This is a genomic window from Dyella sp. SYSU CM1112, assembly GCF_058216415.1.
Genome location: NZ_JBZEGI010000011.1, coordinates 114,720 through 172,072 on the forward strand (window position 1 = coordinate 114,720; position 57,353 = coordinate 172,072).

Below are 57,353 nucleotides of genomic sequence, written 5' to 3' on the forward strand. Positions count from 1 at the left end.
GGAGCGGCAGATGAAACCACAGATCCTGCACCCGATGCAGGCCCAGGCGCGCAAGCGCTTCGACCAGCGCGGGGCCGACGCCACCGAGCGCCGTCACCGGTAACTTGCCCGGGTCGTCGGCCATCGCCGTCAGGGATTGAGGTTTTGGAGCAGCCATCGAAACAAGACTAATTGAGCCTGCCAGCCTGGCGAACCGGATTACCAACCGTCATGGCCGGCAGTCCGCATGCAGATCGGTCAATCCAATACCATCACGGCATCCACCTCCACCTGCGCGCCCTTCGGCAACGCGGAAACCTCAATGGTGGAACGCGCCGGATACGGCTGCTGGAAATAGTCGTTCATGACGGCATTGACGGTGGCGAAATTCGCCAGATCCGTCACGTAGATACCCACGCGAACGAATTTTTCGAGCGAGCCGCCGGCCGCCTCAGCAACGGCTTTCAGATTGTCGAACACTCGACGCGTCTGGACGCTGATATCGCCCTCGACCAAGCTGCCGCTGACCGGATCGAGCGGAATCTGCCCGGAAAAATACACCGTATTGCCTGCACGCACGGCCTGCGAATACGGACCAATGGCGGCAGGAGCCTTATCGGTGGAAATGATGGTACGAGACATGAAGATCATCCGTGGGAGCGAAAGCGGAAGTGTAACGCGAGTGCTCCGGCCCCTCGCCGCAAGAAGGCTCGGGAGGTCAATCTTTCTCAATGCGCAGGGACGCAAAACACCGCTCGCAAGCACTATCGTGCTTTCTCACAAACCGCCCCACCCTCACTTACCCGAAAGAGAGAAAACGGCCGTCGCATTACAATGGATAGCGATACGCCCCGCTTACCACGCCCGTTCGACGTACGCGCCGAATCACTTCGGCCAAGTGCTTGCGATTCTTCACCTCGATGGTGAAAAGCAATGTGGCGGCGGCCATGTCACGTTCGACATATTCCACGTTCTCGATGTTGGAGTCAGCGGCGGCGATCGCTGCCGCCACCGTGGCGAGCACGCCTGGGCGATTGATGACCTCAATGCGCAACTCGGCCCGATAATCCCCCTGCACATCGCGATCCCATTCAATCGCCACGCAGCGCTCGGGCGATTTGCGCAACTCGGCCACATTCGGGCATTCCGTACGATGCACGACGATGCCCTTGCCCGGCGACAGATAGCCAATGATCTCATCGCCCGGCAGCGGATGGCAGCAGTTGGCAAAGCTCAGCACCCCGCGCTCGGCGCCGGTGATATGAATCTTTTCCGTAGGATGCGCAACCGATGTTCCGCGCGCACTGGAACCGCGCGAAGTAACGAGCTGGCCCGCAACCTGGTCTGGCATGCGGTTGCCTAATGCTATGTCGGCCAGTAGCTCCTCTAGGCGCTTCAACTTCGACTTATGCAGGAACTTCTCCAGCGCAGCCGGCTGGATGGCATCGAGGCTGGTACCCAGTGCATCCAGCGCGCGATCGAGCATGCGATGTCCGAAATCCACCGCGTCCTCGTGCTGCAGATGCTTCAGATACTGGCGTATGGCAGTACGCGCCTTGCCAGTAACCACAAACTCAAGCCACGCCGGATTGGGTACTGCAGAAGGCGCGGTGATGATTTCCACCAGCTGCCCCGACTCCAATCGCGTGCGTAATGGCAACAGCTTCTTGTCCACGCGTGCCGCCACTGCATGATCCCCCACATCGGTGTGCACGGCGTAGGCAAAATCCAGAGCCGTGGCGTTGCGTGGCAACGAAAGAATGTCGCCGCGTGGGGTAAACAGATAGGTTTCGTCGGGGAACAGGTCGATCTTGACGTTTTCGATGAACTCCGCCGCAGAAGGCGTGTTTGCCTGACTGTCCGCCAGCGCCGAAAGCCATTCGCGTGCACGCGCCTGTGCGCTATTCGCCGGGCCGCTTTCGGTCTTGTAGGCCCAATGCGCGGCGACGCCCCGCTCGGCCACCGAGTCCATTTCTTCCGTGCGTATCTGCACTTCGATCGGGGCACCGAACGGCCCAAGTAACACGGTATGCAGCGACTGATAGCCGTTGGCTTTGGGTATAGCAATGAAATCCTTGAAGCGGCGATCGACGGGTTTGTACAGCGCGTGCACTACACCCAGTGCCATATAACAGCTCATCGCCGTATCGGTGACAACGCGAAAACCATAGACATCCATCAACTGCGCAAAGCTCTTATGCTCATTGCGCATCTTCGAGTAAATGCTCCACGGCGACTTGATGCGTCCCACCACGCGCACCGGAATCTTTTCTTCGACCAGTCGCGCCGTCAGAGCACCTTCGATGCGCCCCATTGCTTCGCGGCGATTGCCCAGCGCTGCCCGGATGCGCTCGCTGATGACTCGATAACGATCCGGATAGAGCGCGCGAAAACCCAGATCCTGCAGCTCCGCCTTGATCTTGTTCATGCCCAGGCGCTGGGCGATGGGTGCATAGATCTCCAGCGTCTCGCGGGCGATTCGACGGCGCGACTCGGCATCCTTGGCGCCAAGCGTACGCATGTTGTGCAAGCGGTCGGCCAGCTTGATCAGGATGACACGCAGATCGCGCGCCATCGCCAGCAGCATCTTGCGGAAGCTTTCCGCATCCGCTTCCTGTCGGCTGGAAAAGCGCATCTTATCCAGCTTGGTCACGCCGTCGACCAATTCCGCGACTGGCTCGCCGAACTCGCCAGCCAGCTCGACGCGCGTCAGCGCCGTGTCTTCCAGCGTGTCATGCAGAATCGCGGCAATGATGGTTTCCGCATCCATGCCGAACTCGGCAAGAATGCCTGCGACCGCGATCGGGTGAGTGATGTAAGGCTCGCCGCTCTTGCGCGTTTGTCCTTCATGGGCAACAGCACCGACCTGATAGGCGCGTAACACTCGCGCGACGTGCTGCTCAGGGAGGTAGGCAAGACGCTCTTTCAGAGCCTGCACATAAGCCGGCAATGTGGCCATATCCTCGGATGCGGGATGTGTGGCCGCCGACATGGTTTCGCGTCGCCCGTTCAGGCGATCGCCTCGCGTTGCGAGGCGGTGGGAGACAGACAAAGGCGGCTGGCGTTCAGCACATATCCGTCTGGACCGGTCTTACCCGGCCAACGACCGTGCTGTCGACAGCCACCATCCATCAATCGTCTCCGCCTTTGGAGAGATCGTCATCCACTTCCTGGGCCGCCCACTCCAACGCTTCACGTTCGGCACGCTCACGTTCGGCGCGATCGATCTCATCGATGGTGATCTGGTCAATGCGACGATCGGCGATTTCACGCAGCGCCAACACCGTCGGCTTATCGTTATCAGGGTTGACGGCAGGGTCGGCGCCCTTGGCAAGCTGGCGCGCGCGCTTGGTCGCCATAAGCACCAGTTCGAAACGGTTGTCGACCACCTCAAGGCAGTCTTCCACGGTAATGCGGGCCATAGGGAAATCCTTGAACAATAAAAACTTATACGGCCTTACAGTTTATCGACGAGCCCCTTGGCTGGCAATGCGACAGGCTCTTATGATATCCGGCTACCCATGCGCCGGCTCGAAACCGGATGGGCGATCGTGCACAATACAGAACTAACAAGTACAATTTTAATCTCCAGACAGTTTGCAGCGGACCCTTTCTCGATGCCCTCCTTGCCTCGCTTCGCCGCAGTAGCCCGCGTGGTTTTCACGATCGCCGTGATGGCCTTCCTTACAGCTTGCGCGATTGCCCCACCGCGTACCGACGATCCGTTGGAAAAATTCAACCGCAAGAGCTACGCATTCAACATGGCGCTGGACACACATGTCCTCCGTCCGGTGGCGGTCGGCTACACCAAGGTCACGCCGAAGCCGGTGCAGACCTCGATCAGCAACTTCTTTACCAACATCAGGCTGCCGATCAGCATCGCCAATAACCTGCTCCAGGCGCGTCCCAGCGACGCCATAACGGATACGGGCCGCTTCCTGATCAACATGACGGTCGGCCTGGCGGGGTTTTTCGATCCTGCCACCAAGATGCAGATCCCGATCAAGGAAACCGATTTCGGCATTACCCTCGCTCGCTGGGGGGTGCCGGAAGGCGACTTCCTGATGGTGCCTCTGCTGGGTCCGTCGACTTTCCGCGACGTCTGGCAATATCCGGTGGATGGTTACCTGTTCGATCCGCTGAGCTATTTCGAAGCTAACCACAAGTTCCATTACGGGCAGTACTACATCCCGGAAGTGGTCTATTTCATCCAGATGCGTGCACAGCTGCTTGATGCCGATAGCTTCCTGAAAACCGCCTACGATCCTTATGCCTTCGTGCGTGACGCATGGCGCCAAAGCCGCCTCAACAAGATCTACGACGGCAATCCACCCGCAGACGTGATGCTGAAATTGCAGCAAGGCGGCGCGGGGCAGAATCAAAACTTCGATCCCGAAGAGCTGCTCAAGCAACAGCAGCAGTGGGAGCAGCAGCAAAAGCAGCAAAAATCCGGTGGCACATAACGTGACGAGCGTTATTGACTTCTCGTTATGGCGCAATGCTTAAACCCATCAGAGACAAAAAACGGGGCCCATCAGAGCCCCGTTTTTTTATGCCTGCACGCATGCATGCGGCATTCAGTGCAATAGCGCTTCTACACCACATACCTGTGCAAGTGCCTGCATGCCAGCCGGCACATGGCGCGCGGTAATTTGATGTCCGTGCTGATCAGCCTCCGAAAGCGCTGCCAATACGCAAGCCAGACCGGCGCTATCACAGCTGGTCACAGCCGAAAGATCCAGCTGATGACGATCGCCATGCTCAAAGGCAGAGCGCAGCGCAGTGAGCGCGGCCGCCGCCGTGCCGAAGTTCAACACACCGGATACCGAAACGGTATCCGGTGTGTCTATGGCGACTCGGAAGCCCGAGCCAGGGGAATTATTTGCCACCCGTCGCACGGCCTTTGTTTTCCTGTTCCATCTGCTGGAGAGCCTTGCCCCCCTGCGTTTCGAGATCGGCAATGAGCTTGTCGAGACCTTCCTTCTTGATCTCTGCGTCCACCTGGTTGCGATAGTTGGTGATGTAGGAGATGCCTTCGATGATCACATCGTAAGCCTTCCACTGCCCATCAGCCGTCTTATGAAACACGTAGTTCACCGCCAGCGTCTTGCCATCGCTGGTGGTCACCTGCGTACGTACCACGGTGTACTTGTCATTGAGTTCGCCATTGAAGGGCAGAACCTTCACCGTACCTTTGGTGTAGCTCAGCAAACCATCCGCGTAACGGTTGGTCAACGAGTTATAAAACGCTTTGGCAAAGCGTGCGCGCTGTTCCGGCGTCGCCTGGCGTGCATGCATGCCAAGTACCAGAATCGATGCCCAATCAGTATCGAAATGCGGCAGGAAGATCTTGTTTATCAGCGCGACGAGTTTGGGCTTGTTGTTTTGCAGCTCTGCCTTGTGATCGGCGATCTGTGTATCGAGATCATGGGTGATCTGCTCAACGACAGCTTGCGGCGTCGATGCATTGGACGACTGCGAGCTCGATGCGCTCTGCGCGAAGGCCGGTGCCGCGATGACGGCGCAGCCCAGGGCGATGGCGGTGGCAATAGCCAGATGACGCAACATGGAACACTCCTCGTAAGGCCGGCTCAATGCTTGCCGGCAGGGGTATTGGACGAACCGTTGCCACCGGCGTTGTTGCCGCCGCTGGGCGAACCATTCACCAGGAACTTGCCGATCAGGTCTTCCAGCTGCACCGCCGACTGCGTCAGCACGAGCTGGTCACCATCCTTGAGCGAAGTCGGCGAGCCACCAGGTTGAATCGCAACATACTGGCTGCCAATCAAACCACTGGTGAATATCGCTGCTGCCGAATCATCAGGAATCTGGTTGTATTTCTTGTCGATAGCCAGCGTCACTGCCGCATCGAGCTTGGTCGGATCCGCCTTGATGGCAGAGACCGTGCCGATGGCCACACCGGCCATCTTGACCGGCGCGCCTACCGACAGCGTGCCGACATTGGTGAAGTCAGCCTTCACTGAATAGGTGCCGCCGATGGCGTCGGCGACGCCACCGGCCCCGAGGAACTTACCGAGCATCTCCTCAAGTGGCTGGGTTGATTTGGTCAACATCAAGTGACCGCCATTGGCAAGATACGTTTTCGCATTGCCGAACTGCAGTCCTACGTACTGATCGCCCAGCAGACCGCTGGTATAGATCGTTGCCACCGAATCAGCCGGAATCTGGCTGAAGGTCTTCTCGATCGACAGCTTTACGTCGGCCACATCCTTGCCGGGTTCGAGCGTGATGGACTGCACCTGGCCGACGCGCACGCCCGCCACCTTCACCGGCGCACGCTGCTTGAGCTGGCCGATATTGGTGAATTGTGCGTCGACGGTATAGCTCGCGCCCTGATGCGTGCTGACGACCGAGGTGGTTTGCGTGGCCAAATAAGCCAGCGCAGCAAATCCGAATACGATGAACAGGCCGGTGCCGACGGCATAGGATTTTCTCTGGCTCACGGCGAGGTCCTCAAATAAAAGCAGTGGGTCATGACGGTCACATCAGGAAAGCGGTAAGCACGAAGTCCAGCGCGAGAATCGCGATGGAGGAAGTCACCACGGTACGTGTCGTGGCATAAGCCACGCCCTCGCTGGTGGGTGGCGTGGTGTATCCCTGGAATACGGCAATCAGCGAGACCACCGAACCGAACACCAGGCTCTTCCACACCACACCGTTGATCACGTCATCCCACACGTCTACGTTCGAGATCATGTTGGACCAGAACGTACCGTTGTCGACGCCCAGCCAGTTCACCGCAACGAGGTGACCGCCAAAAATACCCAAGGCGCAGAACACGCAACACAGCAGCGGCATGGCAATGAGACCGGCAAGGAAACGCGGCGCGACGACATAGGCAATCGGATCGACCGCCATCATTTCCATGGCAGCAATCTGATCGGTCGCACGCATCAGGCCAATCTCCGCCGTAATCGACGTGCCTGCGCGACCGGCAAACAACAAAGCCGTCACCACGGGTCCCAATTCGCGATAAATCGCCAGCGCCACCACCGAACCGGTGGCCGACGTGCCGCCGAAAATCGACAACACATGATAAAGCTGCAAGGCCAGCACCATGCCGATGAACAACCCGCAGGTCATGATGATGGTGAGGCTCATCGCACCGACGAACCACAATTGACGCACCGTCTCGCGCGCATACCTCAGGCTGAGCGGAAGCGACGCCAATATTCGCAGCAGAAAGATTCCGCAATGGCCGATCTGCGCCAACGACTGCAGCACAACGTTTCCGCTATCTGTCCGTGTGCTCATGCCATACCCTGCTTGAAACCGAGAGCCTGCGCATAATCACCGGCCGGGTATTGAAACGGCACAGGACCGTCCACTTCACCACCAAAGAATTGGCGCGTCCAGGGAGAATCCTCTTCGGCAATGACCTTAGGGTCGCCCTGTGCCACCACTTTGCCGTTGGCGATCAGGTAGACATGATCAGCGACTTGCTTGATCGCATCCAGCTCATGCGCCACCAATACGCTGGTAATACCGAGCGTCTCGTTGAGCGTCCGGATTAACTTGAGCACCTGGTTGAGCGCGATCGGATCCAGTCCCACGAACGGTTCGTCGTAAAGAATCAGCATGGGATCGAACACGATCGCACGAGCCAGCGCCACGCGCCGCGCCATGCCACCGGAAAGCTCGCTGGGCATCAATGACGCCGCGCCACGCAAACCCACTGCCTGCAGCTTGGTCAGCACGATGTTGCGTATCAGCACTTCCGGCAAACGGGTGTGCTGGCGCAGCGGGAACGCCACGTTTTCGAACACATCGAAATCCGTCAGCAGCGCGGAATTCTGGAACAGATAGCCGATGCGTTCGCGCAAATCGAACAGCGCCTCGCGCGATAGTTCCGGCACATTGAGCCCATCCACCCTTACCTCGCCCACCTTGCCCCTCATCTGGCCGGTGATGTGCTTGAGCAGCGTGGTCTTGCCGGTACCGCTGGGACCCATGATGGCCGTGACCTTGCCGCGCGGGATATCCAGGTCCAGTGCATCGAACACACTCTTACCGTTGAGCACCGTGGTGAGGCCACGGATGCGCACCAGGGTACGATCGTCGGACTTGGCTTGGACGGTATCGGTCATGGGCAATGGGCGCGGGGGAAAGTGTTCAAGTTAACTGAACTGCCAGCCTAATGCCATACAGTCCAGTACAGTAATGATCTGAATTCAGGTGTCCGTCAGCAGCTCACGGATCAAGGTTTCGTGACGCTGACACTGCAGGGCACTGCGCTGGCGCACCGCCCGCACGATGGCTTGAAGCGTATCCAACGCCTCTTCGAACCGGTCGTTGACGATGATGTAGTCGAACTCGTGCGCATGCGCGATCTCCCCGCGCGAATTGCGTAGCCGGCGCTCGATCACTTCCTCGCTATCGGAACCACGACCACGCAGCCGGCGTTCCAGTTCGGTGCGCGACGGCGGCAGGATAAACACGTTGACGCAATCAGGCTTGGCCCGGCGCACCTGCGCCGCCCCCTGCCAGTCGATCTCCAACAGCACGTCCCTTCCCTGCTGAAGAAGCTCCTGCACGGTCTTGCGCGACGTGCCGTAGAAGTTGCCATGAACTTCAGCATGTTCGAGAAAGATGCCCTCATCCACCTCACGCTCAAAAGCGGTCCGTTCCACAAAATAATAGTGTCGGCCGTACTGCTCGCCCGGACGAGGCGGGCGCGTCGTATGGGAGATCGAAAGCGAAATATCCGGTTCACGCTCAAGAAGTGCGTTGACCAGCGTGGACTTGCCTGCCCCAGAAGGCGCGGCAACGATGAACAACGTGCCGTCAACAGACATGCGCCAGCGTCTCCCTGGCTGCATTCCGGTGACGGTGCGTCTCCTGCGAGGGAAAACGCAAGCCGATAAAGCCTTTCGCACTGAAGACGATCGCCTTCATTCGATGTTCTGCACTTGTTCGCGCATCTGTTCAATCAGCACCTTCAGCTCGACCGCTGCGTTCGTACTGCGCGCATCGACCGATTTCGAGCCCAAGGTATTCGCCTCGCGATTGAACTCCTGCATGAGAAAATCCAGGCGCCTGCCCACCGGCTCCTTCAGGTCGAGCACACGACGCGTTTCTGCGATGTGCGTGCTGAGACGATCCAGCTCCTCATCCACGTCGGCACGAGTAACCTGCAGCAATAGTTCTTGCTCAAGACGGCCCGGATCGACAGGCTGCTTCAGATCAGCCAGCCGTGATTCAAGCCTGGCACGCAAAGCCACGCGAATCTCCGGCACCCAGCTTCGTACATCGGTCACGATGCGTTCGATAGCATCCAGCCGCTCGCGCAAGATATCGCCTAATTTGGCGCCCTCGCGCTCCCGGGTGGCCGTGAATGCATCCAGCGCACGGTCCAGCACCTCCAGCAAAGCAGCTTGCTGCGCCTCCGGATCCATTTCCGCATGCTGCAACACCCCCGGAAAACGCAGCAACTCCGTAAATTCGATACGCATGCGCGGAAACCGGGCCTCCATATCCAGCGCCAGCTCCGACAGACGATTCACCATCGCGCTATCGACTTGCAGCGATTCACCGCGCGACTCCCCTCGGCGCACGATCACGTCCACCTTGCCGCGAGATAACCGGCCGGTGATCCGTTCGCGCAAAGCCGACTCGAAAACACGCATGTCTTCCGGCAGGCGCGGGCTGAGTTCGAGATAGCGATGATTGACTGCGCGCAGCTCGCACGTCAGCGCCCCTGAGGATGTGGCAACGTCGGCGGAAGCATAGGCGGTCATGCTACGGATCATGGATGCTGGGGTCCCAGTCGGTAGGGAAAGAGGCCAATGGTAAACTGTCCCACCCTCACTTGCCCAACAAGCTTATGACTGTGTCCCGCCCAAGCGGTCGCGCTAGTGACCAGTTGCGCAGCATCACCATCGAACGCCACTACACCCGCCATGCCGAGGGTTCGGTGCTGATCGCCTTCGGTGATACCCGTGTGCTTTGCACCGCCAGCATCGAAGATCGCCTGCCTCCCTGGTTGCGCGGCAAGAACGAAGGCTGGGTCACCGCCGAATACGGCATGCTGCCCCGCGCCACCTCCACCCGCACGCAACGCGAAGCGACGCGTGGCAGCCAAGGTGGCCGCACCATGGAAATCCAGCGTCTGATCGGCCGCAGCCTGCGCGCCTGCGTGGATCGCCAGGCACTCGGCGAACGCGTGATCACCTTGGACTGCGATGTGCTACAGGCCGATGGCGGCACACGTACGGCGGCCATCACCGGCGCCTACGTGGCGCTGGTTGATGCCGTGAATGTATTGATGAAACGTGAGAATCTGCGGCGCAATCCGATCCTCGGTGCCGTGGCCGCGATCTCGGTCGGCATCTACCAGGGCATGCCAGTGCTCGACCTCGATTACGCCGAGGATGCCAACTGCGATACCGACATGAACATCGTGATGAACGACGGTGGCGGCATCATCGAAGTGCAAGGCACCGCTGAAGGCCATGCATTCCGCCGCGACGAGATGGATACCATGCTCAACCTTGCGGAAAAAGGCATCGCCGAGTTGATCGGTCTGCAACGCGCGGCGCTTGAGCTAGGCTGACCCGTGCAACGTATCGTTCTCGCGAGCAGCAATCGCGGCAAGCTTGCCGAGTTCAACGCGCTGCTCGCCGGCAGCCGTTTCGAAGTCATCCCACAAGCAGAACTAGGGGTGGAAGACGCCGAAGAAACCGGCCTCACGTTCGTTGAAAACGCCTTGCTCAAGGCCCGGCACGCTGCACGCGTCACCGGACTGCCTGCGCTGGCCGACGATTCGGGTTTGTGCGTGCCCAGGCTGCGTGGCGCCCCCGGTCTCTACTCCGCACGCTACAGCGGGGTACATGGCGATTCGGCCGCGAACAATGCGCGCTTGCTGGGTGAACTCGATGGCGTACCACCCGAGCAACGCAATGCGTTTTTCATCTGTGTGCTGGCCTTGCTCTGGCATGCCGACGATCCGGCGCCGCTTATCGCGGAAGGCCGCTGGCATGGCCGCGTGCTCGATGGGGCACGCGGCACGCGCGGCTTCGGCTATGACCCTCTGTTTCTACCGCACGGCCAATCCGCCAGTGCCGCCGAACTCGAACCTGAAATCAAGAATCGGCTGAGCCATCGCGGGCAGGCTATGGCTAAGCTGCACACGCGCATTGCCGAATGGCATGCCTGACATGTCGTTGATCGCACCCCCGCTGGCGCTCTACGTCCACATGCCGTGGTGTGTAAAAAAATGTCCGTACTGCGATTTCAATTCGCACGGCTTGCGCGGTGAGCCGCCCTACGCGCAGTACGTCGAGGCCCTGCTGGCCGATCTGGACGCCGATCGCCTCGATTTCGACCAAGCGTGGCCCGATCGCCCCATCATCAGTGTGTTCTTTGGCGGCGGCACGCCAAGCCTGTTCGCCCCCGACCTGATCGCGCGCTTTCTCGACGCTGCACGCGCACGCCTTCGTTTTATGGAGTCGTGCGAAGTCACCTTGGAAACCAATCCAGGAACCGTCGAACACGGTCGTTTCGATGGCTATCTTGCAGCCGGCGTCAATCGCATTTCCTTCGGCATCCAAAGCTTCGACGACGATAAACTCAGGCGCCTGGGCCGCATCCACTCGTCTGCTGAAGCAGAGGTCGCGGTGAAGTCCGCGCAAGATGCGGGCTTCGACAACATCAATCTCGACCTGATGTATGCACTGCCAGAGCAAACGCTGTCCGGGGCATTGAGCGATGTAGATCGCGCAATAGCGCTGCAGCCAACGCACATGTCCCATTACCAGCTTACGTTGGAACCCAACACGGTCTTCGCCGCCCATCCGCCGCCGCTACCGGACGACGATGCCGCCTGGGCCATGCAGGAGGCCTGCGAAAGCCGGCTGGCCGAAGCCGGCTACGCGCAATATGAGGTTTCCGCCTATGCCCGGCCCGGACGGCGGTGTGAGCACAACCTCAATTACTGGCGTTTCGGCGATTATCTCGGCCTGGGCGCTGGCGCACATGGCAAGCTCACCGATGTGTCCACCGGACAAGTACTGCGCCGCTGGAAAATCCGTCATCCCAACGCCTACCTGGGAGCCGCCGGCACACCCACCCGCCTGGGGGGGCATGCCGCCGTGCCGGTCGATGAGCTGCCCTTCGAATACATGCTCAATGCCCTGCGCCTGATCGATGGCGTGCCCCTGGACGACTTCAGCGCCCGAACCGGCCTGCCCCTGGACCGGATCGCCAGTGCCCTGCTCGCCGGGCACCAAAAAGGCTGGCTCGAAGACGATCCCCGACATTTGCGCACCACACCACTTGGGCAACGCTTCCTCAACGACGTCATTGCCAGCTTCCTGGAGTAATTCCTTTCGTTCGCTGCTCAAAACCGAAGAATCACGGGCAAAGCATGCCCTGGTTGCCGGCCCTCCGTGCCGCCCCCCTTCGGGAACGGAAAGCCCGCTTAGCGCACCGCTCATGACGGAGCTCTCCAACCGGCATACACTGCCTATCGGGGAACTTAAGGGGATTGCATGCCATGGATGTCGAGCCGAGGGTCCATCCACCGTCTGGCCGCCGTGCCGATCTCGGGCGGATGCCTCTGCGCGTGCGCAAATTGATCGATACGGCCTGCACGCTATGCGATCACTGGGTCGAACCCACCTTGCGGATATGCCTGGATCGCTTCGACAAGCGCCTTTACGAACAGGCTGAAAAATCACGCAACCATCTCGAACAGCAACGCTGCTTTGACAGCCGCAACCTGCTGCAACATGGACGCGCTGCACTGATCCAGGCGTTCGCTGCAAAATTGCGCGAGAGCTTCGAGCATATGGGTGAAGCAGATGGCGAGCAGGATTCGCAACCGCTGAGCCTGCAGTCACTCACCTTGCTAGACCGCACGGAACATGAGCTGACCGCCGCACTCGACAAACTCGCCGCGCGTAGCGAGGCCAAGAATGGCCCCATTCTGTACGAACTTTCCTACCGGCTCGCCGTGCTGGTGGCGTCAGCGCCCCTGGAAGGCAAACAGCTGCCACTCGGACCGCAGAACATGGCGCACATCTTGCGCGTGGTCAGCGATCCACTCAGCCTGCCGCTTGAACATCGCCTGATGTTGTTAGAGGTCTTCGAAACCAGCGTCAGCGGCACCTTGGTTTCCCTCTATGAGGGCATCAACGCCAAATTGCTTGCTGACAATATTCTTCCGCAGCTGCGTCCATTCGCCGCCGCAAGGCCCAGCCATGGTCCTGCGCACGCCGGCGCACCGACGGCCACCGCGGCTACGCCAGCAACACCGCCTCCCAGCACGACCGAACGCAACAGCAGCGAACCCATTGCAGTGCTCGAAACCTTGCGCGACCTGCTTGCGCGGCAGCGCGTCGCGTCATACGGTCCGGCACCTTCGGCCAGCGGGCGCACGGCTTCGCTCGACGAACTGCAAGTAGCGCTGTCGGCGCTGCAGCAACACATGATTCAGGTCACCGATCGCACGAGCAAGGAACTGCGCAGCGCGCAGCGCCTGCATGAAGAACTGCTGCAACAGCTCAATGTCGGCCTGCCGCCCGGCGCACCACGCACGCAGCTCACGCCCGAGCAAGGCGATACGGTGGAGCTGGTCGCGATGCTGTTCGAGCAGCTCGCGCAACAACTGCATCACGGCCCGGATGCAAACGCGCTGCTGGGCAATCTGCAACTTCCATTGCTGCGCCTGGCGTTGACCGACCACAACTTTTTCGATCAGCGCGAGCATCCGGGACGCCAGCTGCTAGGCAAGGTCGCCGAAACGATCGATGACTGGCTGGACGGCCCGAATGGTGAAACCGACCATCAGCTGCTCGCCAAACTCAGCCAACTGGTGGAGCGCACGCAGCGCGAACCGCCCACGGCAGGCCTCTATACCAGTCTGCTGGCGGATATCGAATACCATCTCGGCCAACTGGCGCGCAAAGCACAAACGACAGAACGACGCCATATCGAAGCGATGCAAGGTCGCGAGCGGCTTGAGCAAGCTCGTCAACGCGCCGATGAATTGATGGCCGAACGCTTCGCAGTGACTTCACCACGCGGACTGCTGCGCACCTTGCTCGAACGCGCATGGACCGACGTGCTGGCATTGACACTGCTTCGCCACGGTGAGCACAGCGATGCCTTCCGCCATCAACTGCGCATTACCGACCAACTGCTCGGTCAGTTCCCGGTGAACGACGCGGCCGTGCTACGCCAGGAAGTCGAAACCGGCTTGCAGCAAATCGGCATGCATGCCGATGAAGCCGAACAGGTCGCGCAACGATTGATCAGTGTGGAAACGCCGGCCCCTGTCGACGCGCCCGTCACGGTGCTGGATATCCCTGCTCCCAAACCCACCGCCGAGCCGGCCGCCAAAACACCATCCGAACCACCTGCGCCATCGCCCACTACTCCGCCGGTCACCGCTGCCAAGCCGCCATCCGCCACGGCACGTACCGTCGAACCACCCAGTGCGACCGATCTTGCCATCCGTCTCAAGCAGCGCCAGCGCCTGGGCGAACAACGCAGCCAGGAACCGGCCGCAACGCCCACGCAAGCTGCCGTGGTGCCGCCGCTCGGTTTGCGCGAGGCACGCATCCATAATCGCCTGCGTCAGCTTCCGTTCGGCACATGGTTCGAATTCACCGACCAAGCCACCGGCAAGTCCACGCAATACAAGCTGGCGTGGTTCTCGCCGGTATCCGGCAATAGCCTGTTTGTAAATCGCCGCGGCCAACGCAGCGATATGATGAATTTGCAAGAACTCGCACGCGCCATTGCCGATGGACGGGTACGCGAACTGTCCCAGCACCAGGAAAATCTGCTCGACCGCGCCTGGCATGCGTTGACCGCTAGCCTGCTACGGCCCACTGCGCCCCTGCCGGAAGCCCACTCATGACGACGCCCGAACAACGTCGCGCCCCGCGCAAGCGTCCGTATTACAGCGTGACGGTGACCGATACGATCACTGGCCAGCCGCTTGGGCATCTGGGCAATCTTTCCGTGAATGGCATGCTGTTGATCGGCCAACACACGCCACGTGGCGAGGCGGTGTATCAGGTCAGCCTGCCCTTGCCGTCCCAGGATGGCAGCATGCAGAGCATTGAAGTCGGTATCCAGGAGCAATGGCACGAACCCGCCGCCACCCCCGGGCAAATATGGTGCGGCTATCGCATCATCGCCATCGGCAATGCCGATGCGGTGCAACTGGAGCACTGGCTGCAGCAGGCCTGACGACGAAGCCGCGAAGCCGATGGCGTTAGACTGGCCGACTTGAGACACCGCCAGTTTGGAACGCCCCTCCATGAGCCACGATCTCGCTTCGCTGTACCCCCAACACGTCGCCACCCTGCGTCAGCGTGCGGACAAAGCACTGGCCCTGGGCGGTTTCGATCATCTGCTGGTGGCTGCCAGCACACCTCTGCGCAAATTTCTGGACGATCAGGATTACCCCTTCGTCGCCAACCCTCATTTCCGTCACTGGTTGCCACTGACCAACGCGCCAGGCAGTTGGCTGGCGTATACACCGGGCAGCAAACCGAGACTGATCTTCGTGCAGCCGCGCGATTACTGGCACGTTGTGCCTGCTGCGCCCAGCGGCTACTGGGTCGATCAGTTCGACATCACCATCGTGCGCACCCATGCCGAAGCCGTTGCAGCGCTGCCCCAGGGGCACCGCGCCGTGATCGCTCCCGAATGCCCCAGCATCGAGGGCGTCGAGGTCAACCATCCGCCGGCCGTGCTCGATTACCTGCACTGGCATCGCAGTTACAAGACACCCTACGAGCTTGAACTGATGCGCGAAGCCAGTCGTATCGGAGCACGCGCGCACCGGGCCGCGGAACAAGCCTTTCGCAGGGGTGAAAGCGAGTTCGGCATTCATATGGCCTATCTCGCTGCCGCCGGACAGATCGATGCGGAGCTGCCTTACGCCAGCATCGTCGGCCTCAACGAACACGGCGCCGTTCTGCACTACACCCACTTTGACCGCACGCCGCCGACACAGAGCCGTTCGTTTCTGATCGATGCAGGCGCTAGCGCAGCCGGCTATGCCAGCGACATCACGCGCACCTACGCTGCCTCCGGCCATCAAGCATTCCAAGCCCTGATCGACAGCGTCGAACGTGCACAGCAAGGTTTCGCTGGGAAAGTGAAGGCCGGGCAAAGCTATCCGGAATTGCACATTCACGCCCATCACGTGCTGGCCGAGGTATTGCGCGAACACGGCCTGATCCGCGCGAGCGCCGAAAGCGCGGTGCAATCCGGCATTACCTCGGCCTTTTTCCCGCATGGCCTCGGCCATCCGATCGGCCTGCAAGTGCACGACGTCGCCGGCTTCCAGGCCAGCGAACACGGCGGCAACATACCGCGTCCCGAAGGTCATCCCTATCTGCGCATGACGCGCGTACTTGAGCCCGGCATGGTCGTCACGATCGAACCAGGCCTGTATTTCATCGATATGCTGCTGGAAGAACTGCGCGGCAAACCGGCGGCTGCAGATATCGACTGGAACAAAGTCGACGCCCTCCGTCCTTACGGTGGCATCCGCATCGAAGATGATGTGGTTTGCACTGAGGGCGAACCGGAAAACCTGACACGCGATGCGTTTGCGCTGACGGACTAGCCCTACCACTCAACCGCCTTCGCGCGGGCGTGGTTCTCCTTGCGCCAATTCCCGCAAGGCGTTTTCCTATGCATGGACCAGGCTGGATCCCGCTCTCGCACCGCAGCGGGAATGACCGCACAGCAAGAGGGACGCCACCCATGTTGGCGACAAGCCTCCGCAACCATGCGGCGCCATGGCGCACACCATCGGGCCGCAAACGGCGCTATGCTCCGCCGCATGTCATAGTCGTTAGGACGCCTGCACTATGCACATGCTGCCCGAGCAAATCCGTCCCACTCCGCCACGCAGCGCGCTGCGCCGGCTGAGCGCCAAACTGATCTTCATCGTTCTCGCGAAGATCGTCCTGCTCGCCCTGATCGGCTGGTACATCGCCGCGCACTACCCGCGCGCGGATACGCGCCCGGCAGCCATCGAACGCCTGCTCGCTCCCTCTCCGTCCATCACGCCGGAAGCCAAGCCATGATGATCGATTCGGACGTCGTCACACTCTCACGCCTGCAATTCGCCCTCACGGCGCTCTATCACTTTCTGTTCGTACCGCTCACGCTGGGGCTGGTGTGGATCCTGGCGATCATGGAAAGCGTGTACGTCATGACCGGACGCGAAGTCTGGAAACGCATGGTGCAATTCTGGGGTGTGCTGTTCGGCATCAATTTCGCCATGGGCGTGGCCACCGGCGTCACCATGGAATTCCAGTTCGGCATGAATTGGGCCTATTACTCACACTATGTCGGCGACGTGTTTGGCACGCCGCTGGCCTTGGAAGGCCTGATGGCTTTCTTTCTGGAAGGCACGCTGGTGGGCCTGTTCTTCATCGGCTGGCATCGCCTCTCACGGCTAGGTCACCTGCTAGTGACGTGGTTCCTGGCGCTTGGCACCAACCTATCTGCATTGTGGATACTGGTTGCCAACGGGTGGATGCAGAATCCGGTCGGCGCCAAGTTCAACCCGCAGACCATGCGCATGGAGGTCACTTCATTCGCCGATGTGCTGTTCAATCCGGTAGCGCAGGCGAAATTCGTGCACACCGTCAGCGCGGGCTATGTGCTGGGCTCGATGTTCGTACTGTCGATCAGCGCGTGGTATCTGCTGCGCGGACGCAACATCGACTTCGCTCGCCGTTCGATGACGGTAGCGGCCAGTTTCGGCTTAGCGGCGTCCTTGTCGGTGGTCGTGCTCGGTGACGAATCCGGCTATGCCGTGTCCGAAAACCAGAAAATGAAGATGGCCGCCATTGAAGCAATGTGGGAAACGGAACCGCCACCGGCCTCCTTCACCGTGTTCGGCATTCCCGATGTACCGAATCGCACAACACATTTTGCCTTGCGCATTCCCTGGGTGATGGGCCTGATCGGTACCCGCTCGCTCGACAAACCCATTCCCGGCATCAACAACTTGGTGGAAGACGCCAAGGGCAAGATCGGCGATGGCATCCATGCTTACGATGCCATGCTGGCTTTGCGCAAAGACCCTCATGACATTCAAGCCAAGTCGACATTGATGCAATTCGACGACGACATGGGCTACGCCCTGCTGCTCAAGCGTTACGTCGCCGACCCACGCCAGGCCACGCCCGCCGATATCGACAAGGCCGCCCAGTCCACCATCCCGAATGTGCCGGTCTTGTTCTGGTCCTTCCGCATCATGGTCGCCTGCGGCTTCTATTTCATTGCCCTGTTCGCCTATTCATTCTGGCTGGCGAGCAAACGACAGCTTCATCGCCATCGCTGGTATCTGAAGCTCGCGCTATACAGCCTGCCGCTACCGTGGCTTGCCGCCGAACTGGGCTGGATCGTGGCCGAATATGGCCGCCAGCCTTGGGCCATCGAAGGCATTCTGCCGACGGCGCTCGGCGTGTCTTCGCTCTCGGAAGGACAGGTGCTGACCTCGCTGGGCGGCTTCGTGCTGTTCTACACCTTGTTGGCGATCATCGAGGCGAGCTTGATGCTCAAGTACGCACGCAAAGGACCTGACGAGCTCGGCATCTGGCCGGTACGCGATGTTTCGCTTTCACTGGAAAACAGCGCAGCTGCGCACTGAGGAGAACGCCATGTTCGATATCACGACATTGCGAGTGATCTGGTGGGTGTTGCTAGGTGCCTTGCTGATCGGCTTTGCGGTCATGGACGGTTTCGACTTCGGGCTTGCCGCCCTGCTGCGTATCCTGGGACGCGACGAACACGAGCGCCACGTTCTACTGCAAACCATCGAGCCGACCTGGGAAGGCAACCAGGTGTGGTTCATCCTGGGTGGCGGCGCGGTGTTTGCGGCGTGGCCGATTCTTTACGCCACGGCGTTCTCAGGTTTGTATTTCGCACTCGCGCTGGTGCTGCTGGCTTTCATCCTGCGGCCAGTGGGATTCAACTTTCGCGGCAAAATGCAGGATGCGCGTTGGCGCGCGGTGTGGGATGGCGCGCTGATCTTTTCCGGTTTCGTGGTGATGCTGATCACCGGCGTGGCGTTCGGCAATCTGTTCCTTGGCCTGCCATTCCGTTATGACGACGATCTGTACATGACCTGGCAGGGCGGCTTCTTCAATTTGCTGCAGCCTTTCGCCATCCTTGCCGGCCTGGTCAGTATCACTATGCTGCTTACGCACGGAGCATGCTGGGCGGCCTACCGTGCCGATCACACCATTGCAGGCCGTGCGGTACGCATCGCACGCTGGATGGCGCTGGCGTATGCCATCACCTTTGTCGGCGACGGCATCTGGCTGGGTTATGGCATCCCCGGTTTTGCCATAGCCGGTCCGGTCGTCACGGATGGCGTATCCAATCCCCTGCTCAAACAGGTGGTCGTGGGTAGCAGCTGGTTTGCCAGCTACATGATCCATCCCTGGTTCTGGCTGGCCCCGATACTCGGTATCGCAGGCGCGATCGGAGTGCAGTGGACCGTAGGCAAAATGAATCTGTTCGGTTTCCTGTGCAGCAGCCTGATGATCATAGGCACGATTCTCGCTGCGGGTTTCTCGCTGTTTCCCTTCCTGCTGCCGTCACGGCTCGATCCGCGTTCCAGCCTGACGGTCTGGGATGCCTCATCCAGTCATGGCACGTTGATGCTGATGCTTGGCGCCGTCGTCGTGTTCCTGCCACTCATCATCATCTACACCAGCTGGGTCTACCGCGTCATGCGCGGGCGCGTGCTGCTGAAGGACGCACACCCTTCGAATCACGGTTATTGAGGAGCCAAGCATGTGGTACTTCACCTGGATACTGGGACTTGGGCTGGCCTGTGCCTTCGCCATCCTCAATGCGATGTGGTACGAGGTGCACGCGACCGATGAAGCGCGTCGGCAACAGGAGTCGCCCTCACCGTAGGCATCGTGTGGCTTCAGGATCGGTTTCTGCGATCATCGGAAACACGGCGATGATGCATGCGTTTCCCCACTCGACGGCATCATCATTCCCGCGAATGCGCGGGATTCGCCGATGCTTTGACGCCATGCAGAAACTCATGGTTCAAAGCCGCTGGAAATTCCACCATCGCATCTGACCGATCGCCGGATCGGTCATTCCCGGCTCGCCGGTTTCCACATGACCCGCCAGACGTTGCAGGAAACCCGCTTCCGCATCGGCGCGCACCAGCAGATCGTACCAACCGTAGCTATCGCTCAAATTCCAACGTCGCTCGACGTTCTCGCCCGGCTTCAGCAGGTACGTTATCGACTCGCTGTTGTAGAGGTTTTCGACCGATACGTTGCAAAAAGCATCGCCCTCGTTCATCAGCGTGAGCACGACTTGCGCCTGACCACGGTCGTAGTGGCTGCTGACCTGCAGGGCTGTCTTGCGCGAACGGCCACTGCCTTTGAAGCTGCGCAAGAAGCCGTTCGGTCCATGCACGTAGAACTCGTAAGCATCCTGGACAGGTAGACCCGCAGACAGCGATTGCCCCGCATCGACGGTGTAGAACCACGGCCCATTCGCATCGTCGCCTGAGCGCACGTAGAAACACGCCCCCGCACTACCCGTATTCTGGAGCGCGAGATGCAGCTGGCCATCCGCCAATTGCCCGCTTGCCTGCAGCTCATAAGGCAGCGCACGCGCCGGTTTGATGCCCGGCTCCTGTTGCGGCAGCATCTGTTCCGCCGGAGGCAGGGGGGAATAATCGGGGTGACGCAAGGCATCCGGCGGCACATACGTCGCCGTGCTCGGCAGCGGAACGTGCATGCCATCCGGCTTGGAAAAATCGAACGCCGAGGTCAGGTCACCGCATACCGCGCGACGCCACGGCGTAATGTTGGGCATCTGCAGACCGGGATGAGTGTTCGCATACCGCTGCTCGACAAAGCGGATGATCGAGGTGTGGTCGAACACTTGCGAGCACACCCAGCCGCCCTTGCTCCATGGCGATACCACGATCATCGGCACGCGCGGTCCCAATCCATACGGGCCACTGGGATAAAACGTGTTACCAGGGAATAGCTCATTCACCGTCGACACCGTCGACTGCCCCTGCTGGTCGCTCGGCGGCACACACGGCGGCACCATGTGATCGAAGAAACCGTCGTTTTCGTCATAGGTGATGAACAGAACCGTCTTGCTGAAAACGTCGGGATTGCTGGTCAATGCATCCAGCACCTGCGAGATGTACCAGGCGCCGTAATTCGCCGGCCAGTTCGGATGCTCGCTGTACGCTTCCGGCGCGGCGATCCAGGAAATCTGCGGCAGCTTGTTGCTCAACACGTCACTGCGCAACTCGTCGAACAGCGTACCGCCCGCCGAGATGTTGGTGCCGGTGCGCGCGCCTTCGTACAAGGGACTTCCCGGTTGCGCATTCCGGTATTGCAGGAAGTACAGCAACGAGTTGTCGCCGTAATTGCCGATGTAGGCGTCATCGGTCCAGCCCCAGGAACCGGCCGCATCCAGGCCGTTGCCGGCATCCTGGTAAAGCTTCCAGGAAATACCGGCATTCTGCAGCACTTCGGGGAACGTGGACCAGGAATAACCCGCCTCCGCGTTATCGATCACCGGGCCACCGCCCGCACCGTCGTTACCGACCCAGCCTGTCCACATGTAATAGCGGTTCGGATCGGTGGGTCCCATCACCGAACAGTGATAGGCATCGCAAACGGTAAAAGCATCGGCCAGCGCGTAGTGGTACGGAATGTCCTCGCGTGTGAGATACGCCATCGTGGTAGTACCCTTGCTCGGCACCCATTGGTCGTAGCGACCTGCGTTCCACGCGGCATGGGTGCTTGTCCAATCGTGGGCGAGGTCTTCCAAAAATTGCAGCCCCAGATCGGGCGCCGTCGGACGAAACGGCAGCACGTAGCTCGATCCGTCGGGCTGATGCCACACCGAGCTACCCGTAGCCAAGTTCACCGGGCGAGGATCGCCAAATCCGCGCACACCTTTCAGCGAACCGAGGTAATGATCGAAAGAGCGATTTTCCTGCATCAGGATCACGATGTGCTCGACATCTTCGATCGTGCCCGTGCGCCGATAAGCGGGAATCTCCAGTGCACGTGCAATGCTGGCAGGGAGCATCGAGGCAAGCGTAGTGCTTCCCAGAAGCTGCAGGAACCTGCGGCGGTTCATCGACGTCATGCTGCATCCTCTTCTGCTTGCGGCGTCATGGCGCACGATGCTGCGCGGTCAACGTTGCAGGCATGCGACATTCATGGGACGAGCCTGCGAAGTTCGCACGTCGTCACGATGCATGCAAATCGGATGCATGCTTCACCCTCTCCATGATCCATCTGCGCAGCAAAGAATCCATCAACGCCGCGTCAGCAAGGACTCGATCGCTTCCGGATCCTTAGGCACATCCGCCGTCAGCACATCGTTACCATCGCGTGTCACGGCTACGTCATCCTCGATGCGAATGCCAATGCCACGCCACGCTTCCGGCACAGACATGTCATCAGGCGCGATGTAAATACCCGGCTCCACCGTAAGCACCATACCCGGCTCGAGCAGGCGCGATTCGCCATCGACGCGATAGTCGCCGACATCGTGCACATCCAGCCCCAGCCAATGGCTGGTCTTGGCAGGGAAAAAACGCTTGTAGCTCCCTTGCGCGATCACCTCCGCCGGCTCTTCTTTCAGCAATCCAAGCGCACACAGGCCTTCGGCAATGACGTGCACCGCCACTTCGTGCGCGGTGTTGTAGGAACGACCAGGCTTTACTTCATCGATAGCGGCTTGTTGCGCAGTAAGCACGATTTCATACAGTGCGCGCTGCTCGCGGCTATAACGTCCATTTACTGGAAAACTGCGGCTGATATCGGAGGCATAGCACTCCCATTCCGCACCGGCATCGATCAACAGCAAATCACCGTTCTTCAATGGCGAGCGATTGGCCTGGTAATGCATGACACAGGCATTGACGCCTGCCGCCACGATGGGCGGAAACGCTGCAACGGCGCCACGCCCACGCATCACCCGCAATAATTCGGCTTCCACTTCGTATTCGTGCCGGCCGGCGCGTGCCATGCTCATCGCCGCCACATGCGCTTCCGCCGCAATCGCGGCGGAAGCGCGCATCACTTTCAATTCGGCACGGGATTTATACAGGCGCAGATCGTGCAGCAGATGGCCGAGCGCCACGAACTCCTTCGGCACCACACCGCCGCCGCGCAACTGACGCAGCCGCCGCATCCAGCCCAGCAGTTGCGCATCGAATTGCGGTTCGCGCCCGAAATGGCAATACACCCTTCCCCGGCCTTCGATCATGCCCGGCAGGATGTCGTCGATATCATCGATGGGAAACGCATCATCCATGCCGTAATCGGCTACGGCACGTTCCGTGCCGATGAATTCGCCATGCCAGCGCTCGCGTTCCGCATCCCGCTCGCGGCAGAACAGAACGGCCTCGCCATGCTGGCGGCCCGGCAGCAATGCCAACACCGCGTCAGGTTCGGGAAAACCGCTCAAATAGTGGAAGTCCGAATCCTGGCGATACGGCCATGCCGCATCCGCATTGCGCATGCGCTCCGGTGCAGTGGCAATCAACACCACGGCATCCTGCCCCGCCATTTTCATCAATTGGCGTCGGCGGCGCGCAAATTCGTCTGAAGCGATAGTCAATGCAACGTGCCGCTGGAAGGCTGATTGGGGATATGACATTCAGTAAACAACAACATGGCGCCCATGCGCACGAATTCATGCACTTCGATCAAGGCATCCTCGTCTTCGTCTTCATTGCCGAAATCCAGCGAAGCCGAAGCAATCGCACCGAGATCCTGCAGGACTTCCCTGGCCTCATCCGACAGCCGGACATGGACCTCCGGACCGCCGAGGCCGAATCCCCCCAGAAAGCCGCGGCACCAGTCCACCAGCGCATCCGCACGCTCGTCCAGCGGACGATCATCGGCCGGTAACAAAGGTTCGAAGCCCAGTTCAGGGTCGGCCAGTTCTTCCTCGCTCTGGCGCATCAGTTGCTTGAGGGTAGCCTGGTCTTCCGCGGAACCGACACCGCCGGCATCCAGGTGCAACACTTCCAGCAATGGGCGTCTGCCTGGCTGCCCGTTGCCAGCGAGATATCCGCACAAGGTTCCGTGCAACTCACTGGCATGAATAGGCAAGCGCATATGCGCGACAAGCTCGTCCAGCTCATCATGACCGATCGGCTCAAGGGCAGCCATGCGGGGGCTCCATTAACGTCCAAAGGGGAAGTTTAATGCACCCACATGGAGGCGCGTGCCGGTCCGCAGATTTCGTCCGGCGTCCTGATATAGTTGAACGCATGAAGACACCCGACGCCGCCCAGCACGAGCTTGCAGCACTGAGCCAGCAGCTTGACCGGTTGCTCGAACACGTCCATCGGCTCAGCGAGGAAAATCGCAGCCTGCGCCATAGCCAGGAACAACTTGCGAATGAACGCGCAGGCCTGCTGGCACGCAATGAACAGGCGCGCAGCCGCGTTGAAGCGATGATCCAGCGACTCAAGGCGCTCGAAAACAATGGCTGACGTCATCAGCACACCTACCAACGAGCCGGTTCTGCTGCGGCTGATCGATCGCGAGTTCTTGATCGCCTGTCCACCCGAAGAGCGCGACGGCCTGCTGGAAGCCGCGGCGTTCCTGGATCGCAAGATGCGCGAACTACGTTCGCACGCAAAAACACCGGGCTTCGACCGTTTGGCGGTATTGGCTGCGATCAGCATCACGCACGAATATCTTCAGCTTCAAAAACATGGGGCTGCCGATACAAACAACAACGTGTCTGAACCTGACATCGCTGAAAGCTTGGCCGCATTGCGTCGCAAGCTTGAAGCAACGCTCGACGCACAACTAAAATAGCTTCCGGCGTTTTCTGCGGTGTGCGCCAGCACACTCTTACATTTGCCTTGTTCCTATATACGGCCCGGGGACGGTTACTTAAGGTTGTTGTGCATGTCCGCCACGAGCGGAAAGCCTCGAAGCCTTGATCTCCCTCCCACCTGATCCCACTCGGATCAAGGTCGTTTGGTGGGCAGCGGCATCGCGGTTGACGCCACCTCATATCCGGCCCGGATGCCGCCGAAACGGCGTCCGGGGAACGGAACGCCGCCTGCCAGACGCACCCCATCTCAGGAGACGCGCGACGTGGATACCGCCGCACGACGCCGCGAACTACGCCAGCGCCTGGCTGAACGCCGCCGCGCGCTTACCCCGCCCCAACGCATGGCCGCCGCCCAAGGCTTGCGGCGCAGCCTGGAACATCTCCCGGAATACCACACCGATCACCGTGTGGCCGGCTACTGGGCCTGCGACGGCGAGCTGCCACTGAACCTGGTCATCCCGCCACTGGCGACGCGGGGCCAGCGGTTTCTGCTGCCGCTGATCGGCCAGGACAACCTGCTCCGCTTCGCGCCATGGGAAGCAGGCGAACCCGTCCAGCCCAACCGCTTCGGCATTCCGGAGCCGGTCGCGCCCCACGAATGGTTCGCCCCCTTCCAATTGGACCTGGTGTTCGTGCCCCTGCTCGCTTTCGATCGGCGCGGCAACCGCCTGGGCTATGGCGGCGGGTATTACGATCGCAGCTTCGCCTTCCTCAAGGATCAGCTGCGTCCCACCGAACCGCTCTTGGTCGGCATCGCTTATGACTTTCAGGAACTGCCCGACATTGCGCCTGAAAGCTGGGACATCGCACTGGACTTCATCGCCACCGACCGCGAATTGATCGATTGCCGCGCAGAAACATCCGGAGACAAGAGCGCATGAAAAAGTATTGGCTGATGAAGTCCGAGCCCGATACGTTTTCCATCGATGACCTGCAACGCAAGAAACGCGAAGCATGGGACGGCGTGCGTAACTATCAGGCGCGCAACTTCATGCGCGACGACATGCGTGTCGGCGACGGCGTGTTCTTCTACCACTCCAATTGCGCCGCACCCGGCATCGCCGGCCTCGCAGAAGTGGCAAGCGACGCATACCCCGATCCCTCGCAGTTCGATCCCAAGAGCAAATACTTCGACGCCGCCAGCTCCCGCGACAATCCACGCTGGATGCTGGTCGACGTGAAGTACGTAAAAAAGCTCAAGCGCGTGGTCACGTTGGACGAGCTCAAGACACACAGCTCACTCGCCGGCATGACCCTGCTGCGCAAAGGCAATCGTCTGTCGGTGATGCCCGTGGAAGCAGCGGAGTGGAAGTACATCCTGGGGCTGGAATAGCGCAGTGATGCCTCCCCTCTCGCCGTAACCCCTTCGGCCATCCTTCCTGCAAGGAGCTTTGTCGACATGGAGCGGTGCTTTTTACCTTCTGATCGGCGTCAAAACTCAGCTATGCCTGCATGACTCCTCGTGCGTACGAGGGCAGGGAAAAGCTCGGAGCGGTCTCAAACGACTGCGGAGTAAAACCTGCTCAGCAGCGCCATGCTCATGACTACCCCGGTCCGATACCAAGATAGGAACGCCCGTCCGCCAAAGCCTTCCTTTGCAGCACCGCACGATGCAAGCGCTCTCCAAATAAACGATCATTTCCTTTTCTTTCCGGACAACGCCATGAGCAACAATGAAGAAAAACGCCTCGCCGGCGAAGCTGCCATCCCATACGTCGAGGATGGCGCCATCGTCGGTGTCGGCACGGGCTCCACCGTCGCTTTCTTTATCGATGCCCTGGCTCGCATCAAAGACCGCATCCAGGGCGCCGTATCCAGTTCCGAACAGTCCACCGCGCAGTTGAAGAAGCATGGCATCCCGGTATTCGATCTCAATGCCACCGGGCCGCTAGCACTGTATGTCGACGGCGCCGACGAATGCGATCGGCATAAGCGCCTGATCAAAGGCGGTGGCGCCGCGCTCACACGCGAGAAAATCATCGCGGAAGCTGCGCAGAAATTCGTTTGCATCATTGACGCGAGCAAGCGCGTGGACATCCTCGGTAAATTTCCGCTGCCGATCGAAGTCATCCCGATGGCACGCAGCCTGGTCGGACGCGAAATCGTCAAGCGTGGTGGCAACCCGGTGTGGCGCGACGGGGTAGTCACCGACAACGGCAACTGGGTCATTGATGTGCATGGCTGGCAGATCGCCGACCCGGTCGCGCTGGAAAGCGATCTCAATCAGATTCCCGGCATCGTGACAGTCGGCCTGTTTGCACGCCGCCCGGCAGACGTCGTGCTGGTAGGCGACAAACTGATGTAATCACCCGATAAACAGAAGCCGGGCCATGCAGGCCCGGCTTTTTTCATGCGCGCATTCCCGGCAGCAAGCGATCGTCATCCGTCTTGCTTGCTCAATCTCGCTGTCTACAGAACCCGATTCGGCAACCTTTCCCGGCTTCGAAAAAAGGCCGGATCCATAAGGACCCGGCTCCCTGGGGAGGGTAACCATCTAGCGCCTGGCTTAATCCTTCGCGCCGCCAAAGCGGAAATCCACCTGCGCCATGATCTCGCGGCCATACACGTTGTAGTTCTCCGGGTTGAAGTACGGGAACGCGGTGTAGGTCGGATCCTTGGGCGGCATCTTGTTGAACACGTTGTTCACGAGCAAGGAGAGGTCCAATCCCTTGACCGGCGTGTAGGTAAAGCTCCAGTTGAAGGTGATCCAGGGCGATACATGACCTGCGCCCGGATAGGTCGCGCCGTCCACCATGCCAATGTAGTTCGGCGAGCCGCCGTAGCGATGCCAGTACAGCGTGCTCGCCCACTGGTCATGCAGCGACCAGTTCAACGCGCCGCTGACGATGCTCTTGAATTCCGAGCTGTAAATCGGGTTGGTCAGCTGATTGATCGGCGCACTACCCGGATAAACCTGATACGCGTGCTTCAGCATGTCGTTGTAATCGAACTGTAAGCCGAACACGCCGATAGGAGTGGGCTGGAACTGATACTGCAGTTGGGTGGTGATGGAGTCCGTCACCTCGTTGGAGATATTCACGTAGTACTGCGTGATCGTATCCACCTGGCCGGTCACCGAGTTGCGCTGTACCTGGGACAGCGCCGCCATGCAATCGGGCGAATCGGCGGGTAGCTGGCCGAGGCGGCACTGCGACTCCTCGCGCATCAGCAAATCGGCATCCTGCGGCGCCACCTCGTTATTGATGGCAATGTGCAGGAAGTCGGTCGTCCAGCTGAAGTTGGTGATCGGCGCCCACACAAAACCGACCGTATAGCTGCTCGCCGTCGTGGGCTTCAGGTGACGGTTGGAAAGCGTGGTGCCCTGCACTTGCTCGGTATAATCCGCCGCACAATTCTGGTTGTTGTTCTGAACCGCGCAAAGGTAGTAGTCGGTAACCTGCTGATAGTCGCCGGTCGGCCCGAGGAACAGTGCCGACATGTCCGGTGCAAGGAACGAGGTGGCATAGTTGCCGCGCAACAGCAGCGTGTCGAAGGGGCGATATTCGATGCCGGCCTTGTACGTAAACTTGCTGTTGGTACCACCGCTCACCGCGTAGTGATCATAGCGACCCGACAGGTCGAGAGTGACCTGCTTGAGCACCGGCAGGTTCAACTGGAAAGCCGAAGCGTAATGGCTGCGCGTACCGCCGCCCGAGGTGCCGGTAAGACCCCAGATGTCGCCATTGGCGACCAGCGGATTGACCGGCTGATACCAAGCCTCGCTACCACCTTCGACCAACCATGCCAGGCCCGCCGAACCACCAGGCAGCGCAAACAGGCTGTCGTTGCTGACGGTGGCGCGCGTGTCATTGATCCAGGTGTTGGAGTTCTGCTCGACATTGGTCGAGAAACTCGCAATCTGTGCCGGCGTCAGCGGTGTAAAGAACGCCGCATAGTTCGGGTTATACATGTTCAGGCCGGTAATGGGATCAACATTGACCACCGGCCCAAGGAAATTCTTATTGAAGAAATTGTCGACCGCGGAAGCCAATCGTTCCGGCGAACTGGAACTGGTGCGATCACCCGAACGCAGAAAGTACACGTCCCAGTTCCAGTTCGAATCACCGAACGTACCATTCGCACCCACATCCGCCTGATACATCAGATCGTATTGGCGGTTCAGCGAATTGTAGTAATTGTCGCCCACTTCCTCGGGCGAGAAGATCCGCTCCGGATAGAGGATATCGCCCGTATTGGCATCCTCGACCAGACCAGAGGGGTAATCGGCAGGCCCCCACCAGATGTACTGCGAACCCTGCGTGTACTTCTGCACCTGGGCATCCAGCAATATGTCGCTGTACAAGCGCACATGATCGTTGATGTCGTAACGCAGCTTCAGCATGCCGTCGTAACTGCGGCTCTGATTCTGCAAGGTGGCATAGCCGAGGGTGTGGTTCGATCCGCAGAACGTCCCCACGCGGCCAGCCACACTTGAATGCGTTTCATAGGTGGTGCCGCCGTATTGGCTGTGCATGGCACCGCAGCCATCCGGCGGACTCACGTAGCCCAAAATGCTGCCTTGGTACTCATCGATGTTGCCGTAATCCGGAATCGTCGCCACCGCCGATGGGTGCGTGGACAACGCGGTAAGCGTGCGCTGATAGCCCCAGATCGGGCTCTGGTTATCGAACTCCAACGAACCCAATACATTGAGCTTGCCGTAATCGTGACCAAACGCTATCGACAGCCGTTGGTTCGCACCGCCACCCGCGCTGTAGTGTCCCGCGCGCGCCGTCACCTCTACGCCATTCATATGCTGCTTGGTGACGATGTTCACCACGCCGGCGATAGCCTGCGAACCGTAGATCGACGAACCGCCGCCCGGCAGGATGTCGATATGATCGATCATGCCGATCGGAATATTGGAAATATTGGTAAAGTTGCTCTGGCCGTTATACAGCTGGCCGAACTGAGTGATCGGCTTGCCGTCGATCAGCGTGAGCGTGTATTCGGGATTAAGACCATACAGACTGATCGTCTGCGCGCCCTGCGTGAAACCACCACTCTCCTGCGGCCCTTGCACCGAGCCGGTAGCGAACACCGAGTTTTGCAGTACCTCGGTCACGGAGTTGAATCCGCGCGCCTTAATGTCCGCGGCCGTAATGGTGTAAGTCGGTGTCGCCGTCTGGATCTGCGCGTTGTTGATCAGCGAGCCGCTCACCACGACCGTGTCGAGTTTTTTAGCTTTCTTGTCTTCCGAACTGGGCGATGAGCTGGAACTTGATGGATTGTCTTGCTGCGCCGTGTTCTGTGTCGATGCACCCGCAGGCGATGCACCTTGATCTGTAGCGCCCGCTGCATAGGCATTCGCGACAAAGCCAAACGACAACGCAGCCAGCACGGCTGCCGCAATAGGTGTTTTCAACATGGTGGCTCCCTCAGCCTGGTCCGTGATGGTTTTCAACGTTCCGAGAGCACTGTCCATAGCGCTCCGCAACCAATACGCCACACTTCTCTCTGCCCATATGAATGAGCAAGCGAAGAGAGACGACTCCCTCAAAGCACGCTGCGAATACACATCCCCAAACACACGCGTGCTACAGATATGTGTACATAAGAATAAAATTTTAAGCAAATGACTTGCGCCATATAAAACTAGGAATATTTCCTATCTCACCTGTATTTGAAATTTTTTTCTTCTGACAGGTAGGGTTTTTCTTCCCCAATCCGTTTGCTTATACGGATACATGACTTGAACATCCGTACCATAATCAAAACACATGATTTATAGATCACGATGCAATCAAGCCGTCTTAACCATTAACGATCGATGCAATCGCATTGACTTGAAAAATCATCCAATGACTTAATGGATACGACACGTGAATCCACACATGCAGAAAGTGACGATTTATCCAGCATATAGTGCACGCGCACCGGTGCACGACTCTTCTTTCTTTCAGAGAGCCTGTCTTCTATAAAGACCAGCGCCTCTTCGAGTTGACTGAATACGCCTACGCAATGATGCGGACAACCTTCAGCGACCAGCCAATACGCCACCTCCGTCGATTCGACGTTGGCGGAAATGACATAGAGATCATCATCGTCGTAACGTTGTTCGACTTCCAACATACCCATGCCCCCTTATTAAGACGAGCCGAGCATGCCGAAGCATGGCTATGCTTACTTGACCTAGATCATGCGCGGTGCAACTTAAAACACTTGTCGTGCCGCATGAAATATCCACGAAAGCATGCCATGACCCGACCATTGACTTGCATCAAGCACAACAAGCTCAAAATCGCGGACCGCGAAACCATCATCAAGGTCGGCTGCGCTCATGAACAGAACGCCTACGCGACAGGTTGAGATGGAAGGCGCCATCCTGGTCTATCCGCTTACGCGTACCGTTATGCGGCAAAGCGTCTGGCGAGTATGCACAGGCAGTACGTCGGAATGCATTGGCCTCTTCGAGGATGTCGCGTCGGCCCTGCTGAAAGCGGTGAAACTGGCCCAGCTAGCTTGCGAACAGGGGCAGCTGACCTCGGTATGGATGAAATATCCCGCCGCGCTGACATGGTCGTTGGCGTGGAAACCCTCGTTCGAAACAGAAGTGGCTCGACGACGCGAAACATGGATCAGCCGCATCGCTTCCACGATTCGCGCGATCGCTGATCGATACCAGCGCTAGCACGGCGGCGTTATCTAACGTCCTGCCGTCGGCACGGCCTCCGCATCCGACAACTCCGCACGGCAACTTGCACGCCAACAAAACCCAGCCCTCACGCGCGTCTCACGCCCACTTGCAGTGGCCGCTCAACGTCCATATCCAAAAATGTTATATGAATACCATTGACATGAAAATGTTATCTTGATACCAATGTGCTCACAGACTATCCATATCTCCGGGGGGAGGTGTCGTGGACATGTGTCGTTCGCCGTACATTCGCGGCCGCATAGGCGTGGCCGTCGCCGTTGCCCTGATGGTGCCGCTATGCGTCAAAGCGCAAACACAGGACGAAAAAAGCCCTGCCGCACCGACCGCCGCTGGTCCGCAACGCCCGCCGTCGAGCCATTCGCAACATGCAGCAAGCGGCAGCACGCCCGTCCAGCTCGGCGCCATCATCGTTACTGCCAACAAACGCAGTGAGCGCTTGCAAGATGTCCCGATGGCGGTTTCGGTATTGACTGATACCCAGCTCGAACGCCAGAACGCGATCAGCTTCACCGATTACGCCTCGCAAGTGCCGGGCCTCAACATCATTTCCTCCGGCGAAGGCTGGACGCAGCTGGTATTGCGTGGCGTCACCTCCGGCAGCAGGCAACCCAATGCCACGGTGGGCACCTATATCGACGACACGCCGTATGGATCGAGCACGATCTACTCAGCGGGCAGCATGCTCACGCCGGATATCGATCCCAGTGACATCCAACGCATCGAGGTGTTGCGCGGCCCACAAGGCACGCTGTATGGATCGAATACGCTCGGCGGCCTGGTCAAATTCGTCACCACGCCACCGGACACCACGCAAGCCAGCGCGCGCGTGGGTGTCGACAGCAGCAGCATCCAAGGCGGCGGCAGTGGCTTCGGTACCCACGCCATGGTCAACATTCCATTGATCGCCAACACACTTGGTCTACGAGTGAATGTGTACGACCGCGACGATCCGGGTTATATCCGCAATATCACCACCGGCCAGTCGGAAATCGACAAGGCCAGGGTCAGCGGCGGACGCGCGCAGCTGCTGTGGACCCCCACTGACAAAGTCTCCGTGCGGTTTTCGGCCCTGGCGCAAAACCTCAACAGTGATGGACTCGCCAATCAGGGCATCGATGTCGATCCGTCCAACTTGCAGCCGATTTACGGCTGGTCGAATCAGGCGCGGGCAGCCAGTACCGGGCTATTCAAGATCAAGTACCGTCTCTACGACTTGTCCGTCAACGCGGATTTCGGCTGGGCCAAGCTCGTATCGACCACCAGCTACGGCACATTGCGTCTCAACGAAAACACCGATATCACCGACCTTTACGGCCCCGTGCTGAATCCGCTGTTCGGACTGAGCAACGGCGGTTATTCGGAACTGCAACCCATTGCCTTGAACAAAGCTACGCAGGAACTGCGCCTGCAATCGCCTGCGGACCAGATGTGGGAGTGGCGTGTCGGTCTGTTCTACACGCACGAACATACCACCGATAATCAGGACATCCTGAGTTTCGATGCCCATACCGGCGCACCCATCGCACTGCCCACGCTTGGCGACGTGTCTGTCGGGCCGGCGCTTTTCGACGAATGGGCGGGTTATGGCGATCTCACCTGGCACGCCACCTCGCATTTGAGCGTCCTGGTCGGCGCCCGCTACAGCACCGATCGCACCTCCTACACGCAAACCAGCAACGGACTGCTGATCGGCAACACCGACTTCACCACACGTGGTAGCGATCATCCCGTCACGTATCTGTTCAATCCCAGCTACAAGTTCAGCGATGATCTGATGGCCTATGTGCGCGTCGCATCGGGATTCCGCCCCGGCGGCCCGAACGTAGGCGTACCGCCGGGCCTGGGTGCGCCGCTGACCTTCGGTCCCGACAAATTGGTGAATTACGAACTGGGCTTGAAGTCGCTGATGCTCAACCAACGCATGAGCGTCGACTTCGATGTGTTCTACATCGACTGGAGCAAAGTGCAGCTCACCACTACCGCGGCAGGCTTTAGCTTCCTCGGCAATGGCGGCAAGGCCACCAGCAAAGGCTTCGAAGCCAGCTGGAACTATCGGCCACTTTCCGGACTGAGCTTGTGGGCAAACACCAGCTACACGAAAGCCGAGCTCGCCGCGGATACGCCATCCGGCAGCATCTACGGTCTCAAAGGCGATCCGCTCCCTTACGTGCCCAAATGGAATGCGAACGTCGGCGCGGATTACAACTTCCCGCTCGGAGGCACCGGCTGGTCCGGCTTCGTCGGCGGCAGTTTCAGTTACGTCGGTGCGCGCGAATCAGACTTCAATCCCGTTCCGGGCCCACGCGTTCGACTGCCTGCCTATAGCAATCTCGATCTGCATATCGGCGCCAATTACGCCAATTGGACCGTCGAGCTGTACGCCAAGAACCTGGCGAACAAGCGTGGCATCACATCGCTGTATCCGGAAACACTCGATCCGCTGGGCAGCCCTTTCCAGGCTACCTACCAAACGCCGCGCACTCTCGGCGTGTCTGCCAGCGTCGATTTCTAAGCCAACTTTTCCCGCAAACATTTTGTACGGAGTCCGCATGAATCGCCATGTAAAGCATCTGGTGGCCCTGGTTGCCGGCTTTGCCGCCACCATCGCCATGGCGCAAACATCATCGCCGTCACCACAGGTAGCGGCCGGCACCACCGCGAGACCTGCCGATAGCGCTGCATCACCGCCCGCACTGACGGAACCGGACGTCACCACGTTCTTCGATGGGCTGGTGCCGTACGCCATTCGCCGCAACGATATTGCCGGCGCGGTGATCGTCGTGGTCAAGGACGGCAAAGTACTGTTCGCACACGGCTACGGCTATGCCGATCTGGCGCATCACACGCCGGTATCGCCGGACACCACCCTGTTCCGTCCCGGCTCCACTTCCAAGCTGTTTACCTGGACCGCCGTGATGCAGCTGGTCGAACAAGGCAAACTGCAGCTGGATCGCGACATCAACGATTACCTCGATTTCAAGATTCCACCGTACCAAGGCAAGCCGATCACCCTGCGCAACCTGATGACGCACACGCCGGGATTCGAGGATTCCGCCAAAGGCCTGCTGCCAGCATCAGCGGATGAAGTGAATCTGGAGCAGTATCTGAAAAGCCATCTTCCCGCGCGCATCTTCCCGCCGGGAAAAATCGTGGCGTATTCGAACTATGGTTGCGGGCTGGCGGGCTACATCGTGCAGCGCGTGTCCGGCGAACGCTTTGACACATACATTGCGCAGCATATTTTCCAGCCACTGGGCATGACACATTCCACCTTTGTGCAGCCGCTGCCACCATCGCTGGCACCGCTGATGGCGAAGGGCTACAAAACCGCCTCCGACGGCAACGCGCAACCGTTCGAACTGGTCGATCCCGCGCCGGCAGGTGCAATGAGCACCACCGCCATGGACATGGCGCATTTCATGATCGCGCAGCTGCAAGACGGCCAATATGGCGATACTCGCATCCTGCAGCCGTCAACCGCGGAGCTGATGCATACCCAGCAATACACACCGGCACCCGGGCTGGGTGGCTTCGCGCTCGGCTTCTATCAAACCGACCGCGACGGCCTGCGCATCATCGGCCATGGCGGTGACACGGTGTATTTCCATAGCGACCTGGAGCTGTTGCTCGACAAGAACGTCGGCATCTTCATGTCGTTCAACAGCGCCGGCCCTACCGAGTTCACCACTCTGCTGCTACGCACGGCCATCTTCAATGCCTTTGTCGATCGCTACTACCCCTACACACCGCCAACAGAACCCACCGTATCCACCGCAAAAGCCGATGCCGCTCGCGTGGCTGGCTGGTATCAGGCCAGCCGCCGCAATGAAAGTGCCTTGCGCATGCTTTACCTCCTGGGACAAACGCATGTGGCCGCCGACCCTGATGGCACCTTGACCGTATCCATGCTCATCAGCGACGCAGGCGTACCACTGCATTGGCGCGAAGTCGGTCCCCTGCAATATCGCGAAGTGAACGGCCAGGACAAACTCGATTTCGTCACCAACCCGGACGGCAGCATTCGCTACTGGGCCACCGATTACATTCCCGCCGTCGAACTTTTCCAGCGCGTGCCCACCTATAAAAGCCTGGGTTTCGCCGGCGTGTGGACAGCCATCGCCTTCATCGTGATGTTGGTGACATTGCTTATCTGGCTGCTTGGCTGGCTGATGCGCCGTCGCTACCGTTCTTCGCTCGACGTACCGCCAGCACTGCTTCGCACGCGCTTGCTGTCGCGTCTTGGTGCGCTAGCCATGTTTGCCGATGTGCTGGGATGGATACTGCTGCTCGTCATCGCCAGCATCGACGAGAACGTGTTGCTGCATGGTTCGGCCACGCCATGGATGTACCTGCTCTATATCCTCGGCGTGATTGCCCTGCTCGGCGCGGTGGCCATCGTCGTACACACATGGCGGCATTGGCGACCGGTACAACGCGGCATGCTGGTACGTGTCGGCGAAACTGCGCTGGCACTGGCCGCCATCTATCTTGTCTGGTTCATCCTGGCATTTGGATTGATCAGTTTCAGCGTGCGCTATTAATCCGGGGAACCATCATGACCAAGCTACGGAATGCGCCGCTGAAACTCAGCGCATCGATCGAAACACTGCCCTTGATCCAGCCGTTCCATATCACCGGCTATACCTTTACGCAGTGCGAAATGCTCATCATCACGCTGCAAGATGGCGACTTGATCGGCCGGGGTGAAGGCCTGGGTGTCTACTATCATCACGACACGCCCACCGCGATGCTCAAGCAGATCGAAGCCCTGCGCGAAACCATCGAACGTGGCGTGACGCGCGAGCAGCTTCTGCAATTGCTTCCACCCGGCGGCGCGCGCAACGCCATCGACTGCGCACTATGGGATCTGGACGCCAAACGCCAGCAGCAGCCGGTATGGCAACTGGCCGATATGCCTGAGCCACAGCCCTTGCTCACCACTTTTACCTTGAGCGCCGACGCGCCGGAAGCGATGGCTGAAAACGCGCGCCAATTGCATAGCGCGCGCGCACTCAAACTCAAACTCACCAATGACGATCTCAACGCGGAACGCGTGCGAGCCGTGCGTGCGGCGCGACCCGGCACCTGGCTGATGGTGGACGCCAACCAGGGCTTTACACCGGAATTGCTCAAACAGGCGATGCCTGCGTTCGTGGAAGCCGGTGTCGCGGTAGTGGAACAACCGTTTCCGATTGGCAACGAAGCGTGGCTCGACGGTCTGGACAGTCCGATTCCGCTCGCCGCAGATGAAAGCGTGCAAGATCACAGAGATCTGCAAAAGCTGCTCGGCCGCGTGCAAGTGATCAACATCAAGCTGGATAAATGCGGCGGATTGACCGAAGCCTTGACGCTGGCCCGCGACGCACGTCACCTTGGCTTCCAGCTGATGGTCGGCAACATGGGGGGATCGTCGTGGTCGATGGCACCTGCGTTCGTGCTCGGTTCGCTGTGTTCGGTGGTGGATCTGGATGGCCCCATCTATCTCAGCGGTGATCGCACGCCATCGATCCGCTACCAGGATGGCCGCGTCTGGTGCCCGGATACTGTTTGGGGCGGCCCCGCCATGGTCGCCGTGTAACACCGCATCGGAGGAAAGCCTGCATGTCCACGCAACAACTCCCACCGCGAGAGCGCAACTGGTTTGGCCATCCGATCGGCCTGACCATTCTGTTTCTCACCGAAATGTGGGAGATGTTCTCCTTCTTCGGCATGCGTGCGCTGCTGGTCTATTACATGACCAAGCGTTTGGACATCCATCAGGAATACGCTTCACTGATCTATGGCGCCTACGCGGCGTTTGTATATTTCACGCCGGTGTTCGGCGGTATCATCGCCGATCGCTGGCTGGGCAAACGCAAGGCGGTGATCATCGGCGGCGCCACCATGGCGCTCGGCCATTTCATGATGGCGTCCGAGCCGCTGTTCTATCCGGCGCTGGCCACCATCGCCCTGGGCAACGGCCTATTCCTGCCCAGCCTCGCAAGCCAGATCGAAGGCCTGTATCGGGAAGGCGATCCGCGCAGCAAAAGCGCGTACAACGTTTACTACGTCGGCGTGAATATGGGTGCACTCATCGCGCCACTGATCTGCGGCACCCTGGGCGAAGCCTACGGTTGGCACTGGGGGTTCGCCGCCGCAGGCATCGGCATGCTGATCTCGCTGGTGATCTATCTGAGCGGAAGCCGCTATCTGCCCCCGGAAACAAAGCGCATGGAGAGCGCTACGCCCAAACGTTCTGCGCTCCATCCCGCCACGCTACGCCAGCTCGGCTTTCTTGCTGGCGTAGCGGCCATCGTGGTGGTGTTTCGCGGTGCCTACGAACAGGTCGGCAATACCATCGCCTTATGGGCCGATGAAGGCGTGAACCGCCATGTCACCGCGAACTGGAGCATTCCCATGACCTGGTTCCAGTCGCTCGATTCGCTGGTGGTGTTCATCGCCACGCCCCTGCTGCTAGCACGCTGGTCCCGTCTGGCAAAGCGTGGCATTGAAACGCCGTGGCTACTCAAGATGGCGTTCGGCGCCGCCATCGTGGGGCTTTCCTATATGTTGTTGGCGGCCGTGGCGACCTGGGCGCATGCACACGGCACGCGTGCGAATTGGGCATGGCTGGTGGGCTGGTTTGTGCTGATGACCCTGGGCGAGCTGTATATCCTGCCGGTCGGGTTGGGCCTGTTCGGGCGCATGGCACCCGAAGGCTTGCGTGCCACCTGCATAGCCCTCTGGTTCTTCGCCGGTTTCTTCGGCAATCTGCTTGCCGGCGGCCTCGGCACTTTGTGGAGCTTTCTGCCGCATGGAGGGTTTTTCATGCTGATTGGCGGAGTGGCCGGTGTGGCCGCTACGCTTTTATACCTGCTCGGCTTACGCATGGGACACGTGGAAAAGCGCGAGAATGCGGAAATGGCCGCCATGCTCTCCAGGTAACGAACGACGATGACCAAGGATCTGCAACAAAAGCTCAAGGATCGCTGGGAGACCTTTACCACGTCCGAGCAAAAGATCGCCTCGTACCTGCTGCATCACATCCATGAATTGCCCTTTGAAACCGCGGCCTCCCTGAGCAAGCGCGTCGGCGTCAGCCCGATGACGGTGGGACGCTTCCTGCGCAATCTCGGCTACGACGGCGTCGGCGATCTCAAAGAAGAATTGCGCGGCGGTGGCACTTGGCAACACCTCTATCGCAAACCGGAGCAACCGAAAGATACCGATACGGTGGCCGCGCATCTGCAAGAAGAAATCCGCGCGGTAACCGACGTCCACGCACTGGCGGCAACGAAAGAATGGAAAGGCGTGGTGAAGCTGCTGCTGGCGGCGGATCGCGTTTCCGTGGCGAGCTTCCACCATGCCGGCTTTCTCGGGCTTGGCCTGTCCAATATCCTGCAGCAGGTCAGGTCCGATGTTTCATTCCATTCGGGTTCCGACGGCGCATACATCGACATGCTGCTGGATTCCACCCGCAACAGCTGCATCGTGCTGATCGACGTGCGCCGCTACTTCAAACAATTCCGCACGATCGCCACCGAAGCGGCCGAACGCGGCATCCCGCTAGTGATCATCACCGATCCCGAATGCTACTGGGCGCGTGAACTCACCCCCCACGTATTGATCATTCAGGCCAACTGGGTATGGCACAGTTACAGCGGCCTCATGAGTCTGTTCAGCCTGCTCACCAGTTCCCTCATTCAAGAAGCCGACGACGATGTGATGGAACGTCTCGGCGACATCAATCAATTGCGGCAAAAGCTGGTGGGGTATCTGGGTTCTACGCCAGGCAAAGGGCTTGAGGCCGCCACCGAAACCAAGGCCAAGCGCGCACATGCAAACAAGCGCAAAGCGAAAAAATCCAGCTGAGTGATCCGTGAGCTGCAAACGGTAGAAATCAGGGCCTTTGCAGCGCACCCTGCCTGCCATGGCTGAACCAGCTACAGTACCGTCATCCGTCGCGCTACGTTGATGCAGAAACGATGTGGGGGCGTGTATGACACCGTTGCCGGACGAACAGGGCAATATCTCGACGGCGTATGCAGGGCAGCCCGCCACGGCCGCTGCCGGAATGCCGCATCCTGCCCACCAGGGCGGCCTAGGGTCGAGCATCCTCCATATTGTCTTCTTCGCAGTCTGGGTATCGGTCTGCGCGTTGGCACCGGAATTCATCTGGCAGGGATTCCTCACCGTGCTCCATCACTACGACTGGGTGGCGGCGGGATCGGCCGTGTTGACCGGCGCGATTGTCGCCTTCTTCGCCGAGCCGCTGACGGAGCGGCTGCGGGCGATGCGCCTTCATCTCACCCATAAGCACAAGACCACCACACATGCCACGTTTATCGCATTCGGCCTGGCCGTGCTGGCGGTATGCGTCCATGAGGCGATTACAGCCTTCATCGCTAACCCCTACCCTGGGCACGACATCAAAGACACCTTGGCCTACGCCATGTCGGAAGCCTTCCAGTGGGCATGCATTCCTTTCACGGTCACCGTTGCGTGGTTATGCGTGCGCCACACCCGTTGGATAAGCGTGCCCGCCATCTTGCTGGCCGCCGCGTCCATTACGCTGGTCGGATACGTTTTTGACTGGTATCCCATCGACATAGTTACAACCGTCATACCATGCTCCTGCGTGCTTATCAGTGGCCTGGTCATCATGCGAAAGACGCCTGGAGCCAGCGCTCTTTCGCGCTGCGCCACCTCGACCGCAGTGATCGCTTTTCTATGGCTTACTTCGGCGGGACTCCTGCAATGCATTTTTTCGCTGGCCGCGTCCAAGACCTGGGTTATCTACACCTGGGGTGAATACACCATCGATTTTCGGTTTTACGTGGGATGGGTGATTGGCCTGGCCGTCGCGCCGAGGCCAGCGTTGCATCTTGAATAAAAGTAGCCCTTCTCTTTAAGGCATGCACAGCCGGTGCACAGGCACTCCCGAGGTGATCGGTTGCTCATCGATATCCAGGATGGCTACAGGCAAACACACGCAAGCGGCAGTAGCTTTGTCTGCGGAAGTAATCGAATCTGCGCCAGCGTCATGCCGAATGTCTTGAGCGTCGCGATCGGGCAAGGGCGATGGAAGTTCTCCCCCTTTCCTGCCAACCGTCAGCGCGACGCTGCATGTCGCCAGGCATCGGCGCGCATGCGGAACTGCTATCGCTACACCTTGAACATAGCTGCCTGCCCTCGCACTACGCCTGCCTGATCGATCAGCTGCCAGACGGTCCCATCTTCAATCCAGAAATTGCGACCTGATTGGGTGGCGCGCAGGCCGCGATAGCCGGTCGCAAAACCATCCTTTCTTACCTGGTCCAGAAATTGTTTTCTGTCCTCCTGCAGCTGCAGCGTTGCAGCGGACAATCGCGAAGGAAGCGCCATCAATTCATCCCAGGAGTATTCGAATTGACGTTGCGCGAAGACGTTGCCGTAAATAAACAGGGGCTCGGCACGCGTGTCGTGGGCCAGCAATCCAAAAGGCGCTTCGTGATAGAGCCAGCGAGCGGCTTGTTCATCCGATAAGCCGGGCTCGACCAAGGGTTGCCTGAGCCAACGTGCGTAGCTATCGGCGAGCAAGCGATACAGATTCAAGGCTGGAATGGGAAAATTCATAAGCGTTGTTCGATCCATGATCATGAAAAACCGGCTGACGAGCATAGCTGCGTCACAGGTTCTTCAACCGAGGGTTGGGTCCGACCACCTGCCTGCTATCGACAGGTACCTCGACCAGCATGGAGGGGCGATCTCGGCGATACGCCTCCTGCATGATGTCGGAAAGATTGCTCAAGTCGCTGGCAACGCGAAAACCCTGCCACCCGCAGGCGCGCGCCATGGCCACGAAATCCATTCGCTCCAGGTCGGCGTGATATCGCGGCGATGGCGTATGCGGCAGAATTTTCGAGAGCCCCTGCTCCACGATGCCGTAGTCGGCGTTATCCAGGATAAACAAGGTCATGCCGAGCGACTTTGCCTCGGCGAGGCATCCGCCATAGAGACGGAAACAACCGTCACCGGAAAACACAAACACATGTTTATCCGGTGATCCGATCTTTGCGCCCACGCCAAGCCCGTAGGCGCCACCCATCGCGGAGCCACGGTAGAGGGAATAGATGTTTGCGTAGGGATGCGGGCGCTGAGTGACATATTGCCGATCCTTGTAGGCGAGGCAGACATCGTCAAACCCCAGGCTGTTTGGCCGCCATAAACGATCCAGCGCTTGGTAGAAGGCAACGATGTCGACGGCATCGCCCCATGCGTTGCCGGGGGTAGCACGATTGAGATCCGAATAGAGCGGAACATCCGCACGATAGATAGGGGGATGAGTCTGGCACCATAGGATGATCTGCTCGATGATCTCTTCGACGCAGCCTACCGTCTGCTCGAATTGCCCCTCGACACGATGACGAAAACTCCCGCCGAGACTGCCGTAGAAGTGGGCGTTAGCGGTAATGTTCCACACCAGGCCGGCTTTGGCTCGGCTGAAATTGAGGGTGTATTCATCGGCACAGAAGCCGATAGCGATGAGCATGTCGCGATCGTTCAAGCTTTCCCATAGCTCGGTCGCACGATCGTTGCCGCCAAACCCCAGGTAACCATAAGCGTACGGATTATCCCGGGAGACGGCATTGGCACCATTGATGCTCCAGACGACAGGCGCCTTGAGCACCTCGCACAAGCGCGCCGTGAGGTAAGGCATGTTTGCGTAACGCGGCGCTTCGTCGCCCGCCAGGATGACGACTCTCCCCTCTCGCTTACGCGAAAGATGGCGTTGAAGAAGGTCCACCACATCCGGGCGATCCCTAGCGTAGGACGCCTGTTCAGAGCTGAGGTTGCCGATGGACACGTCCTGCGTGACGCCCAACAGTACATCCGGCGGCATGATAAGCACCACCGGTTTTGATTGCTTGAGCTGGCGGTACGCGGCCGCAAGCTGCTCGCCTAAATTCTCGATGTGGTCCAGCACGAACGTGCCCTGAGGCAGCTCCGCCGCCACTTGATCGATCAGATTACTGCCGGATGCAGTGGTGTCTTGCAAGGGGGACTGAAACGCCAGGCTCGATGGCGTGATCGCCATCAGATAGACGGCCGGAATATTGTGCAGCTTCGCGTCGCTCAAACCGCACAGCAGCAGTTTGCCCGCTGCGCCAGTGGTGGCCGCCGCCGCTGCGATTTCGCCTGTCGCAAGGTAATGACCCAGCGGGATAAAGCCGGCGACGTATTCGCCGACCGTAAAGAAATCGACCTGATCACGCTGGGTACGGTGACAATCATAACGATCCATGTATTTGAGCAAGTGGATCAAACCGCCGCCGGTCACACCGCTGCAGAGTCTGACACCCCATTCTTTCAGAGCATCAAGTAGACACTCGTAACCCATCTTAGGCTCGACGACAAGCATGAAAACCCTCCATAGCGTCCGGTTGAGGTCAGCAGTAGACGCAACTTGATCGACTCCGTTTCAGCTGGCGAGTCGATTGCAGACAAATCGCTTGCGTGGTTTTCGTTACATGACCTTCTTGAGCTGTAGCTCGTTCATGCAGCGCATACGGCTGGATGCAACCTCTCCTCTTTTGTTGACGCTTTGCGTCGGCGCTCTATCGCTGCTTCATTCGGCGAAGTGGACGGCCATCGCGACGGGCATCATGGAAGGCATCTGGAACGTAACGCTGTGCAAGGTCGCCCTGGGTATCTCGGTTCTTTTGTTCTCGATAGCGGCCCTGCTTCAGCTTGCCGGCTTTCAAAACCGCATGGTCCGGTTTGTTGTCCGCGCATTGCGATGGGCGTTCGATAGCACCGCATCCATCACGGTCACGACGGCATCGGTACTCATCGGCGTTGTTGCCGCGCTGCTGATCTTTGTCATGGGGCAGGAACCTCACGCGTGGCGGTTGCTCATGCAAGGCGGCTGGATTCTCTACCTTGCGGCGCTTATCGTGGGCATGATGTGGTGCGGCTCTTATTACCTTCATCACGCCGATGTACTGGTAACCGATAGGAGGAAGGCTTTGACGATCTCCCTGCTCGTTGGATTTCTTCTTGTATTGTCCGTGTGGTACCTCTTTTTCGAGGAAACCTTCTGCGAATTGCCAGCCTTGCACCATGCCGCCACTGCGTGCCGCCCACAGGCCGCAACCGGGCCGTAATGCAGGGCTCCGGCTTGCACGCCAGTGTGGGTCGCCCTACAGTCGGCGGGGTGCGGTGCGGGGGCACCCAAGGGGGCTTGGACCATGGATCACAGTCCATTTAGTGGCGCGTTTCATCCTGTCGCCATACCGGAAGTGAGAAACCTCAACGAGGCGCGCACTCGGACGCAGCAGATGCAGCCGTTTGCCCTGCGGCCGCAGAGCACCTCGTTCAGCGTGTTCGAAGGCACCACCACGCACGCGATGCCCGCGCAGCAGACCAGCTGGACACAGCAAGTAGCGGAAACTCCGGTCAAGGGACTAAGCACCAAATACTCCGCGTTATTCACGTCCATGAGTTCGGTCACCAACTTGACCCGCGCCAACAAGGCACTGGTGAAAGGTGAAGGCACCGTGGCCAAGACTAAGGCCATGCAGTCGGCGCAGACGGCTGCCTCCCTGTTGCGCATCAATGAAACAACGACGGCGTTCGGCCCGGAAGCGATGAATGTTCCGACACACGATGTCGGCGCCGGCATCATGGCCGAAGTGCTGGCGCAGAAATGGCATGCAAAAACTCAAGGGGTTTCATTAGGCACCAAGGGGCTGCGAAACACGCTGGAATCCAAGTACCGGCAGCTTGATTCCGTGGATGAGATGCGCAAGCAAGGGAAGGATGCTGTGTTGTCGCAGGTGTCCACCTCCCGCAACGATGCGGCGTTGCGAGCAGCGGAACGCGCCGACGCCAAGGGCATCAAGGATCCGTCGGAAGTCCGCGCCTACGTGCAGAGAAAATTCGAGAAGCACGGGCTTGGCCCGGTTCCCGATGGTGCGCTGCCACCTGCCCAGCCAGGACCTTTCAGCGGTGGTTTCTATCCGGTGGTTCCGCAGCGGGTCAAAAGCCTGGCGTCGGTGCAGCAAGCGTCATGGGAATCCCAACCGTTCGTGGTGCAGCCCGGGGCAAGCCAGTCTCGCGTCTATGAAGGCAGCACCACGCAGATTGCACCCAAGCAAGGCACGAGTTGGGAACAGCACATCGCCACCCCCTCGGAGGAGATGAGCACCAAATACACCAGCCTTTTCCCGCAGCTACTCAGCGCCTCCGATCTTGGACGCGCGAATAAAGCATTGGTAAAAGGCGGTAGCGATACGTTGAGTCCGGAGCCCGGAAAGAATATTTGGCGCAGTAAAAGCTACAGCTCTCAGGCACAACTCACGGCAACGCTGCTGCGCGTGAACGAGACAACCACCGCGTTCGGCAAGGAATCGATGGGCTCGCCAACGCACGACGCCGGAGCCGGCATCATGGCCGAAGCGCTGGCCGTGAAATGGCACGCCAAGAATCAAGGCCAAGAGGTAAACATGCAGGCGCTGGGTACCCATTTGACGCAAAAGTTTCCGCAACTGGATACCGTCAAAAAAATGCGCGATCGAGGCCCGGATGCCCTGACGGGACAAATAGCGGAGTCGCGCATGAGTGCAGCCGTGACGGCGGCGCAACGCGGGCAGGCAAAAGGCAAATCGGACATCAACGAATATGTGCAGCGCAAATTCGCCAAGCATGGACTAGGGCCGGTTCCGAGCGGATGGGCCGCTAAATTCAAAACGCTCTGATGGGCGCATGACAACGAGAACTCAGCGGCCGCCATCTGCGGCCGTTGTTGTTTGTGGCGGGCATGGATGGACAGCTATTTGATGCGTTCGCCCTGCCCGGCCTACTCATCGCAGGATGCCGAAAGCTATGGGTATGAGGGGATGTGTTGCGTGAGTGCGTGCTCTCGATGCAACACGCCGCCTGCGCCATAAGGTGAGGAGCGACAAACATCGCACGCACACGCGTGCATCCTAGGTGCGACACACCGGCCTCCACGGGGTGTGTCGCGGGCAAGGATCATGCGTACGCGAACAACCTAGCAGAGACCTTCGGCCTTCAGCAGCTCATCGTTCTGCTGACGAAGTACATGCAGTGCCGCATGCAGCCCTTCTACCTGGGTGACGTTCAACGGCCACTGGTTCGCACCCGGTGGAGCGCCGAGTGTTTTCGCCCGATAGAAAGCCTCGCTGTTGCTCAGCAACTTTTGGATGACATGCATCGCCAACGCTGCTTCAGCGATCTTCGTGAGGCGCGCATGGCGTTCCGCACGTGCCGGATCCATGGGGCCTCGTTTTGGCGCGGGGCCAAGCGGCGTAAAGGGTTTTGGCAGGCGAGCGCGTGCCGTATGATCCGTGATAGCCACGATCAACTCCTGGTTAGTTGGTTTTGGTTAGCGGATCGCCTGGGTTGCGCCCCATGCGATCCGCGCCTTCACTGCATTACTGCAATGGTCATCCACAGCCCTTTCAGCGAGAACGTGGGTGACATGCCGAAGGTATCCAATTCCCCAGGAGATGTATGTAAGGGAATTCTGATTTTTGGGCACCGGATATAGTTGCGCGTGGCACACGGATCGATTCGCCATGACTGGCCCGATCATCTTCGCCATGCGCGGATACACCCTGCTCGGTTTGTTCCAACACGATGGCGGTAGTCAGTGGCCATCCTTCCGATTCGCGTTAAACATTTACGCGGATGTTGAACCGCGGAAACTGCACCGGGAAAAACGAAGCTTCAGCCGGCGGCTTCCGTGAAACAGGATGCGATGCAAAGCGCCATCACGTGCTGATCCACATGCTTCCAGCCGTGGCTGTTTACGAGGGTCACACTTCACAGGTCACATGCGGCTGCGGGCCTAGAGTGCCCTCGCCGACGCAATGTGGGGTGTCGATAAGCACGGTACGCCGGTCATCCAAACCCGTGCCGTGGCGTCTGTCATGGCCGAAGGAGAGTGTCATGCGAATTCTCTTGCGTAGCCGCGCCCTGGTGGCGCTTGTCTGTGTGTTTGCCGCCGCCTTCGCGGCTCAACCGTTGGTCGCTGCCGCGCAGGCGTCCCCTGGTACGGTTCTCTTGTGGCGCACCATGAACAACACGGTCGGCGAAACCAGTACGCCTGTCAGTTCGGCGATCTTCAGCATCGGCGACGATGGCCTGCGTGAGCGACAGCTCACGCCGTACACCACGGGCGAGTTCGACATGCCCGGCATCGGGAACTACATGGGCCTGTGGGAGACAAATACCTTCAATCCCGCCGGGACATACAGCGTGCTTCTTCCGGCGCAGTCCACGCTGCCTCACTACACCGGCACGGCTACCACGGCAAATACGTGCTCATGAACGCATACGGTGCGCGCACGACACCGATGTTTTACGGCGCGGATGATCTACAGCCGCCGAGTGCAGGTCCAGGCTACGGCTCCGTCAGCTGGGGACCCGCCGGTAACGACCAAATTGCCTACGCTAATGTTCCGGACGACCAGTTTGGCAAACACCCTGCGTGCGTAAGCTTGATGAATTCGAACGGCACCCACAACCACACGCTGTGGTGCGCGGACCGCTGGAATTATTGCGCACTCGAAGCGATCCGCTGGTCGGGTGATGGAAGCCATCTGCTGGTCTATGCAGTGCATGCCGATCACATTTACTCCTCGGAAGCGGATATCTATCTGATCAACACCACCACCGGTGCCGGCACTTTGATCCAGGCGAACGTCCAAGAGCCCTATACCGGAGGAGGCGTCGGTGATATCTCGTACGACGGCCATGAGGTGATCTATGCCATGCTCAAGAACCCGAACGAGCCCGGCCCCTGCAATGTGGCGATCAACGGGAACTACGGAGGTGTGTGGTGTGCCAAGAACATGCTGACAGGCCAAACGGTCCCGCTTACCGATCCCAGCGACCTAGTCACGCTCCCGGCTAACGGTCAGGCGCTGATCTCGCCGGACGGCAGTCAGGCCTTTGTAACCACAGCCCCCTTGTCATCCTCACCTCAGGACCAAGAGATCTACGCCGTGCAGACTGACGGATCGGGCCTGCGCAAGGTCACCTCGCCATGCGTCACCTTGTATCCGAACACATTTTTGTGGTGGCAACCGGTGCGCGTGTCGCCGGATGGCACGCGGATCCTGGCCAACTGCAACACCGAAACCACCACTCCGCCCGCGACCGTGGTTCTCAAGGACCAAGTCAACGTCGTCAACCTTGCCAATGGCAGCGCCCGCTTTGTAACCAACGGCACGGCATACGACTGGCACACGCAGTAATCGCATGCGTGCTGCCTTGTTTTAAAACGTCAACGTAGTACTCGCGCCACATGATCGAGAAAATCCATCACTCGATTTTGGGCATGAGACTGCGTTGGCTTTTTTTGTGCTTGCGATGTTCGATTAAACGCTTTGTTTTAATCAGGCATCGGCTTGGTTGTTCACGAGGAAAAGGACTGACTGGTCAAGCGAGCCCTAACTCGCAATTGGCTTCGACTTCTACCGATCGGAGCATCCCGTGCCAGCGGCGGGCCAAACTCTCGTGTAAGAGAAACGGCATATTTGATGTCGCTTTTTTTGGAGACTGGGCTCCTGTTTGCACAAGCAAGCAGCGGCTGCTTTTACATGCATTATCGTCAAACTCGAAACCATCTGGTTCATTTCAAACTACATGTACACCGATTCGGGCAAGCCCATCACTCGCAAAGAGAAGACGGATGGCCTCGGATTGGAAATGGGCTTGCATGCTAACCATGGCGGCGTGGCATTCGGGCTGTACATCCGACACGCACTCGACCACGCCCAGCGCGTTGACCTCCGGCAACACGGTCACCGTGCAATGCGCCGCTGAGCCAGCCCCGTGTATCCAGGAAGCTCGGCAAAGCTGTCATTCCAACCACGCACGCATACAGCGGATAGTGTCAAAGAACGTCATTCCCGCCACGCAAGGCGTGGATTAAACGCCTATGCCCATTGCGCAATACACCGCGGTTTATGCGTGCAAATAATTTGAGGTGCCCTGTTTGGTACATCTCGTGAATACCGAGCGTGTATTGCTTCTCAAACCAGCTCCGCTTCACGCAGGAAACCGATGATCCATTTCTCGGTAAAAAGTTTCTTCACGTCCCGATTGCGATTAGGAGAAAGCCGGGGCTGAACCCGGCTTTCCTGTTGCTGGTGGAGCTTGAAACTCGGCCGCTGAGCATCGCCATCGCCAGCCTTATGCGGGATCAACGTTGCATACGCCACCCCAGGCCACGTCGTTTTTGACAGTGATGCCTGACTTGACGTGTTTCCCCGCCACTGCACACACCTCACCCCAGTTACCATTAACCCGTCCCTGAATGGACAGGTCGCTGCTTGCGTAAACCTCTACGGCTTTCGACGTCGGGGAGGTTTCCGTGCCCGCGGAGATAACAGCTAAAACTGCGCCAAGCTGGGTCACCTGCATCTCATGGGCAGCGTAGTTCTCGACTGTAATCATCGCATTGGGAAGTGGATAAGCCGGAAGCAACGTCGGCCATGCAATCGGGTTAGAAGCGGGCTTCACAATTCCGACTGACGTGGGCGGTGATGTCGGTGGCAACGGCGACAATGCAGCGGATGGCACATCTATCTCCGCAACGTTTGCGAACTCCGTGGCCAGCGCATCCGCACCGCCGAGTGCGCTCGCGCTCAGAGCCACCTTTTCATCCGACTTACTGACGTCGTAGAGACCAAAACCACTGCCTTCTTCCATCAATTGGAAAGCGATCTGACCCGACAACTGCTCGTAAAGCGTCGCGCTATTATACATTTGAGGCACAATCTGCCAGTCTCGTTCAACTGGACCGACGGGCCCTTGGGTGTCGCCGCTTTCTGAGAGAAATACCGGCACAGGCAAACCAATGCATTCCGCCGCCAGCGGATCATAAGCACTCAGGTTGGGTGGCGTTGCACCGCTTTGATAGCGGTAAGTATTGATGCCAATGAAGTCCATGCGCTCGGCTTCATGACCCGCGACGTAATACTGGGCGATGGTATCGGTGCCCAGAATACCTTGCTGGTAGACAGGTGTGTTAACGCCATTGCCCCAATTCACCTGCGCGCCATCCTGCATGGCGCAGCCCACGGGAATTGGACGACTGCTGTTGGCCTTGATGTAGGCTTTGATGTCACGTGCGAAAGACTTCATCGCCTGAGCGACTTGAAGTTCAAGCGCCACGGTATTGTCTGCAATGGTCATTTGTTCTGCCTTACCTGGGGGCTTCCCCGCAGCGACCCACAAATTGACTGCTTGCTGACCCGGAAACTCGACTTCGTTGCCGACAGAAAAACAGAACGTGTTGTCATATTGCATGAACTCGCGGACCACTATCACCGCGCGACAGAGGGTTCCAAGGCTGTATTCGCCGGTCATCTGGTTGATGGAATCCGTGGAGGTCGCAAGCCCCACCATGACGTAAATGCCATGATCTTCGAGAAGGGCCATCGACTTCGCATGCACGTGCTCCGACGACACTTGGTAGACACGAATGCAGTTCACCCCAAGCTCTTTCAACTTCGGGAAAATCGCATCCTTGAAGATCGCATGATGGGCGTCTGCAAGCACGTCGGGGTAGCCCAGGGCAGAAACACGCACAGCGTCCACCGCTACGCCACGCACCATGAAGCGCGTCTCTGTTCCTTCGGGTGAGTAGGCGAATTCTTTGCCGACGACAGAAATAGGTGGGGTGTTGGATGACTTTCTCATAGAACCTCAATGGGTAGATGAAGCATTGAATGATGTACAGGCACGCCTTCGCCGTCTGTTCGAAGGCATTCCCACGATCGAGACGTCTTTGCACAGCGAACGACTGCGCAAAGGCAACAGCCCACCTACCCTGATGCTTCCATCAAGATGTCGGGAATGCCCGGGTTGTTTACCCCTGTCACGCCGCAGCCCCCTGTGCGTGTTTGATCTATACCTACACAAACCAAATCCTTGGCTATCACTACCTGAGCGCCTTCCGGTGCTTCTCAGGAAATAAGAGCATTTAGGAGTGTGAAGGAAACGTGATTCTTGGGCTCCAACCTGCCCATCATTCGAACCCAAACATTTCCAGAAGAAAGGCTAGGATCGCGCATACCGTCCATGTGCGCGCCCCTCCGCGCGCTTCGCTGCGGGACCAGCGCATTGCGCTTCCTCATCCCACACGGCGTTGAAGGACGCGAATCTTGTTATTGAGTCCTTCGACGAAGCCGAGCGAGACTTTGTTCTCTGGCTTGCAGTAAGCGGCAATCCGTCAGGGATATAGCGATATAAGCGCGAAGAGTCGCATTATAACGCCCAATTTACGGTCGCAAACGCTTGCTCGAAGTATCGTTTCTGCAGCCCGTGGTTTTCTCAACGTCCCATCGCCTTTCTTTTGAAGGATAGCCATTAGGACTCTGCTTCTGCCATGCCCGTGCAGCGCTGCACTACGTAGATACTTGGCGGCGGCCCGATGGTTCTTCGCCACACCAAGCCCTTTGTAATAGATGGTCGCGAGATGACTGGCAACCAATCCGCTTACATCATCTTCTAAATTAACTTCCTCAAACCAGCGTAGCGCCTGGCGATAATCTCTACGCACGCCGTCCCCACCCATGAAATAGATATAACCGAGCGCGATCGGTGCCGCCCTATCGGCTTGCGATGCAAGTTCACGGAATTCATTTACGCAGAGCGCAAACTTTCTCTTCCTCATTGCGTCATACAGAGGCGCACGGTCCGATCCGTCACCCATCATGGCTAAGGCCGTCACGTAAAATTACAGCTTGGTGACTCGATGGAACGTCAGGTCGTGCCGATGGAGTTGCGTCCGGCAATTGCGGTGGTGGCGGGGAGTCGGGGGCTTTTGACGGCAATGTCGGTTCCGGTAAGTTCGGTAGCGGTGGCGCGGGCATCACTCTTTCCTTTTTTACCGTATCCAAAATTTCCTCAATGAGCTTCTCCACGCTCTTTATCGCCTCGACTAGCTCGGCCTGCTCCTGCCTTTCGTCGACTGCTTTCAATGCCTCAACTACATCCAAATCCTGCGTAGTATAGGTAAGCGCAAGATAGGGTATCGGGCTACTCAAGGCGGCTACAGTGGCCGGCCCAATCGTCGGCGCTGCCATCTTGGAACAATGACTGATCGAAACCACGGTTCGGGCTGCAAGAACTTAGAACCGCCAAGGACATTTGGCTGTCCATTTCAATTTGTTCAGATGTTCCTTAAGGCTGGCGTCTATCCGACATTACTCGGTCCAAAAATCGCAGCATCTCTAGTGATTCGAAATGCGTACCATCGTTACCATCAAATGGCCAAACCAAAACCTGGCCATTATTTTTAATAAGTTTAATTTCAACACTTCTTTTTTCGCCCCGGGAAAAAACCTGCACTATTTCATCAAAATGAATTGATTGCCTCTCATTTTCCGTACACCATACTAAACCATCTTCATATATCCAAATTCTGCCATTTTCTTCTCTCACATTATCGTAACAACCTATAATCCCCCCTAATGTTCTTGTACATGCACCCGCTGGGCCTTCACCCGCTGGGCCTTCATTTTCATTTTCTATATATCTAAATCCACGAAGTGGTTCTAAAATTCGCTTTGCTCTAATGCGCGCATTCATAGGATTAATGAACTCTCATGGTAATTGAATCTGTCGCGCCTTCCGATTTCATGCCATAGCGTTGCGACAAGACTTTATATAGGCCCGGGTTAGCAATTGTACCTTCGATTCTTAGCGTTTGCGCTCCGCTGTTGGCAGCTAGAGCTTTGAGATTATTAATCCAATCCTTGTAGCTCCTTCAATCGGCGCCTCGTCCTCTGGCCCAAAAAGAGGAAGCAACATAGCTTGACCTATTAATGATCCAGCGACACTTCAATTCTCATCCCAATCAGGATGCTGCCCGGTCCGTAGGCGCCGAAGGCATACGGGGTGAACTGATTGCCGGCGCTGTCCCAGATCTGCAGATCCTGGGCGGCATCGGTCCAGATCACGGAAAGGCGGTTGGATGGCGTGTAATACCCGATCGACAGTGGGTAGTAGCCGCAGGTGACGTTGGTCGTATCGGTTTCAACGTGCACACCGTTTCGGATCAGCCAGTAGCTGAATTGGCACGTCGTGGCGTTGAACCAGAGCAGGTCGTCCTGGCCGTCGCCGTCCACATCGCCCGCGCCCACCAGCACCCAGCCAGCGGTATAGGTGCTCAGCGAGGAGGATGTGAATCCGCCGCTGCCGTTGTTGGTCCACAGCACCAGATCATCGTTGTTGCTGGTGAGCACCAGATCGGCCAATCCATCGCCATGGAAGTCGCCGATGGCGCCTACGAAATAACCCGGCGTCACGTTGAAGGTGTGCGCGCTGAGCTTGGTCACGGCACCCGTGGCGTCATTGGTATCCATCAGCCAATACGCCACTTGGCTGGTGTTGGTGTTGAACAGGAACATATCCGACACGCCGTTGCCGTCTGCGTCGCCGCGATTTAATTACATCCCCCTCCTTTACGAATCGCCTCATACAGAGCTTGAGTGAGCTCGCAGTCAGTCGTACGGGGCAGTGAGGCTGATGCTTCGCAAAACAACTGATTTCTGCCGGCGAAGATGAAAAGTTTGAGGGAGGCTTCAGATTTCGCCTTGCAGTCCCGTCGGCCAAATTGCGTTGGCAACAGCTAATCATAATAAAAGGCTTCAAAAGACCGATTTAACTCCTCCCACCCCCTTTATCATGCTCAACTTCGTTTGAAAAATCTCGGTCATGTGCGGAAATTGCCTCCTCTAGCGACTTGAACCAATCGCACCGCTCATACGGGGAAATTTCAATAAAAAGCTCTACATATTGCTTCTCAAAACTTTCAATCTGCTCTGTAGTAAGTGGCAGGTGAAAAAAATCTGCACTTTGAACAGCGAATAATTCGCTATCCAAATCAAAAAAACAGTTAAATCGAATCGCTGTTTCGTTATTTTCATGCCTCCAAACCTTCAATTCTTTGTACAATTTACTCATCATTATCATTACCTTCATTTAGTTTTTTGGCGTCCATCGACCAGAAGAAATCCTAGCGCTGGTGTTAGCTCTTGAGTTTTTGAATTGAGTAACGACCTCACCATCTTTGTTGGTTATCACCACCCGATCGCCGCTAACGTGCACTGTATTACCAGTTTCATTATCAATGAATTGCCGACCGTTTTTAATTACGTCATTCTTGTCTCCAACGCTCCTATGAGAGTCAGTTTTCGCCTCATTTGCTCGGTCGGATCCATGTGACGTGAAGCGCCTGCTCATCATCTGAACTAAATTCGTTAACCCGGTCTGCACTGCATTTCCGGCATATGCCCCACCAGCCGTCATGGCACCTGTAGTAGCTGGATTAGCAATAACGCCAGCACCGTCTGAAAAAAAGTCCTCAATGCCGTCAACTGGAAGGCTGAGTATAAAGCCGATGGCTCCTCCCGCTGCCGCACCTGTGGATGGCGCATTAGCACGTACGTTAACTGCAGGCAGTTCTTGAATTGATCGCGACTGATTGCCAGTATCTAAACAAACGGAACATCGGCTATCTTGCCAAAATGTGTCGTTCTCCCATCCGTAGGGGGCTCTGCCATCCGGATCGATATTTAGTATTGGATTGTTTTCAGCGTAACCATAGCGATTGAAGTTGGAAATATTACCTCCGGTCGGCACAACCGGATCCGTAGTCAGAAATCGCCCCGTCTCCGGATCGTAATACCTTGCCTGCATGTAAACGAGATTCGTCTCCGGATCATTCACATGCCCCGTATACCCCTGCCCATTCGGATTCGGCCCCGGGTTGCTCGTTCCGGTAGGCGCATACGTCCCATACGGCGTGTATTCGAACGTCGCCGTGATGTTGCCGTTCGCATCCGCTTCCGCCAGCGGTGTCCCTTGCGGATCGGTGTACACATACGTCACCGTGCCCGTGCTCTGGGCCAGCACATGCGTGCCGACGAGCAGCAAACTCAGCGCCACCCATCGAAGCCAGGCGCCCATCCGCTTTGTTCCTTGCGACTTCTTGCTGACCATCATGGCATCACGTCCTTATCCATTCGCTCTTGCGGCCACGCAGTTGTACAGTCCATCACTGCTTCTCGCAGTAATGTGTCGTTGTCTCGCATCGTGCTAACCACCCGGCACGATGCCGTTCGCCATCGCCCCAATCACCTTCCATCCCGACGGCATCGAAAAGCTCGGACACGTGTACGGCATCGGTGCCGGCGTGCTCTCGTAACCGGCACCCCCCAGGGGCGGACACACTTCGAGTTGTTGGGCGCCGTGCTGATAGATCACACCGGTCATGTTCGTGCCGCGGCCCTCGATGAGAAAACCCGCCGAACTCCAGGGCAGCTGATAAGTACTGTCGAGCCACCAGATCGCGCTCTGCCATAGCGTCTGCTGGCCGATCTCGTCAAAGCTGCGATCCAGTTCCAGACCGAACGCGGTTTGGTTGGAGGCGATGTAGATCAGGCTCATCAGCGAGCCTTCGTAACCACCGCCGAGCGCAATCAGGGTGCTGCCCGGTCCGTAGGCGCCGAAGGCATACGGGGTGAACTGATTGCCGGCGCTGTCCCAGATCTGCAGATCCTGGGCGGCATCGGTCCAGATCACGGAAAGGCGGTTGGATGGCGTGTAATACCCGATCGACAGTGGGTAGTAGCTGCAGGTGACGTTGGTGGTGTCGGTTTCAAATGGATAAATGCACAATCAATGTCGGTCCACTCCCGGCTTTGGTGCGATCAAGCTTCAGCCATGCGACTTGCGAACTTTCTTGGCGGGCGGTGGCACAAATAATCCGGACTCGGGACCCGACCAGATTTCATACATTGCGCGAAGGTCTCTCTTTCCTGCCTTCCGCACGAAGTTTTTCGCCATACCCACAAGAAATCCGACGGTGTTCATGGACACTACTCCCGTCCCGACGACCAGTACCTGACCATAATCTATACATCGCCTATCGCGCAGGTCCTGGCTCCATTGCAGGCGAGTAGGATGCGTCCGGAGCATCACCTGCCCAAGATACATCCCACAATCCATTGCCAACGAATAAGTACGATTGGTCAACTCCCATGGCTCAATGGGCAGAATATCTTTGAATTGGGGCGGCATCTCCTTCAATGCCTGCGCTGACTCTTCAGCTGTAAGAGCGCGCGTTTCAACTTGAGTGGCAAGCCATTCGCCCAAGGTATTGAGGGAATCAGGTATTTCGTTCGCACGCCAGCGCTCAAACCCCTGCGTAGCTAGTACGGTTTCTTCAAGAATACGCATTCGTGCTGGCAGAACATCAAGAAACCATTCTCGGTAATCGGCCAATTCGCGTTTGGACATCGTGTAAAAGTTCAACGTAAAAGGAGGCTGTATGATTGAGTAAGTCATAGCTCAATTTTCCACAATGCCGATACCCGCTTTGCCCAAGGCTTCGCGCACCGAGGCTGAAGGTCCACCGCGTCCTGTCACTGGACTCTGGAAGAAATGCCACACAGCACCATCTACTCGTCCCTCATTCTGAATTAGCCATGCATCCTTTTGGATCTGACGCCTGATGCTGGAAGTCATGGATACATAGCCTACTTTCGATTCATACATGATGCCACCTGCGAAACGATCCACGAAACGCACGCCGAATTGCGTAGGGAAATATTTTTGCGGCACGCCACCCAAGAATTTGAGGGCATCCTCTCCAACTTTACCGGTAGCGCCTATGCGCCCCAAATTGAGAAACTCGGCATCCTCTGGCATAACGGCTAGGCCGGCGAATATCCAGTCGCTGGTGCTGCAGCCTTGACCAGCAACGCAAGCTCCGAGTGAAACCCCGGGTACCGCATCAGCCACTGGCGCAGCAGCCGCAGCCGCGGTAGCCAGATCCTCGTTTACTGCACCATTTATATAGCCAGTCGTGGCTTGCATCTGGCCTAATGGTCTCGTCGGCGACCCATTCGCATCGCCAAAAGCCCCACTAGCAATCCTACTGAAGCTGTCCGAAACTCGACGCATAAACGTGCATCCCGGACCACAGTCGTCCATGCCAGTAGGGTCCATCCCCATAATCGGGTTGTTATCGACGTAGGCGTATCGATTAAAGCTGAATGCGTCGCCTGGCGAAGGCTTGACGGGATCTATGCTCAAAAAATGCCCCGTCACTGAGTCGTAATACCTTGCCTGCATGTAAACGAGATTCGTCTCCGGATCATTCACATGCCCCGTATACCCCGGCCCATTCGGATTCGGCCCCGGGTTGCTCGTTCCAGTAGGCGCATACGTCCCATACGGCGTGTATTCGAACGTCGCTGTGATGTTGCCGTTCGCATCCGCTTCCGCCAGCGGTGTCCCTTGCGGATCGGTGTACACATACGTCACCGTGCCCGTGCTCTGCGCCAACACATGCGTGCCGACGAGCAGCAAACTCAGCGCCACCCATCGAAGCCAGGCGCCCATCCGCTTTGTTCCTTGCGACTTCTTGCTGACCATCATGGCACCACGTCCTTATCCATTCGCTCTTGCAGCCACGTATCTACGTTGCGCATCGCTGGTTTAATAGCGATACGCGTTGGCTTGCTTACGCTAACCCCCGGGTACGATGCCGTTGGCGATCGCCCCAATCACCTTCCATCCCGACGGCATCGAAAAGCTCGGACACGTGTAGGGCATTGGTGCCGGCGTGCTCTCGTAACCGGCACCCCCCAGGGGCGGACACACTTCGAGTTGTTGGGCGCCGTGCTGATAGATCACACCGGTCATGTTCGTGCCGCGTCCTTCGATGAGAAAACCCGCCGAACTCCAGGGCAGCTGATAAGTACTGTCGAGCCACCAGATCGCGCTCTGCCATAGCGTCTGCTGGCCGATCTCGTCAAAGCTGCGATCCAGT

At 58.4% G+C, this 57,353-nt stretch carries 57 protein-coding genes and 1 other RNA gene (1 of these 58 only partly in view); 27 read left to right on the plus strand and 31 right to left on the minus strand.

Features of this window, described 5'->3' with window-relative positions; translation table 11 throughout:
• The 4 genes from recG to rpoZ all read right to left on the minus strand — a co-directional run.
• Positions 1–157 carry the beginning of an ATP-dependent DNA helicase RecG gene (gene recG / locus AC4HNJ_RS15765; RefSeq protein WP_490480542.1) on the minus strand. The gene continues 1,958 nt to the left of window position 1, outside the view, so the window shows 157 of its 2,115 coding nt (coding positions 1–157); the start codon lies at positions 155–157; the stop codon falls past the left edge of the window.
• An 80-nt stretch (positions 158–237) separates the two neighbouring features.
• On the minus strand, positions 238–621 hold the full coding sequence (locus AC4HNJ_RS15770; protein ID WP_490480543.1) for a RidA family protein: 384 nt from the start codon (positions 619–621) through the stop codon (positions 238–240).
• 187 nt (positions 622–808) lie between these two features.
• A complete protein-coding gene (locus AC4HNJ_RS15775; protein ID WP_490480544.1) occupies positions 809–2,971 on the minus strand; it encodes a RelA/SpoT family protein in 2,163 nt (720 codons plus the stop codon).
• Between the two features lie 139 nt (positions 2,972–3,110).
• Positions 3,111–3,401, minus strand: a complete 291-nt coding sequence (gene rpoZ / locus AC4HNJ_RS15780; protein ID WP_490480545.1) for a DNA-directed RNA polymerase subunit omega — start codon at positions 3,399–3,401, stop codon at positions 3,111–3,113.
• A gap of 231 nt (positions 3,402–3,632) precedes the next feature.
• Between rpoZ and AC4HNJ_RS15785 the strand changes: the two genes are divergently transcribed.
• Entirely contained in the window at positions 3,633–4,442 is an 810-nt protein-coding gene (locus AC4HNJ_RS15785) for an MlaA family lipoprotein (RefSeq protein WP_490480546.1), read from the plus strand.
• Between the two features lie 114 nt (positions 4,443–4,556).
• Here the strand turns inward: AC4HNJ_RS15785 and AC4HNJ_RS15790 are convergent, their stop codons facing one another.
• The 7 genes from AC4HNJ_RS15790 to AC4HNJ_RS15820 all read right to left on the minus strand — a co-directional run bounded on the left by AC4HNJ_RS15790 (position 4,557) and on the right by AC4HNJ_RS15820 (position 9,749).
• Positions 4,557–4,877: an STAS domain-containing protein gene (locus AC4HNJ_RS15790; protein ID WP_490480547.1), complete on the minus strand. Its 321-nt coding sequence runs from the start codon at positions 4,875–4,877 to the stop codon at positions 4,557–4,559.
• Positions 4,858–5,547, minus strand: a complete 690-nt coding sequence (locus AC4HNJ_RS15795) for an MlaC/ttg2D family ABC transporter substrate-binding protein (protein ID WP_490480548.1) — start codon at positions 5,545–5,547, stop codon at positions 4,858–4,860. Before AC4HNJ_RS15795 ends, AC4HNJ_RS15790 begins: the two co-directional genes overlap by 20 nt.
• Positions 5,548–5,570: 23 nt before the next feature.
• On the minus strand, positions 5,571–6,443 hold the full coding sequence (gene mlaD / locus AC4HNJ_RS15800) for an outer membrane lipid asymmetry maintenance protein MlaD (protein ID WP_490480549.1): 873 nt from the start codon (positions 6,441–6,443) through the stop codon (positions 5,571–5,573).
• Between the two features lie 37 nt (positions 6,444–6,480).
• Complete coding sequence (gene mlaE / locus AC4HNJ_RS15805) at positions 6,481–7,254, minus strand: lipid asymmetry maintenance ABC transporter permease subunit MlaE (RefSeq protein WP_490480550.1); 774 nt, start codon at positions 7,252–7,254, stop codon at positions 6,481–6,483.
• Positions 7,251–8,087 (minus strand): ABC transporter ATP-binding protein, encoded by an 837-nt coding sequence (locus AC4HNJ_RS15810; RefSeq protein ID WP_490480551.1) that lies wholly within the window; start codon positions 8,085–8,087, stop codon positions 7,251–7,253. The genes mlaE and AC4HNJ_RS15810 overlap by 4 nt, the downstream gene beginning before the upstream one ends.
• A gap of 84 nt (positions 8,088–8,171) precedes the next feature.
• On the minus strand, positions 8,172–8,795 hold the full coding sequence (gene gmk / locus AC4HNJ_RS15815; RefSeq protein WP_490480552.1) for a guanylate kinase: 624 nt from the start codon (positions 8,793–8,795) through the stop codon (positions 8,172–8,174).
• 96 nt (positions 8,796–8,891) lie between these two features.
• On the minus strand, positions 8,892–9,749 hold the full coding sequence (locus tag AC4HNJ_RS15820) for a YicC/YloC family endoribonuclease (protein ID WP_490480553.1): 858 nt from the start codon (positions 9,747–9,749) through the stop codon (positions 8,892–8,894).
• A gap of 74 nt (positions 9,750–9,823) precedes the next feature.
• Between AC4HNJ_RS15820 and rph the strand changes: the two genes are divergently transcribed.
• The 10 genes from rph (at position 9,824) to cydX (ending at position 19,908) form a co-directional block, all read left to right on the plus strand.
• On the plus strand, positions 9,824–10,552 hold the full coding sequence (gene rph, locus AC4HNJ_RS15825) for a ribonuclease PH (protein ID WP_490480554.1): 729 nt from the start codon (positions 9,824–9,826) through the stop codon (positions 10,550–10,552).
• Between the two features lie 3 nt (positions 10,553–10,555).
• Positions 10,556–11,155: an RdgB/HAM1 family non-canonical purine NTP pyrophosphatase gene (rdgB, locus tag AC4HNJ_RS15830; RefSeq protein ID WP_490480555.1), complete on the plus strand. Its 600-nt coding sequence runs from the start codon at positions 10,556–10,558 to the stop codon at positions 11,153–11,155.
• A 1-nt stretch (position 11,156) separates the two neighbouring features.
• Positions 11,157–12,320: a radical SAM family heme chaperone HemW gene (gene hemW, locus AC4HNJ_RS15835; RefSeq protein WP_490480556.1), complete on the plus strand. Its 1,164-nt coding sequence runs from the start codon at positions 11,157–11,159 to the stop codon at positions 12,318–12,320.
• A 173-nt stretch (positions 12,321–12,493) separates the two neighbouring features.
• Positions 12,494–14,863, plus strand: a complete 2,370-nt coding sequence (locus AC4HNJ_RS15840; protein WP_490480557.1) for a DUF1631 family protein — start codon at positions 12,494–12,496, stop codon at positions 14,861–14,863.
• Positions 14,860–15,198 carry a PilZ domain-containing protein gene (locus AC4HNJ_RS15845; RefSeq protein ID WP_490480558.1) on the plus strand — a complete coding sequence of 113 codons (339 nt, stop codon included), beginning with the start codon at positions 14,860–14,862 and terminating at the stop codon, positions 15,196–15,198. The genes AC4HNJ_RS15840 and AC4HNJ_RS15845 overlap by 4 nt, the downstream gene beginning before the upstream one ends.
• Before the next feature lie 70 nt (positions 15,199–15,268).
• A complete protein-coding gene (gene pepQ / locus AC4HNJ_RS15850; protein WP_490480559.1) occupies positions 15,269–16,588 on the plus strand; it encodes a Xaa-Pro dipeptidase in 1,320 nt (439 codons plus the stop codon).
• 247 nt (positions 16,589–16,835) lie between these two features.
• The gene (locus AC4HNJ_RS15855; protein WP_490480560.1) at positions 16,836–17,054 is read left to right on the plus strand and encodes a cytochrome oxidase putative small subunit CydP; all 219 of its coding nucleotides are present in this window, start codon (positions 16,836–16,838) and stop codon (positions 17,052–17,054) included.
• Entirely contained in the window at positions 17,054–18,631 is a 1,578-nt protein-coding gene (locus tag AC4HNJ_RS15860; RefSeq protein WP_490480604.1) for a cytochrome ubiquinol oxidase subunit I, read from the plus strand. Before AC4HNJ_RS15855 ends, AC4HNJ_RS15860 begins: the two co-directional genes overlap by 1 nt.
• Before the next feature lie 10 nt (positions 18,632–18,641).
• Positions 18,642–19,772: a cytochrome d ubiquinol oxidase subunit II gene (cydB, locus tag AC4HNJ_RS15865; protein WP_490480561.1), complete on the plus strand. Its 1,131-nt coding sequence runs from the start codon at positions 18,642–18,644 to the stop codon at positions 19,770–19,772.
• Positions 19,773–19,782: 10 nt separating this feature from the next.
• The gene (cydX, locus tag AC4HNJ_RS15870) at positions 19,783–19,908 is read left to right on the plus strand and encodes a cytochrome bd-I oxidase subunit CydX (RefSeq protein WP_490480562.1); all 126 of its coding nucleotides are present in this window, start codon (positions 19,783–19,785) and stop codon (positions 19,906–19,908) included.
• Positions 19,909–20,049: 141 nt separating this feature from the next.
• Here cydX and AC4HNJ_RS15875 read toward each other — a convergent pair whose 3' ends face one another.
• The 3 genes from AC4HNJ_RS15875 to AC4HNJ_RS15885 form a co-directional block, all read right to left on the minus strand.
• Complete coding sequence (locus AC4HNJ_RS15875) at positions 20,050–22,137, minus strand: phosphocholine-specific phospholipase C (protein ID WP_490480563.1); 2,088 nt, start codon at positions 22,135–22,137, stop codon at positions 20,050–20,052.
• A gap of 171 nt (positions 22,138–22,308) precedes the next feature.
• The gene (locus tag AC4HNJ_RS15880; RefSeq protein ID WP_490480564.1) at positions 22,309–23,658 is read right to left on the minus strand and encodes an aminopeptidase P N-terminal domain-containing protein; all 1,350 of its coding nucleotides are present in this window, start codon (positions 23,656–23,658) and stop codon (positions 22,309–22,311) included.
• Positions 23,616–24,176 (minus strand): UPF0149 family protein, encoded by a 561-nt coding sequence (locus tag AC4HNJ_RS15885; protein WP_490480565.1) that lies wholly within the window; start codon positions 24,174–24,176, stop codon positions 23,616–23,618. Before AC4HNJ_RS15885 ends, AC4HNJ_RS15880 begins: the two co-directional genes overlap by 43 nt.
• Before the next feature lie 101 nt (positions 24,177–24,277).
• Here AC4HNJ_RS15885 and AC4HNJ_RS15890 point away from each other — a divergent pair, with 101 nt between their 5' ends.
• The 6 genes from AC4HNJ_RS15890 (at position 24,278) to rpiA (ending at position 27,160) form a co-directional block, all read left to right on the plus strand.
• Positions 24,278–24,502, plus strand: coding sequence for a TIGR02449 family protein (locus AC4HNJ_RS15890; protein WP_490480566.1), 225 nt, complete (start codon positions 24,278–24,280; stop codon positions 24,500–24,502).
• A complete protein-coding gene (locus AC4HNJ_RS15895) occupies positions 24,495–24,833 on the plus strand; it encodes a cell division protein ZapA (protein WP_490480567.1) in 339 nt (112 codons plus the stop codon). The genes AC4HNJ_RS15890 and AC4HNJ_RS15895 overlap by 8 nt, the downstream gene beginning before the upstream one ends.
• Positions 24,834–24,840: 7 nt before the next feature.
• Positions 24,841–25,027, plus strand: a non-coding RNA gene (ssrS, locus tag AC4HNJ_RS15900) — 6S RNA.
• Between the two features lie 91 nt (positions 25,028–25,118).
• Entirely contained in the window at positions 25,119–25,736 is a 618-nt protein-coding gene (locus AC4HNJ_RS15905; protein ID WP_490480568.1) for a 5-formyltetrahydrofolate cyclo-ligase, read from the plus strand.
• On the plus strand, positions 25,733–26,188 hold the full coding sequence (locus AC4HNJ_RS15910) for an EVE domain-containing protein (protein WP_490480569.1): 456 nt from the start codon (positions 25,733–25,735) through the stop codon (positions 26,186–26,188). Before AC4HNJ_RS15905 ends, AC4HNJ_RS15910 begins: the two co-directional genes overlap by 4 nt.
• Before the next feature lie 330 nt (positions 26,189–26,518).
• Positions 26,519–27,160, plus strand: a complete 642-nt coding sequence (gene rpiA, locus AC4HNJ_RS15915) for a ribose-5-phosphate isomerase RpiA (protein ID WP_490480570.1) — start codon at positions 26,519–26,521, stop codon at positions 27,158–27,160.
• 201 nt (positions 27,161–27,361) lie between these two features.
• Here the strand turns inward: rpiA and AC4HNJ_RS15920 are convergent, their stop codons facing one another.
• The 3 genes from AC4HNJ_RS15920 to AC4HNJ_RS15930 all read right to left on the minus strand — a co-directional run bounded on the left by AC4HNJ_RS15920 (position 27,362) and on the right by AC4HNJ_RS15930 (position 31,137).
• Positions 27,362–30,280 carry a TonB-dependent receptor domain-containing protein gene (locus AC4HNJ_RS15920; protein ID WP_490480571.1) on the minus strand — a complete coding sequence of 973 codons (2,919 nt, stop codon included), beginning with the start codon at positions 30,278–30,280 and terminating at the stop codon, positions 27,362–27,364.
• Between the two features lie 335 nt (positions 30,281–30,615).
• Positions 30,616–30,927, minus strand: a complete 312-nt coding sequence (locus AC4HNJ_RS15925) for a hypothetical protein (protein ID WP_490480572.1) — start codon at positions 30,925–30,927, stop codon at positions 30,616–30,618.
• Positions 30,928–31,008: 81 nt separating this feature from the next.
• Positions 31,009–31,137 (minus strand): hypothetical protein, encoded by a 129-nt coding sequence (locus tag AC4HNJ_RS15930; RefSeq protein WP_490480573.1) that lies wholly within the window; start codon positions 31,135–31,137, stop codon positions 31,009–31,011.
• Between AC4HNJ_RS15930 and AC4HNJ_RS15935 the strand changes: the two genes are divergently transcribed.
• From AC4HNJ_RS15935 to AC4HNJ_RS15965, 7 genes are all read left to right on the plus strand, one after another.
• Positions 31,136–31,486, plus strand: coding sequence for a hypothetical protein (locus tag AC4HNJ_RS15935; RefSeq protein WP_490480574.1), 351 nt, complete (start codon positions 31,136–31,138; stop codon positions 31,484–31,486). The two genes, AC4HNJ_RS15930 and AC4HNJ_RS15935, sit on opposite strands and share 2 nt — an antisense overlap.
• Positions 31,487–31,721: 235 nt before the next feature.
• The gene (locus AC4HNJ_RS15940; protein ID WP_490480575.1) at positions 31,722–34,025 is read left to right on the plus strand and encodes a TonB-dependent receptor; all 2,304 of its coding nucleotides are present in this window, start codon (positions 31,722–31,724) and stop codon (positions 34,023–34,025) included.
• 37 nt (positions 34,026–34,062) lie between these two features.
• Positions 34,063–36,054 carry a serine hydrolase domain-containing protein gene (locus AC4HNJ_RS15945; RefSeq protein WP_490480576.1) on the plus strand — a complete coding sequence of 664 codons (1,992 nt, stop codon included), beginning with the start codon at positions 34,063–34,065 and terminating at the stop codon, positions 36,052–36,054.
• A gap of 14 nt (positions 36,055–36,068) precedes the next feature.
• On the plus strand, positions 36,069–37,091 hold the full coding sequence (locus tag AC4HNJ_RS15950; RefSeq protein WP_490480577.1) for a dipeptide epimerase: 1,023 nt from the start codon (positions 36,069–36,071) through the stop codon (positions 37,089–37,091).
• Positions 37,092–37,114: 23 nt separating this feature from the next.
• A complete protein-coding gene (locus AC4HNJ_RS15955) occupies positions 37,115–38,437 on the plus strand; it encodes a peptide MFS transporter (RefSeq protein ID WP_490480578.1) in 1,323 nt (440 codons plus the stop codon).
• Positions 38,438–38,446: 9 nt separating this feature from the next.
• Positions 38,447–39,364, plus strand: coding sequence for a MurR/RpiR family transcriptional regulator (locus AC4HNJ_RS15960; RefSeq protein ID WP_490480579.1), 918 nt, complete (start codon positions 38,447–38,449; stop codon positions 39,362–39,364).
• Positions 39,365–39,491: 127 nt separating this feature from the next.
• Entirely contained in the window at positions 39,492–40,385 is an 894-nt protein-coding gene (locus AC4HNJ_RS15965; protein ID WP_490480580.1) for a hypothetical protein, read from the plus strand.
• 272 nt (positions 40,386–40,657) lie between these two features.
• Here the strand turns inward: AC4HNJ_RS15965 and AC4HNJ_RS15970 are convergent, their stop codons facing one another.
• From AC4HNJ_RS15970 to AC4HNJ_RS15980, 3 genes are all read right to left on the minus strand, one after another.
• Positions 40,658–41,107, minus strand: coding sequence for an MEKHLA domain-containing protein (locus tag AC4HNJ_RS15970; protein ID WP_490480581.1), 450 nt, complete (start codon positions 41,105–41,107; stop codon positions 40,658–40,660).
• 52 nt (positions 41,108–41,159) lie between these two features.
• A complete protein-coding gene (locus tag AC4HNJ_RS15975; protein ID WP_490480582.1) occupies positions 41,160–42,893 on the minus strand; it encodes a thiamine pyrophosphate-dependent enzyme in 1,734 nt (577 codons plus the stop codon).
• Positions 42,894–43,089: 196 nt separating this feature from the next.
• Complete coding sequence (locus AC4HNJ_RS15980; RefSeq protein ID WP_490480583.1) at positions 43,090–43,596, minus strand: hypothetical protein; 507 nt, start codon at positions 43,594–43,596, stop codon at positions 43,090–43,092.
• 126 nt (positions 43,597–43,722) lie between these two features.
• Between AC4HNJ_RS15980 and AC4HNJ_RS15985 the strand changes: the two genes are divergently transcribed.
• Positions 43,723–45,231 carry a hypothetical protein gene (locus AC4HNJ_RS15985; protein WP_490480584.1) on the plus strand — a complete coding sequence of 503 codons (1,509 nt, stop codon included), beginning with the start codon at positions 43,723–43,725 and terminating at the stop codon, positions 45,229–45,231.
• Positions 45,232–45,527: 296 nt separating this feature from the next.
• Here AC4HNJ_RS15985 and AC4HNJ_RS15990 read toward each other — a convergent pair whose 3' ends face one another.
• On the minus strand, positions 45,528–45,854 hold the full coding sequence (locus AC4HNJ_RS15990; protein WP_490480585.1) for a hypothetical protein: 327 nt from the start codon (positions 45,852–45,854) through the stop codon (positions 45,528–45,530).
• 593 nt (positions 45,855–46,447) lie between these two features.
• On the opposite strand from AC4HNJ_RS15990, the gene AC4HNJ_RS15995 reads away from it, so the two are divergent.
• Positions 46,448–46,828 carry a hypothetical protein gene (locus AC4HNJ_RS15995; protein WP_490480586.1) on the plus strand — a complete coding sequence of 127 codons (381 nt, stop codon included), beginning with the start codon at positions 46,448–46,450 and terminating at the stop codon, positions 46,826–46,828.
• Positions 46,825–47,757 (plus strand): TolB-like translocation protein, encoded by a 933-nt coding sequence (locus AC4HNJ_RS16000; protein ID WP_490480587.1) that lies wholly within the window; start codon positions 46,825–46,827, stop codon positions 47,755–47,757. The genes AC4HNJ_RS15995 and AC4HNJ_RS16000 overlap by 4 nt, the downstream gene beginning before the upstream one ends.
• A gap of 940 nt (positions 47,758–48,697) precedes the next feature.
• On the opposite strand, the gene AC4HNJ_RS16005 is transcribed toward AC4HNJ_RS16000, so the two are convergent.
• From AC4HNJ_RS16005 to AC4HNJ_RS16050, 10 genes are all read right to left on the minus strand, one after another.
• The gene (locus AC4HNJ_RS16005; protein ID WP_490480588.1) at positions 48,698–50,209 is read right to left on the minus strand and encodes a glycoside hydrolase family protein; all 1,512 of its coding nucleotides are present in this window, start codon (positions 50,207–50,209) and stop codon (positions 48,698–48,700) included.
• 532 nt (positions 50,210–50,741) lie between these two features.
• Positions 50,742–51,242, minus strand: a complete 501-nt coding sequence (locus tag AC4HNJ_RS16010) for a tetratricopeptide repeat protein (RefSeq protein ID WP_490480589.1) — start codon at positions 51,240–51,242, stop codon at positions 50,742–50,744.
• Between the two features lie 452 nt (positions 51,243–51,694).
• Positions 51,695–52,102 (minus strand): hypothetical protein, encoded by a 408-nt coding sequence (locus AC4HNJ_RS16015; RefSeq protein ID WP_490480590.1) that lies wholly within the window; start codon positions 52,100–52,102, stop codon positions 51,695–51,697.
• Positions 52,103–52,335: 233 nt separating this feature from the next.
• On the minus strand, positions 52,336–52,923 hold the full coding sequence (locus tag AC4HNJ_RS16020) for an FG-GAP-like repeat-containing protein (protein ID WP_490480591.1): 588 nt from the start codon (positions 52,921–52,923) through the stop codon (positions 52,336–52,338).
• Positions 52,924–53,176: 253 nt separating this feature from the next.
• On the minus strand, positions 53,177–53,482 hold the full coding sequence (locus AC4HNJ_RS16025; protein WP_490480592.1) for a hypothetical protein: 306 nt from the start codon (positions 53,480–53,482) through the stop codon (positions 53,177–53,179).
• Between the two features lie 15 nt (positions 53,483–53,497).
• Positions 53,498–54,520, minus strand: a complete 1,023-nt coding sequence (locus tag AC4HNJ_RS16030) for an RHS repeat-associated core domain-containing protein (protein WP_490480593.1) — start codon at positions 54,518–54,520, stop codon at positions 53,498–53,500.
• Positions 54,521–54,613: 93 nt separating this feature from the next.
• Entirely contained in the window at positions 54,614–55,195 is a 582-nt protein-coding gene (locus AC4HNJ_RS16035; RefSeq protein ID WP_490480594.1) for a hypothetical protein, read from the minus strand.
• A gap of 39 nt (positions 55,196–55,234) precedes the next feature.
• Positions 55,235–55,864 carry a hypothetical protein gene (locus AC4HNJ_RS16040; protein WP_490480595.1) on the minus strand — a complete coding sequence of 210 codons (630 nt, stop codon included), beginning with the start codon at positions 55,862–55,864 and terminating at the stop codon, positions 55,235–55,237.
• Between the two features lie 3 nt (positions 55,865–55,867).
• Positions 55,868–56,923: an RHS repeat-associated core domain-containing protein gene (locus AC4HNJ_RS16045; RefSeq protein ID WP_490480596.1), complete on the minus strand. Its 1,056-nt coding sequence runs from the start codon at positions 56,921–56,923 to the stop codon at positions 55,868–55,870.
• A gap of 126 nt (positions 56,924–57,049) precedes the next feature.
• Positions 57,050–57,353: hypothetical protein (locus AC4HNJ_RS16050; protein ID WP_490480597.1), on the minus strand; the 304-nt coding region annotated here is incomplete at its 5' end.

Bases quoted from the DNA above. Each gene is read 5' to 3' on its own strand.
- AC4HNJ_RS15960 (WP_490480579.1), top strand. From the start codon at position 38,447: ATGACCAAGGATCTGCAACAAAAGCTCAAGGATCGCTGGGAGACCTTT.
- AC4HNJ_RS16020 (WP_490480591.1), bottom strand. From the start codon at position 52,923: ATGTTCCTGTTCAACACCAACACCAGCCAAGTGGCGTATTGGCTGATG.
- AC4HNJ_RS15910 (WP_490480569.1), top strand. From the start codon at position 25,733: ATGAAAAAGTATTGGCTGATGAAGTCCGAGCCCGATACGTTTTCCATC.
- AC4HNJ_RS15935 (WP_490480574.1), top strand. From the start codon at position 31,136: ATGAACAGAACGCCTACGCGACAGGTTGAGATGGAAGGCGCCATCCTG.
- AC4HNJ_RS15885 (WP_490480565.1), bottom strand. From the start codon at position 24,176: ATGGCTGCCCTTGAGCCGATCGGTCATGATGAGCTGGACGAGCTTGTC.
- rpiA (WP_490480570.1), top strand. From the start codon at position 26,519: ATGAGCAACAATGAAGAAAAACGCCTCGCCGGCGAAGCTGCCATCCCA.
- AC4HNJ_RS15975 (WP_490480582.1), bottom strand. From the start codon at position 42,893: ATGCTTGTCGTCGAGCCTAAGATGGGTTACGAGTGTCTACTTGATGCT.
- AC4HNJ_RS15930 (WP_490480573.1), bottom strand. From the start codon at position 31,137: ATGAGCGCAGCCGACCTTGATGATGGTTTCGCGGTCCGCGATTTTGAG.
- AC4HNJ_RS15880 (WP_490480564.1), bottom strand. From the start codon at position 23,658: ATGTCATATCCCCAATCAGCCTTCCAGCGGCACGTTGCATTGACTATC.
- AC4HNJ_RS15925 (WP_490480572.1), bottom strand. From the start codon at position 30,927: ATGTTGGAAGTCGAACAACGTTACGACGATGATGATCTCTATGTCATT.
- AC4HNJ_RS15945 (WP_490480576.1), top strand. From the start codon at position 34,063: ATGAATCGCCATGTAAAGCATCTGGTGGCCCTGGTTGCCGGCTTTGCC.
- AC4HNJ_RS15875 (WP_490480563.1), bottom strand. From the start codon at position 22,137: ATGACGTCGATGAACCGCCGCAGGTTCCTGCAGCTTCTGGGAAGCACT.
- rpoZ (WP_490480545.1), bottom strand. From the start codon at position 3,401: ATGGCCCGCATTACCGTGGAAGACTGCCTTGAGGTGGTCGACAACCGT.
- AC4HNJ_RS15995 (WP_490480586.1), top strand. From the start codon at position 46,448: ATGCGAATTCTCTTGCGTAGCCGCGCCCTGGTGGCGCTTGTCTGTGTG.
- AC4HNJ_RS15955 (WP_490480578.1), top strand. From the start codon at position 37,115: ATGTCCACGCAACAACTCCCACCGCGAGAGCGCAACTGGTTTGGCCAT.
- AC4HNJ_RS15985 (WP_490480584.1), top strand. From the start codon at position 43,723: ATGGATCACAGTCCATTTAGTGGCGCGTTTCATCCTGTCGCCATACCG.
- AC4HNJ_RS16045 (WP_490480596.1), bottom strand. From the start codon at position 56,923: ATGGGCGCCTGGCTTCGATGGGTGGCGCTGAGTTTGCTGCTCGTCGGC.
- AC4HNJ_RS15775 (WP_490480544.1), bottom strand. From the start codon at position 2,971: ATGTCGGCGGCCACACATCCCGCATCCGAGGATATGGCCACATTGCCG.
- pepQ (WP_490480559.1), top strand. From the start codon at position 15,269: ATGAGCCACGATCTCGCTTCGCTGTACCCCCAACACGTCGCCACCCTG.
- AC4HNJ_RS15820 (WP_490480553.1), bottom strand. From the start codon at position 9,749: ATGATCCGTAGCATGACCGCCTATGCTTCCGCCGACGTTGCCACATCC.
- AC4HNJ_RS15855 (WP_490480560.1), top strand. From the start codon at position 16,836: ATGCACATGCTGCCCGAGCAAATCCGTCCCACTCCGCCACGCAGCGCG.
- hemW (WP_490480556.1), top strand. From the start codon at position 11,157: ATGTCGTTGATCGCACCCCCGCTGGCGCTCTACGTCCACATGCCGTGG.
- AC4HNJ_RS15950 (WP_490480577.1), top strand. From the start codon at position 36,069: ATGACCAAGCTACGGAATGCGCCGCTGAAACTCAGCGCATCGATCGAA.
- AC4HNJ_RS15940 (WP_490480575.1), top strand. From the start codon at position 31,722: ATGTGTCGTTCGCCGTACATTCGCGGCCGCATAGGCGTGGCCGTCGCC.
- AC4HNJ_RS16015 (WP_490480590.1), bottom strand. From the start codon at position 52,102: ATGAATGCGCGCATTAGAGCAAAGCGAATTTTAGAACCACTTCGTGGA.
- AC4HNJ_RS16030 (WP_490480593.1), bottom strand. From the start codon at position 54,520: ATGATGGTCAGCAAGAAGTCGCAAGGAACAAAGCGGATGGGCGCCTGG.
- AC4HNJ_RS15810 (WP_490480551.1), bottom strand. From the start codon at position 8,087: ATGACCGATACCGTCCAAGCCAAGTCCGACGATCGTACCCTGGTGCGC.
- AC4HNJ_RS16000 (WP_490480587.1), top strand. From the start codon at position 46,825: ATGAACGCATACGGTGCGCGCACGACACCGATGTTTTACGGCGCGGAT.
- AC4HNJ_RS15770 (WP_490480543.1), bottom strand. From the start codon at position 621: ATGTCTCGTACCATCATTTCCACCGATAAGGCTCCTGCCGCCATTGGT.
- AC4HNJ_RS15980 (WP_490480583.1), bottom strand. From the start codon at position 43,596: ATGGTGCAAGGCTGGCAATTCGCAGAAGGTTTCCTCGAAAAAGAGGTA.
- mlaE (WP_490480550.1), bottom strand. From the start codon at position 7,254: ATGAGCACACGGACAGATAGCGGAAACGTTGTGCTGCAGTCGTTGGCG.
- AC4HNJ_RS15965 (WP_490480580.1), top strand. From the start codon at position 39,492: ATGACACCGTTGCCGGACGAACAGGGCAATATCTCGACGGCGTATGCA.
- AC4HNJ_RS15845 (WP_490480558.1), top strand. From the start codon at position 14,860: ATGACGACGCCCGAACAACGTCGCGCCCCGCGCAAGCGTCCGTATTAC.
- AC4HNJ_RS16025 (WP_490480592.1), bottom strand. From the start codon at position 53,482: ATGATGAGTAAATTGTACAAAGAATTGAAGGTTTGGAGGCATGAAAAT.
- AC4HNJ_RS16040 (WP_490480595.1), bottom strand. From the start codon at position 55,864: ATGACTTACTCAATCATACAGCCTCCTTTTACGTTGAACTTTTACACG.
- AC4HNJ_RS15890 (WP_490480566.1), top strand. From the start codon at position 24,278: ATGAAGACACCCGACGCCGCCCAGCACGAGCTTGCAGCACTGAGCCAG.
- AC4HNJ_RS16005 (WP_490480588.1), bottom strand. From the start codon at position 50,209: ATGAGAAAGTCATCCAACACCCCACCTATTTCTGTCGTCGGCAAAGAA.
- gmk (WP_490480552.1), bottom strand. From the start codon at position 8,795: ATGTCTGTTGACGGCACGTTGTTCATCGTTGCCGCGCCTTCTGGGGCA.
- cydX (WP_490480562.1), top strand. From the start codon at position 19,783: ATGTGGTACTTCACCTGGATACTGGGACTTGGGCTGGCCTGTGCCTTC.
- rph (WP_490480554.1), top strand. From the start codon at position 9,824: ATGACTGTGTCCCGCCCAAGCGGTCGCGCTAGTGACCAGTTGCGCAGC.
- AC4HNJ_RS15920 (WP_490480571.1), bottom strand. From the start codon at position 30,280: ATGGACAGTGCTCTCGGAACGTTGAAAACCATCACGGACCAGGCTGAG.
- cydB (WP_490480561.1), top strand. From the start codon at position 18,642: ATGTTCGATATCACGACATTGCGAGTGATCTGGTGGGTGTTGCTAGGT.
- AC4HNJ_RS15840 (WP_490480557.1), top strand. From the start codon at position 12,494: ATGGATGTCGAGCCGAGGGTCCATCCACCGTCTGGCCGCCGTGCCGAT.
- AC4HNJ_RS15895 (WP_490480567.1), top strand. From the start codon at position 24,495: ATGGCTGACGTCATCAGCACACCTACCAACGAGCCGGTTCTGCTGCGG.
- AC4HNJ_RS15795 (WP_490480548.1), bottom strand. From the start codon at position 5,547: ATGTTGCGTCATCTGGCTATTGCCACCGCCATCGCCCTGGGCTGCGCC.
- AC4HNJ_RS15860 (WP_490480604.1), top strand. From the start codon at position 17,054: ATGATCGATTCGGACGTCGTCACACTCTCACGCCTGCAATTCGCCCTC.
- AC4HNJ_RS15970 (WP_490480581.1), bottom strand. From the start codon at position 41,107: ATGAATTTTCCCATTCCAGCCTTGAATCTGTATCGCTTGCTCGCCGAT.